Here is a 57,671-nt window from a genome sequence, read left to right as displayed (position 1 = left end):
TCCCCAAACTTTAAAACTTACGACTGATTATGACAAGTAAAAAAATGCATTTCGAGATTTCGGAACGGAAAATACTATTGCATATTTTTGATGCTGCTTTTATTTTTACAGGTTTATATATATTACATTTCCTCTTTGATAGCCGGTATTTTATTTTACACCCGGATTATTTTTACAGACCAATTTTGCTTATTTCTTATATAACCATTTTTGGAGTAATTTTCGAAATGTACAATCTTCAAGTTGCCAGCAATCAATTTCAAATACTTCGAAGTGTTATTCTGGCAGTCACCGCGGCGGTTATATTATATTTATTTACGCCTATTTTATCACCAGAATTGCCCAAAAAACGTCTCGTTATTCTGGTTTTCTATTTTTCAATTCTTGGTTTTTTGCTTCTTTGGCGTTTTTTCTACGCTATTTTTCTCGCTTCACATCGCTTTTCTCAAAATGTTGTTTTAATATGCGATCAAGATCAGGTCGAAGAACTGGTTCTTGGTCTTGAAAATGTTGATCCGCATTATACGATTATTGGTTTTGTAAATTCAGATTCTGTTAGCGATGAAAATAATGAGTTTCACTATGTGAAAGAAATTAAAAAACAGGATTTAGAAGATTTTGTAGTTCATCATAATGTCTCGGAAATTGTCATTGCAGCTCAAAAAACTGACGGAATCACCGCCGATTTATATCAGCAATTACTTCATTTATTAGAATCCGGAAATATTATAAAAGAATATACGCAGGTATACGAAAGCAAAACACAGCGAATTCCGGTTCATTATATCGAACGTGATTTTTATCGTTTTTTCCCATTCAGCAGAAGCAACAGCAATAAATTATATCTGATTTTAATTCGCTTGCTAGAATTTGTATTGTCAATTATCGGACTTGCTTTTTGTATTGTTTTTATGCCGCTTGTTTTAATTGGAAATAGTATTGCAAATAAAGGAAGCTTATTTTATACACAAGAGCGTGTGGGCAAGAACGGCGTTATTTTTAAAATTTATAAGTTCAGGACAATGATTGAAAATGATGACGTCAATGGTCCTTTCGCACAATCGAATGATAAACGTGTAACTCCTTTTGGCCGATTTATGCGTAAATCACGATTAGATGAACTTCCTCAGTTTTTTAATGTTTTAATGGGTGATATGGGCGTAATTGGCCCAAGACCTGAGCGTCCGTATTTTGTTTCCGAAATCGCGAAAATAATGCCTTTCTACGAAACAAGACACGTTATAAAACCCGGTTTGACGGGCTGGGCGCAGGTAAATTATTCGTATGGAGAATCTATCGATGAAAGCCTTATAAAACTTCAGTATGATTTGTATTATATCAAACACAGAAGCCTTTTCTTGGATTTGAGCATAACTTTCAAAACAATTACAACCGTTTTGTTTTATCGCGGACAATAAATTTAGATGATAATCGGAATGCGTTTTTTGTTTCTGATTGCGATTCTTGCTAAAACAAATCCGCTGGTAATAATCATTGGCAGAACAATAAAAAAGTGTGCTTTATTGATTAGAAATAAAGTGTAAGCAAGCAAGAAGATCAGGTGTAATACAGCAAATCGATACGTCCATCGTTTATTTTTCAAAGCTGAGAAAATAATCAGAATCAATAAAAGTGGACTAAATAGTAGTACATTGTAATTCATTGCCAATTCGTGGTGAAAAGAATAAAATCCTACAGCAACAAAAAAGATTCCCATTAAGGATAAAATCAATAGGTAAATTTTGTCAACTATTTTGTTCTGCGCGATCACAACAAAAGCAAGAATAAAAAGATAAGTGTAAATGTTATTCCACCAAGATGTTGGAGTTTCTTTTTCAAAATTTAAAAGCGTCGTACTTTTTGGGGCTAAAGGATGATTTTGAAAAGTGGTTTTTTCTAAGCTGTTTTTTAATTCAAAAGGCAAAAATATTCTAGTAGCCAATTGATCGACTTTGGTTCCAAAAATAATACTGGTTCCTAATTTCTCATAAAAATGTCCATCAAAATAAGGGAATAAAGTTGAACGGTATGTAATATCAGTATCTCCTTTTTTTGTGATGATTGTTCCATTTAGCGTTTTATTGATAATGTCAACTACCATAGAGGTGCAGTTTTTATCAATAAATTTATAAGTATAATAGCGATCTTCAGATAATAATGTGGCATTCAAATTGTCAAAAAGCTTCTGTTTCAATTCTTGCGGAATGATTAAATCTTGTTCAAAAACACTTCGTTTTTCATAGTTGTATTCATTCATGAAATCAATAAACGGATGAACGACTACAAAATATTTCAAATCTCCTTTTGCAAATTTAGCCACAAAGTTAGGTGTGCTAAAATCGAAAGCTCCATAGTTGTAAACCAAATCAATATTGTTTCCTGGATCTGCAACGCGAATGGCCGTGTGACCAAAATAAGAATAAGTTTCATTGCCTAAACCACAAGTCAAAACACTTATTTTGGCATCTTTTGATAGTGGCAAATTTTGGCTAAAACCAATAAAACTCATTAATAATAGTAAAACAGAAAGTGTTTTTTTGAAAATGACATTTTTCATAATTTAAAATTTTTAAGAAGTTTGATGGTTTTGAAAAAATTATCTAAAGATACCTAAATCTACTTTTAAAGAAAAAATATTAGAATACAGCGCTGCACTTTGATTGCCTAAATCGGTTAAGGCATAATCTACCTGAATTCCTTTGTATTTGAAACCTAGTCCAATATTTGGCTGGAAATTTACTTTTTCGGTATTGTCTAATTGCATGACATTCTGAAAGTTTCCTGCTCCTGCTCGTAAGAAAACAAGATCGGTATAGCCAAATTCAAAACCAACTGCTGGATCAATACTCACGACTTTTGATGAAATAATATCGTTTGTCTGCTCAAATCGCATATTTAAATTTGTGGCAACTAAAAGACTATAGTCACTATGGAAATCAAATTTTTTAGAAACCCCTAGTTGTGCTTTTGGTAAAGTAATCTCAGTGCTTTCAGGAAGTTCGTTGTTTTCTCCGGGAATTGCATTGGCAATTTTAGCGTATTCTTGTTCGTCAATATTCCAGACATTATAAGTCGTTGTAATGTCGCGAAGCATTAAACCAAATTTCCAATCATTGCGTTCAAACTGCAGTCCTATATCAAAACCAAAGCCCCATGAATTGGCAAATTTTCCAATAATTCTTCGGATAATCTTTGCGTTTACACCGTATTGAAAACCATCAACAGGCAATTTTCTTGCGTATGAAAAAGTAAAGCCATAATCTGCTGTTGAGAACAAGCTGATTCTATTGTAATCAATATTTCCCTGACTGTCGATCAATTGTGTGGTGTCCATAATGTCATCGACACCAAAACGAATCATCGAAATTCCCCAAGCACTTCGGTCATCAATTGGGCTTGCATATGCTATGAAATCGTATTGGGCAATATTTGCAAAATAATTGGCATGCATTAAAGATATTTGATGATCTTCAAGATTGGTCAAACCAGCCGGATTCCAATATACTGCGTTGACATCATTTGTTGATGCAACCACGGCGCTCGACATTCCTAATGCCGCCGCGTCAACACCAATATTCATGAACTCATTCGAGTATTTCCGAACGGTTTGTGCGTACTGTGTAGTTAAAATCCAAAACAATAAAAACGCAAAAAGTTTTTTCAAAAGTTATTTTTTTGCAGACTGAGGCCCGTTTTTAATTTTTATCAAAAATATAATATTTTATGCATCTAAGTTCTTCCTTTTGAGAAATATTGCAGAAGTAAAAGCGTTAACTAAAAAACTCTTGCGAAAACCTATTTTACATGCACTTATTATGCTAAATTTGTTCTCTACCATTATCAAATTTTATAAAGATGAATATTAAAAAACACATTCCTAATTTAATTACCCTAATAAATCTTTTCTGTGGCTGTGTAGCTGTTGTTTACATTTCCAAAGCTCTTGAAACAGGAGATTCTGTAAACTACGAAATGGCTTTTTATATGGTTTGTTTGGGAATCTTTTTTGATTTTTTTGATGGTTTTTTTGCCAGATTATTTAAAGTTTCAAGCCCGTTAGGTTTACAGTTGGACTCACTTGCAGATATGGTAACCAGCGGAGTTGCTCCGGGTTATGTAATGTACACTTTGTTTGCAAACAGCGCACATGAGCTTGGAACAAATCCTGCGATTCCTTTCCTTGGGTTTATTGTAACTTTGGGTTCTTGTTATAGATTGGCAAATTTTAATATCGATACACGTCAGACAGACTCCTTTATTGGTCTGCCAACTCCGGCGAACTCGCTTTTTATCTTGAGTCTTCCTTTGGTTTTAAAATATTCAGATTCTCTGATGCTTCTTGAAATTTTAAGCAATCAATATGTTTTGTTAGGAATAACATTGTGTAGTGCTTATATTTTGAATGCCGAAATTCCTTTGTTTGCATTAAAAATTAAAAAGTTCACTTTTAAAGATAATGTATTGCAAATTGTGTTTTTAGCAATTTCTCTTGTTTTGCTTCTATTACTTCAATTTGGAGCGATCCCGGTTATAATTATTTTTTACGTATTGCTTTCGATCGTAAATAATATGTTTTTGAAAAAGTAGTTGTATCCGAATGGCAAGAAAAACAACTTACCGTAAAACATATTCAAGAAAACCAGCTGGAAGATCTTTTTTCAGTAAAGTGATTCGCTTTATTGGTTTTTCTTTTTTGGCGGTGATTTTCTTTGGAACAATTTATCATTATCGAGCTGGATTGGCGTATTATCTCGGATTTAAATCGGATAAAGTTTTAGATGAAGATGAGGTTGATAAGCATCTTTCTGATGTCCGAAATATTCGAGTTCTTGAAAATCATAAAGGAAAAGTCGTTGGAATTGATGTTTCTGAATTTCAAGGAGAAGTCGATTGGGATGAGGTTGAGATTTTGGACGAAAAATATCCAGTACAATTTGTTTTTATAAGAGCAACTGCTGGAAATGATCGTGTTGACGGTCAGTTTAAACGAAATTGGAAAGGCGCAAAAGAAAATAAAATTATGCGCGGTGCCTATCATTATTATCGTCCAAATGAAAATTCTATAGAACAGGCTGATCTTTTTATTAAAACGGTAAAATTGCAAAAAGGTGATCTTCCTCCGGTTTTAGATATTGAGAAACTACCCAAAAACCAACCTTTAGATAGTTTGAAAAAAGGTTTGAAAAGATGGTTGACCAAAGTTGAAAAGCATTATCAAGTTCGCCCAATAATTTATTCGGGAGAAAGATATTATTCTGATTTTTTGAAAGAAGAATTTAGCGAATATCTTTTCTGGATTGCCAATTATAATTTCTACAGAGAAAAAATTGAAGACGATTGGTTGTTTTGGCAATTTACAGAAAAAGCTTCCCTTCCCGGAATCAAACATCGTGTTGATGTCAATATTTACAATGGCGATTTAGAACAGCTGCAGTTTATAACTGTAGAATAAGAGTTGTTCAGTAGTCAGTTTTTTTAGTGATCAGTTTAGGATAAAAAAAATCAGTTTTTTAGATTCAGACCAAAACTGAATACTAAAAAACTGATTACTATTTTTTTTGTTACTGATCACTAAAAACCTGACCACTGAACACTTTTTTTATTTGAGTTGTGTCAAAGTGTACATGAAGAAAAGAAAAGCAACTGTAATTAAAATTGCTTTTGTATTTGCAAAGTTGATTGTAAAACCAGCCCATTTTAGTTTTTTCGGAACAAACATTCTTTTGTCTTCTTTGTTATAATAAAACATTCCGAAATGCCAGTTATTTGGGTCGTTGTGCCAATTATTATAATCTTGCTGAGTAGGTTTTGGATTCATTATGTTTTAGATTAGTATTCAGTGTTCAGCTTTTTAGTAAACAATTTTTTACTGAACACTAAAAAGCTGAACACTGACCACTTTTTTAAAATTCAAGTTTCTTTTTACGAAGTTCAAAGTTTTGTCCAAGATAAACGCGGCGAACCATTTCATCTTCTACTAATTCTTCAGGAACTCCGGCTTTTAAGATTCCTCCTTCAAACATTAAGTAAGTTTTGTCGGTAATTGCTAAAGTTTCTTGAACGTTGTGATCGGTAATTAAGATTCCGATGTTTTTATTTTTTAGCTGCGCTACGATTCTCTGGATATCCTCTACCGCAACAGGGTCAACTCCGGCAAACGGCTCATCCAATAAAATGAATTTCGGGTCGGTTGCTAGTGCGCGTGCGATCTCGGTACGACGACGTTCTCCTCCAGAAAGTAAATCGCCTCGGTTGGTGCGAATATGTTCCAAGCTGAATTCTTCAATCAAACTTTCCATTTTTGCAATTTGAGCTTCTTTAGAAAGTTTCGTCAATTGCAAAACGCTCAAGATATTATCTTCAATGCTTAATTTTCTAAACACCGAAGCTTCTTGTGCTAAATAGCCAATTCCTTGTTGTGCACGTTTGTACATTGGATAATCGGTAATATTCAAATCATCAAGATAAATATTGCCTTGATTTGGTTTTACCAATCCTACAATCATGTAAAACGAAGTCGTTTTTCCGGCACCATTCGGACCCAAAAGCCCTACGATTTCTCCTTGATTTACTTCAACAGAAATTCCTTTTACAACACTTCGGCCTTTATAGGTTTTGATTAAATTATCGGCTCTTAATTTCATTTTCTAAGTTTAATCGTTTAATCGATAAATCGTTTATTCGTTGCAAATTAACGAATAAACGATTCAACAGTTAACCGTATTAACAATTATTTATTTCCAGCTCCTTCAAGTGCTTCCCAAAATTCGTAAGCTCTTCTTAAATGTGGAATTACAATTGTGCCTCCAACAAGCGTTGCGATTCCCATTGCTTCCATCATTTCTTCTTTAGAAACACCTTCTTTATAACTTGTTTCCAAATGGTATTTTACGCAATCGTCACATCTCAAAACTGTAGATGCAACTAAGCCAAGAAGCTCTTTTGTTTTTACATCAAGAGCACCTTCTGCGTAAGCATTAGTGTCAAGGTTAAAAATTCGCTTTACAATTTTGTTATTGTCAGCTAATAATTTTTCGTTCATTTTAGAACGATAGTCGTTAAATTCTTGTATTAATTCAGACATTTTCTTTCATTTTATTTCGATAAACAATCCTTGAAATAAGGATACTCACTTCGTAGATAAGCAACATTGGGATTGCCACAATAGTCTGGCTTACTACGTCTGGAGGGGTTACAATTGCAGCGATAATTAAAATAATTACTACGGCATATTTCCAATATTTTCTTAAAAAAGTAGGAGTTACAAGTCCTAATTTAGTTAAGAAATAAATAGCGATTGGCAATTCAAAAAAGATTGCACTTCCTAGAATACTTGTTTTGACCATTCCCATGTAAGATTCTAGCGTAAATTGATTTTTTACAACATCACTTACAGAGAAAGTGGCAACGAAATTCACCGACATTGGGATTACGACATAGTATCCAAATAATACTCCTAAAAAGAAAAGCAGCGAAGAAACAAAGATGAACACTTTCGCATTTTTACGTTCTTTTTCATAAAGAGCCGGACTGATGAATTTCCAGATTTCCCATAAAATATAAGGGAAACTAAGTATAAAACCTGCCAAAAGACACATCCATACAAATATATTTACCTGACCCTCCATTTCGGTATTCTGAATAATGAAATTCAGTTCGGTAATACAAATGCTGTCTGCAAACCCTAATGAATGTGATAAGTCACAAAACCATACATAGGTAAAAAATGTAGGTCGGATTGGGCCTAAAATAATCTGATCAAATAAATAATCACTAATAAAATAAGTCACAAATGCCATAATGCATATTGCAATTGTACTTCTAACTAATAGCCATCTTAATTCTTCAAGATGATCTAAAAATGACATCTCGCCAAGGTTTTTCTTTGCCATTATACGATTCCTTCTTTTAAAATGTCATGTAAATGTAATACTCCTTTATATATGCCATTGTCGGCAACAATTAATTGTGTAATGGAGTAATCTTCTAAAATATTCAATGCATCAACTGCCATAGTTTCTGATGAAACTAGTTTTGGGTTTTTCGACATAATATCTCTTGCTGTCAAATCTGCAATAGTATCTACGTTGTTTAGCATTCGTCGGATGTCTCCATCTGTAATAATTCCGATAATTTTATTATCTTCAATAACTGCTGTTACACCTAATCTTTTTTCTGAAATTTCGAAAATCGCCTTTTTGATTGAAGTTTCCGGAGTAACCATTGGTTTCAACGAATGTTCGATCATATCTTTAACTTTAAGAAGCAATTTTTTTCCTAAAGCACCGCCCGGATGATAAATTGCAAAATCTTCAGGTTTAAAATCACGCATTTCCATCAAGCATACAGCAAGCGCATCGCCCATAACAAGTTGTGCTGTTGTACTGTTTGTTGGTGCAAGATTTATTGGACAAGCTTCAATCTCGACAGTTGTGTTCAAAACATAGTCGGAGCCTTTTGCTAAAAACGAAGTAATGTTTCCTGTCATTGCAATTAAAGTGTTTCCGAAACGTTTTAATAACGGAACTAAAACTTTAATTTCAGGACTATTGCCGCTTTTTGAAATACAGATAATGATGTCTTCATTTTGGATCATGCCCAAATCACCATGAATGGCTTCAGAAGCATGCAGAAACATAGATGGTGTACCTGTTGAGTTAAAAGTGGCAACCATTTTTTGAGCAATGATTGCGCTTTTTCCAATGCCTGTAACGATTAAACGGCCTTTGGTTTCATATATGCGCTGAACTGCTTCGTAAAAATTTTCGTCTAAAAAATCAATTAGTTTTGTAATTGCCTCACTTTCAGATAGTATGGTTTTTTTGGCAATCGCCAATATATTTTCTTTTGTGATCAAAACAGAATATTTAAAATTTGTATGTATAAAAGAAAGTTGTATCTTTATGTGTTGCAAATTTATACAAAAATATCCATTAAAATAAAGAATGAATTCAAACGAAATTGAAATACATAAGGAATTAAAGAAGTATTTCGGCTTTAGCCAATTTAAGGGCTTGCAGGAACAAGTCATTACAAGTATTTTAGGTAAAAAGAATACTTTTGTAATCATGCCGACTGGTGGTGGAAAGTCTCTTTGTTATCAATTACCCGCTTTAATTCAGGACGGAACAGCTATCGTTGTTTCTCCTCTTATTGCTTTGATGAAAAACCAGGTTGATGCTATTCGAAGCCTTTCTTCAGAAAACGGAATTGCGCATGTGCTTAATTCTTCTCTCACAAAAACAGAAATTGCCCAAGTAAAAAAGGATATCAGTTCTGGTCTGACAAAGCTTTTGTATGTCGCTCCAGAATCATTGACTAAAGAAGAATATGTGGCTTTCTTGCAAAGTGTGCCAATTTCATTTGTCGCAATTGACGAAGCACACTGTATTTCTGAATGGGGACATGATTTTAGGCCGGAGTACAGAAACCTTAGAAATATTATCAAACAATTAGGCAAAGTGCCAATTATTGGGCTTACCGCTACTGCAACCCCAAAAGTTCAGGAAGATATTCTGAAAAACCTTGATATGGCTGATGCAAATACTTTTAAAGCATCATTCAACAGACCGAACTTGTACTACGAAGTTCGCACAAAAACGAAAAATATTGAGTCGGATATTATTCGATTTATCAAACAACATAAAGGCAAATCTGGAATTATTTACTGCTTGAGCCGTAAAAAAGTAGAATCGATTGCCGAAGTTTTACAAGTTAACGGAATTAGTGCTGTTCCTTATCACGCAGGTTTGGATGCTAAAACCAGAGCAAAACATCAGGATATGTTTTTGATGGAAGATGTTGATGTCGTTGTGGCAACAATTGCTTTCGGGATGGGAATTGACAAACCAGACGTTCGTTTTGTAATTCACCACGATATTCCAAAATCTCTTGAAAGTTATTATCAGGAAACGGGTCGTGCCGGACGCGATGGAGGTGAAGGACATTGTCTTGCTTATTACTCTTATAAAGATGTAGAAAAGCTGGAGAAATTCATGTCTGGAAAACCAGTTGCAGAACAGGAAATTGGTTTTGCTCTTTTGCAAGAAGTTGTGGCTTACGCCGAAACCTCAATGTCACGCCGAAAATTCCTTCTTCATTATTTTGGGGAAGAATTTGACAGCGAAACGGGCGAAGGCGCAGATATGGACGACAACGTTCGTAATCCAAAGCATAAAGTCGAAGCCAAAGATCAAGTGGTTAAATTGCTTGAAATTGTACGCGATACCAAACATATTTATAAGTCAAAAGAAATCGTGTTTACTTTAATAGGACGTGTTAATGCCGTAATTAAAGCACATAAAACAGATACGCAGTCGTTTTTTGGATCGGGTTCTGATCATGACGAAAAATATTGGATGGCATTGCTAAGACAAGTTTTGGTTTCAGGGTATTTGTCAAAAGATATTGAAACGTATGGCGTTATCAAAATCACGAAAGCAGGTTTAGATTTTATCAAAAAGCCAGTTTCGTTTATGATGTCTGAAGATCATGAATATAGCGAGGCTGACGATGAAGCAATTGTAACGGCAGGAAAATCATCAGGAACAGCTGATGAAGTTTTGATGGGAATGCTTCGTGAACTTCGTAAAAAAGTAGCCAAAAAATTAGGCGTTCCTCCATTTGTTGTTTTCCAGGATCCTTCTCTTGAAGATATGGCATTAAAATATCCAATTTCATTAACTGAATTATATAATATTCATGGAGTTGGTGAAGGAAAAGCTAAAAAATATGGTGGCGAATTTGTAGCATTAATCAGTAGATATGTTGAGGATAATGATATTATTCGCCCGGATGATTTGGTTGTAAAATCAACTGGAGTAAACTCTGCAAATAAATTGTATATCATTCAGAATATTGACAGAAAATTGCCTCTAAGTGATATCGCTTCTGCAAAAGGGTTATCGATGGATGCTTTAATTAAAGAAATGGAGCAGATCGTTTATTCTGGAACAAAATTGAATATCAAATATTGGGTTGATGATTTGCTTGATGATGATCAGCAGGAAGAAATTCACGATTACTTCATGGAATCAGAATCAGATAAAATCGAAGACGCTCTTAAAGAATTTGATGGTGATTATGATATTGATGAACTTCGATTAATGCGTATTAAATTTATTAGTGAAGTAGCTAATTAGTCTAAAATTTAAGAGTTTAGATATAAAAGGAAAATTCCAATCTTCTTGTGAAGGTTGGAATTTTCCTTTTTTGTTTCCTTTGAAAAATGAAGAGTTATTTTAATTTCGTTTACCATTAAATGGGGTTTTATTGCAATGATGTGAAAAGTAAGTATTTTATGATAAACTCAATAATTTATCTAAATAAATGATTATTTATTAATATTTATGTGTTAAAAAGTATAATATGATTATTTTTTAAGAAAATATTTAGATTATATTTGTGTGAGTTAATTTTTGAATTGAATTGAAATGAAGCGAACAATTGTTAAAAATTGTTTGATCAATTTTAAATTAAAAAAAAACAAAAACCCTAAAATCGAAAAAAAATGAAAAAAACGAAAAAAATTTTAATCGGAGCGATGTTGTCTCTTGGTTTATTTTCTTGTTCAAACAACGATGATAACTCATCAAAGGTTGTTGCAGAAGAACACAGTTTTGAGTTTAATGCACAAACAGATGCTTCATCTCCTACGGGGAAAAACGCCGCTACTTCGTACACGTTAACCGTTGAAGCGGTGGGTAAGGATGGAAAAGTTTTAGACACTAAGACTTTTACGGGTACAGCATCGGGTCAAATTAATGATAAATTGACGACCACAACCGGCGATGTTGAAATACATGTAAAAGTACTTCCTGCAACAATTCCGATAAAAAATATTTCTATTCTTCCTAAAAATGAAAAAACAAAAGAGCCAGGTAAAGCCATCGTAATCGCAGCATTACCTGCAACAGGTGAAGTAAAGGTCAATTATGACACAATACAAAAAGAGATTAAAGTAATTACTCAGGGTATTGAATCATTTATTCCGTCAGATGGATTTTTGGATCGCTTATCTGCAGTTTCTGTTGAAACAACGGTGGGAACAGCTGCTCCTGTAAAAAGATATAAAACGTTTGCTTATGATAGTAAAGGTAATTTAGTTTCAAGTGTTTATGTTAATGCTGGTGTTACTGAAAAATCAGAATATGTTTATGAAGCGGGCAGGTTAATTAAAATCAACAAAACAGTTGGAGCGAAAACAACAACAGAAGTACTTACTTATACAGGAGATAACATTACATTGCTTAAAAATGAGCTAGGAGGATATCAAAGCTCTTATGTTTATGATGGAGCTAAAATTGTAACAGCGACAGATACAGGAACAAATGCTGTAACGTCAACTTTGTCTTATAATGCTCAGAATCCGTTGAGAATGACTTATAAGACAAATGCAATGAATCAGTCGCTTGTTTATATTTTAAATACAAATGTAGATCCGTTTGCTACTTCAATTCCGGCAGCATATTTGAAATTGCTTTCATATAAAGGAGAAGATAAAACAAATATAGAATCTGAGCAGGTTGATGGAACAACAGCTTTAACGGCAACTTACACCTACGAAAAAGATTCTAAAGGTCGAATAGTTAAGAAAACAAGAGTAACGAAGGACGGTACAGTAGTCACATCTACAAGTGTTACGACTTACCAATATTTATCAAAATAATTTTAAAATAATTTGATATTTATATTAAAAAACCCTCCAATTTGGAGGGTTTTGTTTTTTGGCGATTACTCTTGATAGATTTCCCCTCGATGCGGTTTCAAAGCATCTCTTACCTGAATCATATTTTCATCGGTTACGACCATAAAAGCGGTTGCATGCATGTCGTTTATGATTTTATATCCTGTAATATTCAAAGGCAGTTTTTCGATTGCGATATATTCTTTTAAGTGAATTTCGTGATGTTCGGCCGTTTTTGCAGAAGCTGGACCACGAAAATCCCAAATTAATTTTATTTTTCTAGACATTTTTTTTAAAGGTGCAAAGGTTCAGAGCTGCAAAGGTACAAAGTCTTTTTTGAAAAAGGTTCTATCCCGAGGTTTCGGGACTGAGATGCTAAGGTGCTGAGTTTTTTTTCTGTAGAGACTTACTTCAGTGCGTCTAAACTGTTATTAAAAGAAATCTTTTTAATCCAATTAATCTGTGGCTAAAAATAAATAGTAAAGGTTTTGCGAAAAATAGATTAAGGATAAATCTGTTTCTATCTGTGTAAATCTGTGGGCAAATTTCACAGTAAACATAGAATCTCGTTTTAAAATGTTATTTTTGCAACTTCTTTTCATAGAAAGAAAAGCTAATAAATAAGATACAATGCCAAGAGAACTTTTACTTCAGGTAACTCCAGAAACTGCAGCAAACGAAGTGTTGCTTAAAGATTATTTGTCTAAACAAATTAAAGTTTCTCCAAACGAAATTCAGCATATTACAATTTTAAAACGTTCGATTGATGCTCGCCAAAAAGCGATTAAAATCAATTTGAAAGTTGTTATATATGTAAAAGGAGAAGCATTTCAGGAAACTAAAATTGAACTTCCTTTATATAAAGACGTTTCTTCTGCTCAGGAAGTTATTGTTGTTGGCGCTGGTCCAGCCGGACTTTTTGCCGCTTTGCAATTAATAGAATTAGGCTTAAAGCCAATTGTCATTGAACGCGGAAAAGACGTTCGCGGACGCCGACGTGATTTGAAAGCGATAAACCGCGAACATATTGTAAACGAAGATTCAAATTATTGTTTTGGAGAAGGCGGAGCCGGAACATATTCGGATGGAAAATTATATACGCGTTCTAAAAAGCGTGGTGATGTTACCAGAATTTTAGAGCTTTTGGTGGCTTTTGGAGCTTCAGAAGATATTTTGGTCGAAGCGCATCCGCACATTGGAACTAATAAATTGCCGAAAATTATTGAAGATATTCGAAATAAAATCATCGAGTTTGGCGGTCAGGTTTTGTTTGATACCAGAGTTACAGATATTTTGGTGAAAAATAACGAAGTTGAAGGAATCGTAACACAAAAAGGAGATAAGATTCTCGCGAATAAATTGATCTTGGCAACCGGACATTCAGCGCGTGATATTTTTGAATTGTTAGATAAAAAGAAAATTTTAATCGAAGCAAAACCTTTTGCGTTAGGAGTTCGAGCTGAACATTCACAGGAATTAATAGACAGTATTCAATACAGTTGTGACTATCGTGGCGATTATTTGCCTCCAGCACCATATTCGATTGTGAAACAAGTTAACGGACGCGGAATGTATTCGTTTTGTATGTGTCCGGGAGGTGTTATTGCGCCTTGCGCGACGAGCCCGGGCGAGGTGGTTACAAACGGTTGGTCGCCGTCTAAACGTGATCAGGCAACAGCAAATTCTGGAATTGTGATAGAATTGAAATTGGAAGATTTTAAACCTTTTGCAAAATTCGGCGCTTTGGCCGGAATGGAATTTCAAAAAAGTATTGAACAAAAAGCTTGGCATTTGGCGGGACAAACTCAAAAAGTTCCGGCACAAAGAATGATCGATTTTACACAAAATAAAGTTTCTGCAGATATTCCGAAAACGTCTTATGTTCCTGGAACAACTTCGGTTGAAATGGGACAGGTTTTCCCAGGATTTTTATCGCAGATTTTACGCGAAGGTTTTAAAGAATTCGGAAAATCAATGCGCGGTTATTTGACAAATGAAGCAATTTTACACGCTCCGGAAAGCAGAACTTCATCACCAGTCAGAATTCCGAGAGATCCTTTGACTTTAGAGCATTTACAAATAAAAGGTTTGTATCCGTGTGGAGAAGGTGCAGGTTATGCAGGTGGAATTATATCTGCTGCGATTGATGGTGAAAAATGCGCGCTTATGATTGCGGAAGCGTTGAAGTAAGAAACTAATTGCATTGTTTTGTCATTCCGAGGAACGAGGAATCTCCGCAAGAAACTCCATACAGAGAATTGCCAATCTTTGCAGAGCTACTCACGGAGATTCCTCGTTCCTCGGAATGACAAAAAGTTTAATAAGAAATGATTGGTCTGTTTGCGTGAGGGATAGAGCTAAGCTACCGAAGTAGCAGCGAAAGCCCGACAGCAATAAAAAAAGGAGCCGACTAAGCGTTTTGCATAGTTGGCTCCTTTTTTTATTGATGGCACGCCCAGATTATTATTTACGGAATCAATATTATTTTCCCAGTGCTTTTTCTGCTTTCTAGGTAATCATGCGCTAGTTTTCCTTCTGATAATTTAAAAGAAGTCGGTTTTGAAAGCTTGATTTTTCCTTCGATAATCCAATTGAACAATTGCGTTGCGCGTTTAATTCTTTCTTCTTTGGAATTTAAATAACTCCATAAATCGCCTCCGGTTAAAGTTTTTGAACCATCCATAAGCATTCTTGGGTCTACAGGCGCAGGATCGCCACCAGCCATTCCGAAGAAAACGACTTGTCCGCATTCTTTTGTGACTTCAAAGCTTTCTGCCAAAGTACTTCCGATGCTGTCGTAAACTACATCAACGCCTTTTGAAACAGTTTTAAAAACCTGCGATTTCCAATCATCATTATAAAGAAAAACATGATCGGCACCTTGTTCGAAACCAACTTTAGCTTTTTCTGCCGATGAGGTTAAGCCAATAACAGTTGCTCCCAAAAGTTTGCTGATTTGCGTTAAGATTTGTCCAACGCCACCAGCAACAGCATGAATTAAAACAGTTTCGCCTTTTTCAGTTTTATGGCTATCTGTCGCTAAATAATGTGCGGTCAAACCTTGCAGTAAAACCGAAGCTGCGGTTTCAAAAGAGATGTTTTCGGGTAAAGGCAAAACGTGATTTATGTTTACGGCAACCAATTCTGCGTTTGCAAAAGGTGCATCGGCGAAAGCCACACGATCACCGACTTTATATTCAGGATGATTATTTGTGTCAACTACGATTCCGGCGCCTTCGTAACCGGCAATAAAAGGCGGATTTCCTTTTAAATGATAATTTCCTTTTCGTCTGTAAACATCGGCAAAATTGAGTCCGATGGCTTTCATTTCGACTAGAATTTCATCGTTTTTTAATTGTGGATTAGGTATTTCGATATATTCTAAAACATCTGAATCTCCAAAAGTAGAGAAGGTAAGTGCTTTCATTTTTTTTTAATTTTTAGGACTACAAAAGTACGTCAAAATTGAAAGCATTTATTGTTTAACACATAGAAACATAGTTTTTTGTTGACTTAAAACAGGCATTTCATTTATTTAAATTCACATAGTTAACTATGTGTGAGAAATGTATTTCTTTTTATATTCTTTTTTAGAATGGGGAAAAATCTATGTTTCTATGTGTTTGAGGTTTTTATATTTTTGGGAATTTCATTTCGTTGAAAGTGCTTTTTTGTTTGGCTAAAGCTTCAACATCTTGCCATTTTCTTGGTGATTCGGCAGATAGATTTTCGTATGAATCTTTTAGCATTAAAATATCATCTTCGATACGAACGCCAATGTTCCACCATTTTTTATCACATTTACTGTTTGCTGGAATATAAATTCCTGGTTCCACTGTAAGGATCATATTTTCTTTTATAAGAGTTTGCGGGCCTTTGAAGTTGCCTTTGTCATGAACATCTAAACCAAGAAAGTGTGAGCAAGAGTGTGGATAATAAAGTCTTACATCTTTTGGGTCTGTAATGATTCCTAATTTTATCAATCCTTTTGCTAAAACATCTTTTGCTGTAGTATTTAAATCAATAAGAGGCGTTCCTTCTTTACAAATTTTAAAAACAGCTTCCTGAGCGTCATATACAAGTTGATAAATGGCTTTTTGTTCTTCGGTAAATTTTCCGTTTGCCGGAACCGTTCTGGTCACATCAGCTGAATAACCGTGATATTCAGATCCAACATCCATCAACAATAACTGATTTTCCATTTTTGTACTGTTGTTTTCTTCGTAATGTAAAATACAGCCGTTTGCTCCAACACCAACAATTGGCGGGTAACCTTCGTCTTCAGAACCATATCTTCTGTGAATATAAGAGTGAATTCCTTCAGCTTCGTTTTCGCTCATATCAGGGCCAACCGCTTTCATTACCTCGTTATGAGCAATGCAGGAAAGCTTGACAGTTTTGCGCATCAATTCCAGTTCTTCAGGGGTTTTAATTTCTCTTAGAGTATTTGTAATGTCTGCAAAAGATTCTGTTGAATTTTTATCCTCAGTCGTTATTCCTGCTTTGGTTTTAAAAGATTTGAATAAGCCGGCAAGATCAAAATCATTTCTGCTGCTTTCAAGATCGGTTGGAAGCTGATCGTAAATGATTTTGTCAAATTTTTTGAAATCGATGGCGAAATCTTTAAAATCTTTTCCGTTATAAACAGTCGTAAAACCCAACTTCGATTTTGCTCCTTCAACGCCTAAACGTCTTCCAGTCCACATTTCTCTGGCAGCATTTCTTTCTCTTACAAATAATACTTCGTTGTAAGTTTCGCCCATTCCTTGCGATTCTTTAAAAATCAGTAAAACGGCGTCCGGTTCTTTGTAGCCTGTTAGGTAATACATATCCGGATTTTGATGGTAGATATAATTGACGTCTCTTGAGAATATTCTTTCAGGATATGAAAAAACTACTGCTACAGAATTGGCAGGCATTAAAGCTCTAAAAGCTTCGCGGCGGCCTTTGTGGAATTCTTTTGAAAGATAATCGGTCGGTAGATTTTCTTGTGAGTGAATTTGTGAGAAAGAAAATAAAACGGCAAATAATACGACTAATTGCTTCATTTTTTTGGTTTTTTTATTGGTGATTTTTGGTTTTTTGATCATTGCAAATTACAAAAAAAACACAATCACAAAATGTAATTTAAATGTTTGATTAATATAGTTTTAAACAAAAAGCTGTAACTTAGAGATTAGAAAACCACAGTTTGTTGTGAATTTAAACTTCAATAATTCGTAGAACTGGGCACGAATATTGAGAAGTGAAATAGTAATAATCCTTAAAATAATTTTTATGAAAAAATACACACTCGCAGCTTTATCATTTTTTGTTTTATTGTTGACTTCTTGCAAAACTTCGAAAGAAGCGTCAAGCGGAGGAAATTTATTTAGGACAACTTGGGAATTAGAATATATCTCTGGACCACGAATTGCTTTTGAAGGTTTGTATCCAAATAAAAAACCACAGATTACTTTTGATCAAAAAGAAACAAAAGTTTTTGGAAACAATGGTTGTAATGGATACAGTGCGCCTTATATTTTAAGCGGAAAATCTTTGACTTTTGGAGAACCGGGACCAAGTACATTAATGTTTTGTGATGGAGGCGGAGAACAGCAATTTTTACAACAAATGAAAAGAATCACAAGCTATTCTATTGATAAAGATGGAAAATTGATTTTGAATGAAGGCGATGTGGCAACCATGCGATTCAAAAAAGTAGCCAAATAATAGTTTCAGTTATTCAGCTTTGTCAAATTTTCAAACTTTGACAAAGTTAGATCTTAAAATAGAAAAGGGAAATGAATTAACTCATTTCCCTTTTTTGTGGACTTATATTATTGTTTCTTTTTCAGTTTATCTTTAAAAACTTTTTCAAATTTTTCGATTTTTGGCTGAATCACCATTTTGCAATACGGCTGATTTTTATTGTTGGCGTAATAATTCTGATGATAATCTTCGGCTTTATAAAAAGCTTTAAAAGGCTCGACTTTTGTCACAATCGGATTGCTGTACACTTTTGCTTTGTTTAATTCGGCAATAATGCTTTGAGCCGCTTTTCTTTGTTCATCATTTTTGTAAAAAATAACAGAACGATATTGAGTTCCAACATCAGCGCCTTGACGATTCAAAGTTGTTGGATCATGAACGGTAAAAAAGACTTTGAAGATTTCATTGATATCAGTTATGTTTTTATCATAGGTAATCTGAACGACTTCGGCATGACCAGTTTCTCCAGTGCAAACTTCTTCATAAGTAGGATTAGGAACATTTCCTCCTGAAAATCCAGAAACCACAGATTTTACTCCGTCCAAGTTTTCGTAAACGGCTTCAACGCACCAGTAACAGCCTCCGCCAAGCGTAATCGTTTCAAGATTTGAGGCTTTTTTATTTTGCGAAAATCCGTTTAATGATAAAATCGACAAACAGATTAAAAGTATCTTTTTCATAGTTAGATTATTTAGTGTCAGGAACAAAGTCTAAGGCAATGGAGTTCATGCAGTAACGTTTTCCGGTTGGCGCAGGTCCATCATCAAATAAATGCCCTAAATGTCCGCCACATCGCCCGCAAAGCGCTTCGATTCTTTCCATCCCGAATGAATTATCATTTTTGTAAACCACGCTTTTTTTGTTGTCTTGTTCAAAAAAACTTGGCCATCCGCAGCTGCTCGAAAATTTAGCAGTCGATCTAAAAAGTTTATTTCCGCACGATGCGCAATAATAAGTTCCTTTTTCGTCAGTATTCCAATATTTCCCTGTGAACGGTCTTTCGGTGTCAGCTTGGCGCATTACAGCATATACATCTTCCGGCAAAACTTTTTTCCATTCGGCATCACTAACATTTAGTTTTGTTGCGTCGGTGTTTGAATAATAAGGATTTCCCGGTTTGCTGATTTTGTTTTCCATAACATTTGTTTTTGCTTCTTGTTTTTTACTGTTTTGCCCGCAAGCCTGAAAAATAAAAAGCGGCATTATAAAGAAAAGACTGAAAATTAAGTTTTTAAATTTCATGATTTTTAGTTGAATTAATTGGTATTTCAAATATACGGTGAGATTTAATTTTGAAATGTCGTACAAATGACAATTCAGATATTTTTAAGTATGTTTTAACTTTTTATTATTTACGTAAAATCAACGGTTGCAGTTTTTGTATCTTATTTTTCAAGGATTTTTGTTTTGATAGCGAATGTAGTGTGTTGTGAATCAGAATCTTATAAAAATGGTAAAGTAGTTAAACTTTTCACAATGTCTTCTAGGATTTTATAGCCATTTCTTTTTTCGTATTTTTGTTAATTCAATACGCCCTATGACAGAAGAAAACGTAATATTAGTTAACGAAATCGACGAACAGATTGGCTTGATGCCAAAATTAGAAGCACATGAAAAAGCACTTTTGCATCGTGCATTTTCGGTTTTTATCCTGAATAAGAAAAATGAAATTATGCTCCAGCAAAGAGCACATCATAAATACCATTCTCCTTTGCTTTGGACAAATACTTGCTGCAGTCATCAGCGCGAAGGCGAGAGCAATATAGAAGCTGGAAACAGAAGGCTTTTTGAAGAAATGGGAATTAAAAGCGAATTAAAAGAGCTTTTTCATTTTATTTACAAAGCGCCTTTTGATAATGGTTTGACAGAACATGAGCTTGATCATGTAATGATTGGCTATTATGATGATGAGCCTGCTATTAATCCGGAAGAAGTTGAAGCATGGAAATGGATGAGCATTGAAGATGTGAAAAGTGATATTGAAAAACATCCCGAAAGATATACAGTTTGGTTTAAGATAATTTTTGATGAATTTGATCATTATCTTGAAGACCACAAAATATAACCAAAATTAACCAAAAACCTAAATGAGAGTAACCATATCAAGAAAAGCACATTTTAATGCTGCGCATCGATTGTATAGGAAAGATTGGACATCTGAAAAAAACAATGCTGTTTTTGGAAAATGCAATAATCCCAATTTTCATGGTCACAATTATGGTTTAACTGTTAGTGTTACAGGAAAAATTGACCCAGAAACTGGTTTTGTTTTAGATGTGAAAGTATTAGCGGATATTATACTTGAAGAAGTTGAGATTCCCTTTGATCACAAAAACCTGAATCTGGATGTTCCGGAATTTCAGGATTTGAATCCAACAGCCGAGAATATTGCTGTTGTGATATGGAATAAAATTAGAAAAAGAATTCAGCCCGATTTCGATCTTGAAATCGTTCTGAATGAAACGGATCGCAATTTTGTAACTTATAAAGGAGAATAATAAATGTCATTAAAAATAGGAGATATAGTTCCGAATTTTACTGCGAAGGATAATCACGGAGAACTTTTTGAAAGCCAAAGTATTTTAGGAAGAAAACCGGTTGTAATTTATTTTTATCCAAAAGATAATACGCCGGGTTGTACAACTGAAGCCTGCAGTTTTCGTGATCAATACGAAGATTTTAAAGATTTGGGAGCCGAAGTTATAGGTATCAGCAGCGATAGTGTAAAATCACATCATAAATTTGCCAATAAACATAAATTGCCTTTTATTTTACTTTCAGATTCAGATAAAAGATTAAGGCAGCTTTTTGGTGTCCGAAATAATTTGTTTGGGCTTCTACCGGGAAGAGTAACGTATATCGTTGATAGAAATGGTGTTGTTATTTATGTTTTCGATAGTATGAATGCCGAAAAACATATTCAGAAAGCGCTTGAAACAATTAAAGAATTAGTTTTATAAATTAAGAAAATAGTATTACGAGAATATTTAAATAGTAAAGAAATTAGCCCTAAAAAATATGAGTACACAATTATATCCGCTGCAGTTTGAACCAATTTTGAAAGAAAGAATCTGGGGAGGCGAAAAATTGAAAACAGTTTTAAACAAACCAATCACTTCAAAAATTACCGGTGAAAGCTGGGAATTATCTACTGTTGAAGGCGATGTAAGTGTGGTTTCAAATGGTGGCTTAAAAGGTAAATCTTTAACGGAGCTTATTGATGAAACGCCACATGAAATTTTAGGAACTAAAGTTCATGAACGCTTCGGAAAGCAGTTTCCTCTTCTTTTTAAATATTTAGATGCTCGCGAAGATCTTTCGATTCAAGTTCATCCAAATGATAAATTAGCGAAAGAACGCCATAATTCGTTCGGAAAAACGGAAATGTGGTACGTAATGCAAGCTGATGCCGATTCAAGAATTATTGTTGGTTTTAAAGAAAACTCAAGCAAAGAGGAATATTTGAAACATTTGCATGACAATACATTGGTTTCTATTTTAGATGACGTAAAAGCAAAACCAGGTGATGTTTTCTTTTTAGAAACAGGAACTGTTCATGCAATTGGAGCAGGATTAGTGGTTGCCGAAATTCAGCAGACATCTGATATTACTTACCGATTATATGATTTTGACCGAGTAGATGCTAATGGAAATAAAAGAGAATTACACGTAGATTTGGCTCTTGATGCGATCAATTATAATAAAGTTGATACACAGAAGAAATACGAGACAAAATCAAATGTTTCAAACACGGTTGTTGATTGCCCTTATTTTACAACAAATTTTATTCCGTTAGAAGATAAAATAGAAGTTTCTAAATCTGGTGAAACTTTTACAGTTTATATGTGTATTGAAGGAAGTTTTGAAATTGAATATAATGGTTTTAAACACACCTACATAAAAGGAGATACGGTTTTAGTTCCGGCTGCGATAAATGCATTTATTTTGAGCGGAAAAGCTTCAATTTTAGAAATTTACATTTCATAGCACTTAATCTAAAGATTATGTGTATTTTTGCAAACGCAAATTAAAATTATAATAAAAATGGCAAACGTTAAAAATTTAAAGAAAGACATCAATTTCGTATTAGGTGATATTATTGAAGCAGTTTACTTGTTTGAGATGTCTACAACAGGAAATCCAACTCCAGAAACGAATGCTTTGATCGATGAAGCTATTGCTGCATTTGATACTTTGATTACAAAAGTGAACGCTAAGAACGTTGAAAATAAAAAAGCACACTTTAAACAAATCAATGTGGAATTAGAACAAACTGCTAATCAATTGATTGAAAAAATCAACGCACTATAAGCAAAAAAAAGTGTAAAAAAGTGCAAATTTATTTTGGGAAATTGAAAAACCGCTTTATATTTGCACCCGTAATGACGCCGATGTAGCTCAGCTGGCTAGAGCAGCTGATTTGTAATCAGCAGGTCGTGGGTTCGAGTCCCTCTATCGGCTCAACGGAAACCATCACAGAAATGTGATGGTTTTTTTAATAATAAAGAGAGGTGTGAAATTATTTTTGGAAATATAAAAAACAATTTTATCTTTGCACCCGGAAAATAGGCCGATGTAGCTCAGCTGGCTAGAGCAGCTGATTTGTAATCAGCAGGTCGTGGGTTCGAGTCCCTCTATCGGCTCCAAAACCATCACAGAAATGTGGTGGTTTTTTTTTGCTCAAAATTTTAGGGTTTGTGGTTTATAGTTTATAGTTGGTGGTTTATAGTTGGTGGTTTATAGTTGGTGGTTTATAGTTGGTGGTTGGTGGTTTGTGGTTTGTGGTTTGTCAGGCTGAGCGAAGTCGAAGCCCTCCAAAACATGAAACATGAAACTAAAAAAAACAAAAACCTCAAACAAATCATCACAACTTCTATTTAATATAATTGTAACAATATTTTTCTTATGTTTGTTTTATAACCAAAAAACATATACTAATGGAAGAAACTTCAGTTTTTGAAAATTTTGAGATGCAGCTCGATCATTCTGCAAAAGATTTTTTACAGGAAACCGCCAAGTGGGCGTATTTTTTATCAATTCTAGGATTTGTCGGAATTGGGCTTTTTGCTTTAATCGCAGTTTTTGCAGGGGCGTTTTTCTCAGCAATGGGATCGGCAATGCCGGGAATGGGAGTTTATGGCAGCTCTTTTGGAGCGTTAATGAGCTTTTTCTATTTGTTTATTGGCGCGATTTACTTCTTTCCTGTTTATTATTTATTCAAGTTTAGTTCAAATGCTAAAAGGGCATTTAGAGAAAACGATTCTGAAGCGCTAACATCTTCTTTAGGATATTTAAAATCGCACTACAAATTTATCGGTATTTTAATGGTATCTATTTTGGCATTGTATGCATTGTTTTTCGTACTTGCTATTTTCGGAGGTTTATTAGGAAGATAGTCTTCTTATTAGTTTAGAATACGATTTAAAATTTTTACATAAAAAAAACGTCCTGAATTTTCAGGACGTTTTTGGTTTTGTCATTCTGCGGCTGCAGGAGCTTTTTGTTCTTGCTTTTTCAGATTAGCAATGTATGTGGTCAATTTCTTTCCGTAAAGTGATTTTGCTACTTTTGGCGTCATCGATTTCTGGATGGTATCCAAGAATTTGATGTTGATATCGTAAATCTCTGCTAAAGCAATATAAGGTGCAATTTCGTGGTCTTTATTGTTAAGCGCGAAGTTTGTTGCATACAAATATTTTCTTTTGATATTTGATTCTTGTCTTGCGTTTAAACTATCGATCGCTTTTTGATCGTTTCTTTTCATTGCCTTGAATCTTGGTTCAACTAGCGCTAGATTTTCATCATTAAAACGACTGTTTATTTTTTTGTACTCTTCGTATAATTCTTGATTTTTTGAACCTGTAATTTTAGCGCTGTAAATAAAGTTGTCTAAGTTTGTGTCAATATTAATATTTCCAGGTTCAGCAAAGAATAAAATATTATTGTCCATTGAATTTGTAACACCTCGGTCTAAAAACAAATAAAGCATTTCTGGAGATTCAAGTTTGATATCGCTTTCAAATGCTGAGTTTCCGTCAATTTTGATACTGTCAATTGCAACAAGCGAAGTGTCAACAATTCTTTGAATATATAAAGTTCCTTTTTTTAATCCTTTAATATTTCCTGTAATATGCAGGTTGTCTGGAGCTGATTCTTTTTTGCTGCATGATGCTAATAGTGCAATTGCAGCAAAGGCAATAATTGATTTTTTCATTGGTTTTTAGATTTTGGTGCAAAATAAAGAAAATAGTTTGAATGCCACTATTGTGTTTTAAATTTTAATAAAAAATAAATCCCAATCTATTTCTAAATTGGGATTCATTGTATTTTTATAAAAATGAGACTTTTACATCTGTAAGTTGTAGGTCACGCCACTCTCGTGTGTATAAGTAAATTTGCTGTCGCAGTCATTGTTTCCGTAGTCAATAACTCCTTTCAAAAATCCGCCTTCGATTTTTAATTTTCCTTGTGAAATGTAAACGCAAGAATATTTTTTAACCAATGCTTCTTGAACAGTCAATGTCAATGTTGCTCCTTTTTCTGTTGTTACAGTGTGAGTGCCTTCTGTCATTTCATAAACGTTATCTTCAAGAACCAAAGGAGTGTCAACGCCTGCAGTTTGTTTTACTGTGTATGATCCTGAATTTGTGTAAACTCTTCCGACTAAATCAGTAAATTTTCCGTTTGTTACTTTTCTAGTAAATTGAGGAACAGTTGCAACAGTTGTAGTATTTGTATATTCGATTGTTCCTTCAAGTTTTACTCCGTTGATCGAATAGTCGATTCTTTCAATTGTCAATTTGCTTCCTGTAGTAGTTACTGGTCCAGAAAGTGTAAGTTTTAGTTTTCCTTTTCTTGTAAGCTGATTGTCAACGCAACCTGCAGTTCCGTAGTCAACTGTAAAGACTCTAGGATAAGCAGTTCCAGAAACCGTAATTGTTGCACAAACAGCAACGGCAGGTTTTGATGTTCCTGAACTGTTTGTTACAGATAATCCTGTGTTTACGTCCATTTCGTTTGCGGCATCAATAGAAATTGAAGCTCCTACGGCAGTTGTGTCGGTTTGGTTTGCAATTTGGCCGTCTCCAGAACAAGAAACATAAGTTAGTGCTGTTGCACAGATAGTTGTAACTAAAAGAGCGATTTTTTTCATAGCAGTTATTTTGTTTGAGTTAGATTTAAAGGTGTTCAAATGTAACAAAAAAAATGAATTGCAATGAAAAATTCAGCAAGTGTAATTCTAGGTGCTATTTATTTTTTGCTTTTGTAGAAAAAATAACCCAAAACTCCGGTAAGAATCGGCAGTAGAAAATTAAAAACTAGCCCCATATTTTTTAATTCTACCAAATAATCTTCTTTCGAATTAACCTCTTCTGTGCGAGGAAGAATTACCAAAACAACTGTAATAAAAGTTAGGTAAAGTACAGATGTGCCAATAGCGAGATAAAAATAGATTTTGTCATTAAGCTGTTCTTCAAATAGCTTTTGACTAAAAAAAGTGCTGCTCATTATCAAAGCAAAAATAGAGGCAAGATATTTAGCAAACCACGTCATAACTTCTTTCGGAATTGGTTTGAAGATTCCAAAAAGCAAATGATAACCAACAAAAATTAACAGCAACATGGTCCAAATAAACCATAATTTGATCAATTGTTTCTGAGCAATAAAAAATGTCATTTAGTTTGGCGTATTAGGTTTAAAACAGTTTTTTATTTGTTTTTCAAATTCATAAGTAGGATCTTCCAATATTGTGGCGTCGCCCATTTGTCCTTCTTTTTTGATTTCGAATAATTTAACGATTACCGAATAATCGTCGGTAAATTTATTTTCAGGATTTGAAAGTAGTTTGTTAACCTCGGGAACTGCTTTCCAATTCGAATCTAAGGCATCAGTTTCAAAAATTTTCTTGAATTCTTCTTCATCAAATCCAGCCGGATTTTCGCCGATAATTTTTTTGGTAATTAAAAACAGATAAAACCTAGAATAGCCTTCTTCAACACAAGAAAATTGAAACCAGGAACAATCCTTGTCTGGCTTGCAATGTTCTGTATTAATAGTTTTTCCATCTTTTGTAATACATTCTTTTCGGGTAATTATGGCATAATTTCCGTTTCCAACATCAAAATATTTATAATTGCCGGCTTCGATTTTTAATTTTTTTTCTAAAACATCTGTGAGCTGCAAATTAAGCTGTTTCAAGGAAATTCCTTTTTTAAAGTAAGGAGTGAGATAAACTGTTTTAGTTGGATTTAATTTTTGGAAATAAATTACATAATTAGGAAGTTTGCTTTCCATTTTGGCATAAGTGCATCCGTTATCTTCTTTGGAGCCAGGATTATCAGGACATTCGTCTTCTGAGTCAGGAACGCCGTCGCCGTCTTTGTCCGGACAACCTTTTGCGGTTAATTCGCCTTTCAAATTTGGGCAAGCATCATATTTGTCAATAACACTGTCGCTGTCGGAGTCCGCTAAGCCATTTTTATGAATACTATCCAATTGCTTTTGTAGTGAAGCAATTTCTTGTTCTTTCGATTGAAATTCTTTTTTTGAAACGCAAGAAAAAAAGAATATACAAGAAATAATCACGAGTATGAATTTCTTCATCTAACTGGTTTTTATCTTGTAGATTAAGTTTCCTGCATTTTTGGAGCTATAAAGTTAGGGAAATATTTCAACTAATGTGATTTTAAGTAATTGTTTTTCAATTAATTGAATAAAAAAAACCTGCAAATATAAACTTGCAGGTTCTTAATTATAAAGAGTAAGATTTAAAAACTTTATTTAATCATCTCAAAACTTCTTTTAACGAAAGCAGTTAAAGCTTCACCTTTTAAAAGATTCTGCGATAATTTTGCTAAGTCTAAAGCTTGTTTTACCAAGTGTTCTTGATGTGTTTTGTCTTCAGTATTTAAAATGCTTGAAGCTAAATCAGAATTCGTATTTACAACCAAATTGTACATTTCTGGCATATTTCCCATTCCGAACATTCCTCCTCCGCCAGTTTGGCTCATTTCTTTCATTCTTCGCATAAATTCTGGCTGCGTAATAATGAACGGAGCTGCTTGAGAATCCATAGCTTCTAATTGAACACTGTATGCTTTTGGAATATAAGCTTCTAAAGACGTTTTTAAAGTTGCTTTTTCTTCTTCAGATAATTTAGAAATCGTGTTTTCATCTTTTTTGATCAAATTATCAATATGATCAGAGTCAACGCGAACAAAAGTCAAATCTTTATTATCGTTCTCAATTTTCTGAATTAAATGCGAAATAATCGGAGAATCTAAAAGCAATACTTCGTAGCCTTTTTCTTTTGCAGCTTCAATATAAGAGTGCTGTGCATCTTTATTTCCAGCATAAAGAACTACAAGTTTACCATCTTTATCAGTTTGGTTTTCTTTTAGTTTTTCTTTTAATTCATCTAAAGTAAAATACTTATCATCTACAGTTGGATACAATACAAACGCTCCAGCTTTTTCGTAGAATTTATCTTCAGAAAGCATTCCGTACTCTAAAACGATTTTAATGTCGTTCCATTTTGCTTCAAAATCAGCACGGTTTTCGTTGAATAATGATTTTAATTTATCAGCAACTTTACGTGTGATGTAGTTTGAGATTTTCTTAACCGCTCCATCTGCTTGTAAACCAGAACGAGAAACGTTCAACGGAATATCTGGAGAATCGATAACTCCTTTCAACATCGTCAAGAATTCAGGAACAATTCCTTCTACGTTATCGGTAACGTAAACTTGGTTTTGGTACAACTGAATTTTGTCTTTCTGGATCTGCATGTCGTTTCCTAATTTCGGGAAATACAAAATACCAGTTAAGTTGAACGGATAATCTACATTTAAATGAATGTTGAATAATGGTTCTTCAAATTGCATTGGATACAATTCTCTGTAGAAGTTTTTGTAATCTTCATCAGATAATTCAGAAGGCTGTTTTGTCCAAGCTGGGTTTGGATTGTTGATGATGTTGTCAACTTCAATTGTTTCGTTAACGTAATCTTCAGGAGCATCTTCTGGTTTTGGAAGCGTTTCTGTTCTTGTTCCAAATTTAATTGGAATAGGCATAAACTTGTTATACTTATTCAATAACCCGCTGATTTTAGAATCATCTAAAAATTCTAATGAATCTTCAGCAATATGAAGAATAATTTCAGTTCCGCGTGAAGTTTTGTCAGCTGGCTCTAAAGTAAATTCAGGGCTTCCGTCACATGTCCAGTGTGCTGCAGGCTCATCTTTGTATGATTTTGTGATGATTTCTACTTTTTCAGCAACCATAAATGCAGAATAGAAACCAAGTCCAAAGTGACCAATAATTCCAGAATCTTTAGCAGAATCTTTGTATTTGTCTAAGAATTCTTCAGCTCCAGAAAAGGCAACTTGGTTGATGTATTTTTCAACTTCATCAGCCGTCATACCCAATCCTTGGTCGATAATATGGATTTTTTTACCTTCTTTATCTACTTTAACTTCGATAACCGGATTTCCATATTCAACTTTAGCTTCGCCAATGCTGATAAGGTGTTTTAATTTTAAAGTAGCGTCTGTTCCGTTTGAAACCAGCTCACGCAAAAAGATTTCGTGATCGCTGTATAAGAACTTTTTGATCAAGGGAAAGATGTTTTCTACCGAAACATTAATTTTACCTGTTGTCATATTTTTTTAATTTTTGAGTTTAATGTGATGATTTTCATTTGTTCAAATAGAATACCAATTGTTTTTTGAATGACAAAATGTCGCAAGTGTTAATTTTGAAAGAAAATAATCAGATTTTAGAACTGTTAATATTTCAATGAATCGTATATTTGTGGTATAATAATTGTTAAACGCGTAAGTATTAACTTAAAAAATGAACAAAATGAAGAAAATTATTTTCATTTGCATGATCGCCGCTATGTTTGTTGCATGTAAATCAGCTTCGTCGACTCCAGCTTCAACAGAAGCACCAACGCTTTCTACTAAACTTGATAAATCTACTCAAGTAGCGCTTAAAGGAAATTGGGTTTTAACCAATGTTTCTTATCCAGGTTCTGATTATATCAAAGTAAATTCGTTTGACTTAGCAGATTCTAAATGTTTTATTGGAAGTACATGGAGTTTTATTTCAAACAATAATAAAGGAACGATGGCTTTGACTGCGCCTAGCTGTACAGCATTTAGTTCGCCAATTGTTTGGAGTATAAATAATCAGGGGCTTTTTGTTCTTAAAATTGTAGATCCGGGCACAAAATCTAAAAATGTAAAATCAGGTTATTTATTGAAAGTTGCTGGTGTAACTGATAATTCATTCCAATTGATTGACAACATTAATGTAGGTGGTCAAACTAAAGATGTTACTTACCAATTTCAAAGAGCCAATTAATATTAAAATATACACACATGAAAAAGATAACCGTTTTAACTTTGAGTAGTTTACTTGTATTAACTAGTTTTTTTGCAAGTTGCGATTCAGTAAAAAATGCTAATAATACACAAAAAGGAGCCGGAATTGGCGTTGTTGCCGGAGGTTTAATTGGAGGTATTTTAGGAAATAATTTAGGACACGGAGGAAACGCTGCATTAGGAGCTGCTATTGGAGCTGCTGTGGGTGGAGGAACTGGAGCTCTTATTGGAAATAAAATGGACAAACAGGCTCGTGAAATCGATCAAGCGCTTCCGGGTGCAGATGTTGAAAGAGTAGGTGAAGGAATTCACTTGACGCTTAACGAAAATGCTGTTCGTTTTGATACTAACAAATCAACTTTGACTGCTCAGGCAAAAGCTAATTTAGATAAATTGATTCCAGTATTTACTGAATACGGAGATACTAATATTGAAATTTTTGGTTACACTGATAATACAGGAAAACCAGAATACAACTTGACACTTTCAGGACAAAGAGCAGCATCTGTGCAAGCTTATTTAGTTTCTAAAGGATTAAAATCAAGCCGTTTCAAAACTTCTGGTTTAGGTATTGCTGATCCTATTGCAACAAATGATACGCCAGAAGGAAGAAGCCAAAACCGCCGTGTAGAGTTTGCAATTACTGCAAATGACAAAATGGTAAATGACGCTAAAGCCGAGGCTGGAAAATAATTTCAAAAGACAATAAAATTTCTTTAAAGCTGTTTCAATAATTGAAGCAGCTTTTTTTTTGACTTTAGGAATTAAACATTGTAAATTTGAACTCTCAAATTCAACTCATGCTCGACATTCAAAATATTTCTTTTTCGTACACTGACAAACCCGTTATAAATAACGTTTCTTTTACTGTAAATAAAGGCGAAAATATTGCCATTATCGGGGAAAGCGGATGCGGAAAAAGTACGCTTCTAAAATTGATTTATGGTTTGTATGATTTAGACGAAGGCAAGATTTTTTATGATGAAAAACCTGTTTTAGGTCCAAAATACAATTTGATTCCGGGAATGCCTTATATGAAATATTTGGCTCAGGATTTTGATTTGTCTCCTTATGAAACTGTAGCAGAGAATGTTGGTAAATTTTTATCAAACGGTTTTGCCAATATGAAAAAACTGCGTGTGCAGGAATTATTGGAAATGGTAGAAATGGAAAATTTCGCCAATGTTAAAACCAAATTTTTGAGTGGAGGACAGCAGCAGAGAGTGGCTTTGGTTCGTGTTTTGGCATTAGAACCAGAAGTAATTTTGCTTGACGAACCTTTCAGTCAGATTGATGCTTTTAGAAAAAATGCCTTGCGCCGAAATTTGTTTCGATATTTAAAACAAAAAGGAATTACGACTATTATTGCGACACACGACAGCACAGATGCTTTGTCATTTGCTGATGAAGCCATTGTAATGCGAAATGGCGAAGTGATCGTAAAAGGCAATCCAACAAAAATATACGAAGATCCAGAAACTAAATATGTGGCTTCATTATTTGGTGAAGTAAATGAAGTAGCAACACATTTGTTGCTTGATTACAGTGATGAAACGCATAAAACATTAGTGTATCCGCATCAGTTTAAAATGGTTGCTGAATCTAAGCTTCCGGTAAAAATCAGACGAACTTATTTTAGAGGAAATCATTATTTGATTGAAACCGTTTACAAAAGACAATTGATCTTTTTTGAAAGTGAAATTGATTTGCCTTTGGAACAAGAAATTTTCCTTGGCTTAAATTATCTTTAAGTAGAGAATGTGTCAATTTGATAATTTTTAAAATAACAAACCCGACAGGTTTTAAAAAGCTGTCGGGTTTAATTTTGGAATCAAATTAATGAATTTAGTTCTTTAGATATTTTTCTAAAAACTGATCTTGTTCCCACAGCAGGTGGAAAATATTTTCTTTAGCTACATAACTATGCGCTTCTTTTGGCAAAATTACCATTCTTGCATTGGCACCTAAACCTTTTAATGCTTGGAAATAACGTTCTGTCTGCAAAGTAAAAGTTCCTGGATTATTATCGGCTTCACCGTGAACTAATAAAATTGGTGTTTTCATTTTGTCAGCATTTATGAAAGGCGACATGGTATTGTAAACTTCAGGAACTTCCCAATAGTTGCGTTGTTCTGTTTGGAATCCAAATGGAGTCAAAGTTCTGTTGTATGCACCACTTCTTGCAATTCCACACGCAAAAAGATTAGAATGCGTCAATAAGTTAGCAGTCATAAAAGCACCATAGGAGTGTCCGCCAACTGCTACTTTTTTACGGTTGATATATCCTAAAGCATCTACAGCATTGATCGCAGCTTCGGCATTGTCAACTAATTGCGAAATAAAGTTGTCGTTTGGTTCTGTTGTGCCTTCTCCAATAATTGGGAAAGCAGCATCATCAAGAACAACATAACCTCTTGTTACCCAATAAACAAACGAACCGTAATAAGGGAAAGTAAACTCGTTTGAATTTTGAGTCGATTGCCCGGCGCTGTTTCTGTCTTTATATTCTGCTGGATACGCCCAGATCAATAAAGGCAGTTTTTCTTTTTTAACCTTGTCGTAGCCAGCTGGCAAATATAAAGTTCCAGAAAGTTCAACACCATCTTTACGTTTGTATTTGATAACTTCTTTACTCACATCTTTTATGCTTTCAAACGGATTTTTAAAAGCGGTAATAGGAGTCAGGCTGTTTTGTTTTTTAATATTTCTGAAATAATAATTCGGGTATTCACTTTTAGACTGAATCTGAACTAAAACTTTACCCGATTTAAAATCTTCAATTTCTAATAAATCTTCTTTTTTGTCTTTATAAGAAGAAGTGTAAAGACGTTTTGATTTTAATGTTTTCAAATTAAATTCGTCTATAAAAGGAAACTGACCCGCTTTAGTAAATCCGTCCCCAATGCGGAAAGCATTGTCGCTTTCAATCGCTAAAACATATTTGTTGTATTCGTTTTTCTTTGTTTCAAAAACCCCTGGATCAGAATAAACATCTTGCGAATTTCTGTCTGTAATCAGTTTTGGCTGTTCACTTGGATTTGACGGATTGATTAAATACGTTTTTGTATTACGAGTATCGTACCATTCGTCAGAAAGAACCGCAACATTGTCATTTCCCCAAGTTATATCGCTAAAACGCTGAGGCACTTTTGCTAATGAAGTCGGATCGTTTGCAAAAGGCGCTTCCCACAAGAAAACTTCATCTCTAAATTCTACTTTGTTTGCTGGATCTCCTTCATCTAAAGCAGTTACGTATGCTAATGTAGCAGGTTTGTCGTTTCTCCAAGCCATTTCACGTTTTCCTTTTCGAACTGCCATAAAACCTTTAGGAATTATTTCGTTTAACGGAACCTCGTTTACAGTTTTGATTTCTTTCCCTCTTGCATCATAAACAATAGTTCGTGAAGGGAATCTATATAAAGGCACAACATATGAAAATGGTTTTTGAATAGTTGTCAGCATAATGTAATTTCCGTCTGGCGAAATTCTTTCTCCATAGTACATTGCAGCATCTTTAAATAAAACAGCATCTCCTTTTAGGTTCACTTTATACAACTCAGAAGTAACGATATTTTCAAAATTTATCTCGTCATTTCTGTTTTTCAGCATATCTGGATACGTTCTGTTTTGAGATTTTTCTCCAGAAGTATTTGAAATAATTGGTCCGGTTGGCAAATCTTTTTTAGCATCCAATAATGGTTGTCTGTTTTTTGGAAGCATTTTTACCAAAATCGTTTCATTGTCTGAAAACCAGCTAAACGGATTTCCAAGATTTGCATTTACAGTAGCATCGGTAAGTTTTGTAGCACTTGCCGTTGCAACATCTATAACCCAAAGTTCAACTCCTGTAGCGGCAGTATTCGAGAACAATATTTTTTTGTCATTTGGCGACCATAAAATATTGCTGATTTTTGGATTGCTTGGTAAACCTGTAACTTGTACTTCTTCCTTGCTGTTGATTTTTCGAACTTTTAAATTGTTCAAATACGTTACAGAACTTGAAATATTAGTAATAGGATTGATTCTTAACCCGCCCAAACGAAGTTCTTCTTGGTTTAAGTCGTCTAATGTTTTATAAGTCGGCCTATACATTAATAACATATATTCCTTTTTAGTATCCATTGATACAGTTGGAGCTCGTTCGTAATCGGCTAAATCTAAAATTGATTTGGGAGGTTTTTGATAAGTCAAGCTTTCTTGGGCAAAAGCTAAAAAACCAAAGTTTAGAAATAAGAGTAGCGTAACCTTTAATTTCATAATTTGAATTTTAGGGGTTTAAAAAATGGTATTCGTAATGTTTGACTAATGTACTTTAATCTTGTTACATTTTAAAGCATATTTTCAATAGTTTTCATCATTTTTAACAAAATACTGATTTTTCTTAAAAGAAAAAGTTTTATCGAACTTTAGAATTAAAGTATATTAAATTGTCAATAACGAAAAAAATAGTAATTTGGGTGCTTATGTTTTAAACTATACGTAAATTTGCAATCCAATTTTTTAACAAACAATAAAAGAATATGTATCATTCAAAAATAGCGGGCTTAGGATATTATGTTCCTTCAAATGTTGTGACCAACGATGATTTGTCTAAGATTATGGATACTAATGACGAATGGATTCAGGAAAGAACTGGAATTCAGGAGCGCAGACATATCATTCGTGGAGAAGATACCACAACTTCAATGGGAGTAAAAGCGGCTAAAATTGCAATAGAACGTTCTGGCGTAGCCAAAGAAGATATTGATTTTGTAGTTTTTGCAACCTTAAGTCCAGATTACTATTTTCCAGGCCCTGGAGTTTTAGTGCAACGTGATTTAGGATTAAGAACAGTTGGAGCTTTAGATGTAAGAAATCAATGTTCTGGTTTTGTTTATGCGATTTCTGTTGCTGATCAATATATTAAAACCGGAATGTATAAAAATATTTTGGTTATTGGTTCTGAAGTACATTCGACAGGATTAGACATGACAACTCGCGGACGTGGCGTTTCAGTTATTTTTGGAGACGGAGCAGGAGCAGCTGTTTTGAGCCGTGAAGAAGATTTGACAAAAGGAATTTTATCAACGCATTTACATTCAGAAGGACAGCATGCTGAAGAGTTAGCATTGCAGGCGCCGGGAATGGGAGCGCGCTGGGTAACGGATATTATTGCAGATAACGATCCAAACGACGAAAGTTATTATCCTTATATGAACGGACAATTTGTGTTTAAAAATGCAGTAGTTCGTTTTGCCGAAGTAATCAATGAAGGTTTAGAAGCAAATGGTTTGCAGGTTTCTGACATTGATATGTTGATTCCGCATCAGGCGAATTTGAGAATTTCGCAATTCATTCAGAATAAATTTAAATTGACAGACGATCAAGTTCATAATAATATTCAGAAATATGGAAATACAACTGCAGCTTCTATTCCAATTGCTTTGACCGAAGCTTGGGAACAAGGAAAAATAAAATCTGGGGATACAGTAGTTTTAGCCGCTTTCGGAAGTGGATTCACTTGGGCGAGCGCAATTATCAAATGGTAAATTAATTCATCTTGCATTATATTTTAAACCTGCTTCATTTTGGAGCAGGTTTTTTTATAATTTTGTTTGTGTCATTGCGAGGAACGAAGCAATCTCACATGCAATACTGCGTTTCTAATTTGAATGAGATTGCTTCGTTCCTCGCAATGACAAGCCAGAAGAAAATAGCGTTAATCTACAATGAAAAAAAATCAACTTGAAATAGCATGTTTTAATTACGAATCGGCCTTGATTGCTCAGGAAAATGGTGCGGACAGAATTGAGCTGTGCGAAAACATGGAGTTAGGAGGAACAACGCCAAATTCTATTTTAGTAGTGAAAGTCCGCGAAAGCGTAAACATAAAAATGCACGTTATTATTAGGCCTCGCGGTGGCGATTTTGTTTATTCTGACGAAGAGCTTACAGAAATGAAACAAGATATCAAACAGTATAAAAAACTCGGTGTTGATGGTTTTGTTTTCGGAATTTTAAAAGCGAACGGAAAAATCAATAAAAGACAAAATAGGGAATTAGTTCATTTGGCGCATCCGCTTTCATGTACTTTTCATCGTGCTTTTGACGTTGTCGAATCTCTTGAAAAAGGACTTGAAGATGTAATTGATTGTGGTTTTAAAACTATTTTGACTTCGGGAAAAGCACGAAATGTTGAAGAAGGAATTTTCGATTTAGAATTGCTTCAAAAATTGGCCAAAGACCGAATCGAAATCATGCCCGGTGGAGGACTGAGATCTTCAAATATTAAATTATTGCAGGATAAATTACAGCCAACTTTTTATCATTCCTCAGCAATTACAGATAAATCAGAAACTGCAAATCCAGAAGAAATAAAAGAACTGCGAAATTTTTTGTAAAACAAATTATTAAAATAAAAAAGCCTGGAGTTGGCATACTCCAGGCTTTTCTTTTCTACAAGAACTATTAAAATCTACTAATCAAAGTGGGATTAAAACATTCCGCCACCACCTTTATTAGTGTTATCTTCTCTTTGTTTACGCTGTAAATTTTTGATTTTTCCTCCTCCAAAGTTGTAAGTCAAACCTAAATATACAGTTCTGCTTTCCCATGAAAACTGACCTGTTTGCGGATAAGGATAAACTCCGTCAAACGAATATTTCATTGTTTTGAATACATCGTTGAAACGAACGCTGATATTCATTTTGTTATCTAATAATGTATAACGTGAACCTATGTCCATTTTGTACATTTCATGTCTGTTTTGCTGAACATCTTCAACTGGTCCTCTGTAAAATCCAAACAATAAGAAACTTAAACGTTTCGTTGGCTTGAAGTTTGAGTTCATACGTCCATTAAACGCAGATGTAGTAACGCTGCGTTCCATTGGTGAACTTGTACCTGTTGCAGGATCAAATTTGAAAACAACTCCTTGTTGTTTGATGCTCGAAAAATCGATAGATGGCTGGATATCCCACCATTTCGTGATTTTATAATTGAAAGACGCATCAAAACCGTAAGCACTGTTATGATCGTAATTTGTGTAACTTAAAATTTGCTTGTATCCAGATGGATCGTTTGGATCTGGACTTAAAGTTCTGCTAATTTGATCATTAATACTTCTTACATAAACACCGGCAGTTATGCTTCCTTTTTCAAGCGTTTTAGTATAATTTACTTCAACAGAATTTGTAAACTGGGGTCTCAATTCAGGATTTCCGTATGAAGTTACTAACGGAGTAGAAAATTCACGAATAGGTTTTGTCTGCTCTAAGCTTGGGCGGTCAACACGACGGCTGTAGCTGAATTGCAATACGTTTTTCTCATTCAAATTATAGGTCAAATAAGCTGACGGATATAATGTAAAATAGTCGTCATTAAATTTATCTTGACCGTGATTTAAGTTCGCTTGAACTTTATAGTTTTCAAAACGGGTTCCTAATTGGTAGCTGAATTTTTTGAACTTTTGTCCAAATGTTACATAAGCTGAATAAATATCAGTGTCATAAGTATAGTTTGAAACTCTTTGATCAATAGGAACTAAAGGGTTGCCAGTGTTGTAATCATTATTTGTTCTCGTGATTCTTGCTTCAGTACCAGCTTCAAGAGTGGTTTTGTCGTTTAACGGATTTACGTAATCAACGTTTAAAGTGCTTAATTTTCGCTGATCGCCAATCATATCGCTGTAAAGAACGTTGTTTGCTGAATTGTCAGGTCTTGTTGTCTGCGTATTAAAAGTAGCATTTTGATCTACTTTAGTGTCGCTGTAGTTTCCTTCAAAATCTAAAGTATGTCCTTCTTTTTTGAAAATATGCTTGTACGCTAAATTATAAGTTCCAGTTGTGCTTGGTCCCTTGTAAGTTGAATTTTGGTAAATGTTCAAAATATTTGGATCGCCGTTTTTATAATCAATATCAGTAATTACATTTCCGTTTCCAGTCGATTTGTTTTGATTCGTGTAAAATGATAAAGTATTGTGATCGTTAATCAAATAATCCATACCTAGTTTGTATAGGTAATTATCATTTTCATTTGAAATGTTCAAGTTTTGAGTAATATCCTGATCAAATCTTTGAATGTGTCCTTTATTGTAATACGTTCCAAAGTTTTGACCTCCATTCCCGAAGAAATTCACTTTTCCGGTTTTGTAATTCAAATCTAGTGACTGATTGTATTTTGCAGTTTCTCCAAAAGTAATACCGCCACTGTAGCTTCCGTTGAAACCTGTATTGGCATTCTTGTGCAACACGATATTGATAATTCCAGACATTCCTTCTGGATTATATTTAGCACTTGGATTTGTAATCAATTCGATTTTTTTGATGGAAGTCGAAGGAATTTGTTTTAATAATTGAGCAGGATCAATATTTGATGGACGCCCGTCGATTAATACACGCACATTGTCGTTTCCGCGAAGCGAAAGTTTTCCGTCTTGATCTACGTTTACTGATGGGATATTGCTCATAATGTCAGATGCCGAAGCTCCAGCAGTGGTCAAATCTTTTCCAACAGTAATTACCTTGCGGTCAATTTTTTGCTCAATTGTAGAGCGCTCAGCGACAATATTTACTCCTTTTAATTGAGTTGCTTCTTCTTCAAGAGAAACGTTTACGGTAGCCGTTTTTCTGTTTTCGCTTAAAATTAAAGAACCAACGTATTTTTTGAAACCAATGTATTGAATTTCGATTGTGTAGCTTTTTAATGCTAAATTTTTGATGCTAAAATCCCCATTGTCGTCTGTGTTGACCCCAGACACAACTTTGCCATTGTCTTTGATGGAAACAGTTGCATACGAAATAGGTGCGTTATTCGATTTCTCGATAATTTTTCCGGAGACTGTCCCCGAATTCTGGGCCTGTGCTGTTGCGATTAAACTGAATAATGCAAACAGAAAAAATTTTAATTTCATAATTAGTACTTGATTATTTTGATTTGATTGATGATGATGATTTGTTTTTTTGTTTTTGTTAGATTTTTTTTGCTTCAAATAAATTCAAAGTCACTATTAAGACTCTTTTATGGTTGATATGTTACAATAAAAACTTAAATTTTTTTTATTTTTTTCTGATATGTTCTGTTTTGTAGCAGATTAGCGTTTTGATTTTTTGATAATTTTAACATTCATCTAAAAGGCTTTTTTAAGAAATTCTAAACGTTTTGTTCGATTTTATATGTTTTTCATTTTCTGTAATTGATGAATAAGCTGTATCTTTGCTCACTTTAAAATAAGTTACATGTCATTATCACAAATTCTTACACCTTCTATACAAAAAGCAATTCAGGCATTATTTGATGTTTCAGTTGATAAAATCGAATTTCAGACTACTAGAAAAGAGTTTGAAGGCGATATTACTATGGTAATTTTTCCATTGCTGAAAGTCATCAAAAGCAATCCGGCCGAACTTGGAAATAAAATTGGAAATTATCTAGTTGAAAATGTTTCTGAAGTAGCTCGCTTTAATGTAGTTTCAGGATTTTTGAATATTGTTATTTCAGACAGTTATTACTTGAATTTCTTTAATGAAATAAAAGACAGTCAAAAATTTGGTTATGTTTCACCAGATCCTGCTGATAAAGCAGTTATGGTAGAATATTCTTCACCAAATACAAATAAGCCTTTGCACTTAGGCCACGTTCGTAACAATTTGTTAGGATATTCTGTTGCCGAAATTTTAAAAGCGTCAGGAAAAAAAGTATATAAAACGCAAATCATCAACGATCGTGGAATTCATATTTGTAAATCGATGTTGGCTTGGGAGAAATTCGGAAACGGAGAAACTCCAGAAAGTTCAAATTTAAAAGGAGATAAATTAGTTGGGAAATATTATGTGGAGTTTGACAAAGCTTATAAAACAGAAATCAACCAATTAATCGAAACTGGGAAAACTGAGGAAGAAGCAAAAAAACAAGCTCCAATTATTATTGAAGCTCAGGAAATGCTTAAAAAATGGGAAGCCGGCGATGAAAAAGTGATCGAACTTTGGAAAATGATGAACCAATGGGTTTATGATGGTTTTGCCACAACTTACAATAATCTAGGAGTTAACTTCGATAAATATTACTATGAAAGCAATACCTATTTATTAGGAAAAGATGTTGTTCAGGTAGGTTTAGATAAAGGAGTTTTCGAAAAAGATCCTGACGGTTCTGTTTGGATTGATTTGACAGATGAAGGCCTTGATCGTAAAATTGTTTTGCGTTCTGACGGAACTGCAGTTTATATGACGCAGGATATTGGAACTGCAATTCAGCGTGTAAAAGATATGCCAGATGTTGGTGGAATGGTTTATACAGTTGGAAACGAGCAAGATTATCACTTTAAAGTACTGTTTTTAATCTTGAAAAAACTTGGTTTTGACTGGGCTTCAAGCTTGTATCATTTGTCATACGGAATGGTTGATTTGCCTTCTGGAAAAATGAAAAGCCGTGAGGGAACTGTAGTCGATGCCGATGATTTGATGCAGGACATGACGGATACTGCAAAACAGATTTCAGAAGATTTAGGAAAATTAGACAGTTATTCTGCAGAAGAAAAAGCAAAATTGTATAAAACAATTGGTCTTGGTGCTTTGAAATATTACATTTTAAAAGTAGATCCAAAGAAACGTATTTTGTTCAACCCAGAAGAATCTGTAGATTTTGCTGGAAATACAGGTCCGTTTATTCAATACACATATGCGAGAATCCAATCTATAATTCGTAAAGCCGATTTTGATTTTTCTGAGAAAACAACTATCGAAGAACTTCACGAAAAAGAAAAGGAGCTGATAAAACAAATCGAACTTTTTCCAGAAGTAATTCAAAATGCCGCTCAAAATCATAGTCCGGCATTAATTGCAAACTACACATATGATTTGGTGAAAGAATATAATTCGTTCTATCAATCTGTTCATATTTTAGGTGAAGCTGATTTGATTAAAAAGATTTTCAGAGTACAGCTTTCTCAAAAAGTTGCTGAGGTTATCAAATCTGCGTTTAGCTTATTAGGAATTGAAGTTCCGGAGAGAATGTAAAAAGAGGAATTTTTAGATATTAGAAAGCCGATAGTTTTAGAACTATCGGCTTTTTTTGATGTTTTTTGGACTTATTGTGCCTTACTAATTTTTGTTTGTAAAGTATTTTTGTTTGTAAAGTATTTTTGTTTGAAATAATCGTGGTTGAAATTTAAAAGTGCCGTTTTGTATTTTTTTTTAACTATTATGAATTAGTAAACTTTTAGTAAAAATCATTAAAAAAACTTAATTACTTTTAGACTTTCTCGATAAAAAAAAGCCGGTAAAATTAATTTACCGGCTTTTTTTATAACTAACATAAACAATTTTATTTTTTAACGAACTTGTCAATAATAGCGTCAGATTCTGCTTTTGTTGCATCTGGTTTTAAGTCAAATAAAAGAGAATATAAAGCTTTGCGATCCACTTTTGCTTCTAAGTTTAAGTCTTGCTTTCTGTCAAAAAGAACTTGCCATTTGTTACGAACGTTTTGCCAAAGATCTTTATTAGTTGCCCACCATTTTTGAGCTGCAGCGCATTTAGAATCTGGGACTTTTGTATAAACGTCAAATCCTTTTTCTTGAGCTAAAAGAACATCTTTTCCGCTGTCATCTCTAATTAATTTATCGTTATCCTGTTCGTGATTCCATCCTGTAGCCGTAATTTCATGAATGTTTCTTCTTTTTAAAACATTATAGTCGTTACGTTTTGTCTGCTCTCTTCTTGGTAGCGGAGCATCAGCAACATTTGACCAGTAATCTTGTCCGTCAACATGTACCCAAGTTGATGATCCTTCATATCTTGGGCTGTCATCTACTTGATATACTTTCTGAGTCCATTGCCCTTTAACGGCTTTTTTGTCTAATTTTTTATACTTCCAAGAAGTTCCTTTGTCAAACGAATACAAATCTGTGTTTTCATACAACCAATCTTGTCTCCAGTGTTTGATAATCATATCGTCGCTCACAATCAATAAATGCTGCATTACAATTTTGTTAGGAGTATCATCTAATAATTGAACCCATTCTAAAGCAGATTCGTGTTTAGTTTCTGATGGCTTATAAGTAAGAGAATCTTTTGGGTATGAAAAAGTTTCGGTGAAGTTGAATTTTACTTCGTAGCAACCACACATCGATTTTATTGATTTGATGTCTTGCTGTTTTTTGTCCTGACTGAAGCCAAGTGCGCAAGTCAAAGCCATTACGGCCGTTAAATAGAGGCTTTTTGTAATCATAACTTATTATTTTGTTTTTAAATTTTTGCAAATATATATATAATTTATTTAGAACAAATAAAAATAGTTTATATATTTGCGTCATTATTAAGACTGAATAAAAATAATGAAAATTAAAATTACCCTTTTTGCTGGACTTCTATTTTGCACTTATTCTTTTGCTCAGCAAAAAGATAGTATAGCTTCCAAAGAAAAACTTTCGGAAGTTGTTGTAACAGGACAGTTCGAGCCACAATCCATAAAAAAATCTGTTTTTAATGTTCGTGTGATTTCAAATCAGGATATTCAAAATTTGGCAGCAAACAATTTGGCCGATATTTTAAATCAATATTTAAATATTACAGTAACTCCAAGTGGGACAAGTGGTCGTTCTACAGTTTCTTTATTTGGTTTAGGTGCGCAGTATTTTAAAATTTTGGTTGATAATGTGCCATTAGTTAATGAAGCTGGTCTTGGGAATAATATCGATTTGTCACAAATTAACCTGAATGATGTTGATCATGTTGAAATTGTCGAAGGGTCAATGGGTGTAACTTATGGCGCAAATGCCGTAAGTGGTGTTTTAAACATCATTACGAAAAAATCCTCAAAATATAAATGGGGAATCAATGCATCAGTTCAAGAGGAAACGGTTAATAATGAATATTCTCTTTTTGATGAAGGACGTCACATTCAATCTTTAAGAGTTTCTCATACTTTTGATAAAAACTGGTTTGTATCGGCGGGAATCAATCGTAATGATTTTCAAGGATACCTAAATGACAAAAACGGAGAAAATTATGCTGAGAATGATGGAACACGTGGTTATAGTTGGCTTCCAAAAGATCAATTAAACGGTACTGCAACCATAGCATATCAGAAAGGTAGTTTCCGTTTTTACTATAAATTCGAGTTTTTAGATGAAAATGTAGATTATTATAACAGTACTGTTCAGTCAGGTTATAACAGTACTCTTGGGTCGTATCGTTATGCCGATGATAAAAGATATTTTACTGATAGATATTTTCATAATTTAAATGCAACGGGTAGACTATTTTCTCAATTAAATTATAATGTTTCGCTTTCACATCAAAAACAAGAACGTGATGTTGAGAGTTTTAGATACTATTTAGGAAGTAAAACAGAAGCAAATAATACGACTGTAAAAGATCAGTCGATGGAAGTTTTATATTCGACAGGAACTTTAAATAATTTCTTTAGAGATAAAACCGTCGATCTTCAATTAGGATATGAATTTGTCAACAATAAGGGTTATTCCTTGGTTCAAGAGGCAAACAATATTTTTACTCCAGTTCAAAAAACACTTGAAAATTATGATTTTTTTGCTTCGTCAGAAATTATGGCAACGCATAAATTTTCCATCCGACCAGGAATACGATTTTCTGCTCAGTCTCAATTTAAAAATCAATATGCTTCTTCTTTGGGTTTAAGATATTTATTTGAAAAAGGAATTGAACTTCGCGGGTCATATGGTAACTCTTTTAGAACGCCAACTTTTGATGAATTATATTCTAAACAAATATTCGACGGACACTTTTTTACAGGAAACGAAAACTTGATTCCTGAAACAAGTACTTCTTATGAAACCAGTCTTAAGAAAATGACTCTGTTTTCATCTGGTTTGCAACTTTCCAACATTTTTGCAGGAAGTTATCTGAATGTTAATGACCGAATTGACATGGCATTAATAAGATTTAATCCAGATACTGGAAATCCAGAATATCAGTACATCAATATCAGCAAATACAGAATGTGGAATTTCTCAACTATGAATCAATTGCGAAAAGACAACTTCACATTCAATTTCGGTGCTGCATTAATTGGCATTTCTCAGAAAATAGATAATCAGGTATTTACATCTGATGATCAATTTCTTTACTCTTTCAATTTAAACACAAGTTTTTCGTACACCGTTCCAAAATGGAAAACAATTGTTTCAGGATATTATAAATACAACGGTAAAACTCGACAATATATCCAAGGTTCTTCTTCCTATATTTTATCTGAAGTTGATCCAAGCAATTGGCTTGATCTTACTGTTCGACAAAATTTCTTCAAAGATCATTTTGAAGTTACAGTGGGAGCAAGAAATGTTCTTGATGTGACTAATGTAAGACAAACAGGAACTGCAAGTGCTGCTGGACATGCAGGGCCAGGCGAGGTAATGCTTGCTTACGGGCGTTCTTACTTTTTGAAATTAGCGTATAATCTTAATCTTTAATATATAAATACCATGAAAAAGTTATTATTTTTATCAATCGCTCTTCTATCACTGGCTTCGTGTTCAAGTGACGATAATACTCCAGTAGAAGTTCCTACTGTTGGAGCAACTTTAAAACCAGCAATTGGCGGGCCAAACGAGCCAAATCAAGTTTATCTAGATTTAAGTAGTGAAGATTCTAAATCTGTAAACAGAACGGCTTGGGATTTTGGTTTCTCAACGGGTTCAGATTTTAGAGTAATCATAAACGGTTCTCTTAAAATGGCAGTAAAAAAACTTGCTACTTCAGATATTACTTTGTCTCAGACAGCTGATGCAAACGTTGCAGTGGGAGGTGGTACTACACTTTCTAACAATGGATTTGTGGATAATCCAACAGGAGTTTTAGCTGGTGCTGGTGCTGGAATCGGAACTGCAATTGCTGAAATCTCTGCTACAGATGCTGATAACAAAGTTTACTTAGTAAATTTAGGATTAACTGTTTCTACTACTCAGCCAGCAGTAGGGTCTGTTAGTGTTGATGGCGATGCAAGAGGATGGAAAAAAGTTAGAATTTTAAGAAGCGGAAATGGTTATAAAATTCAATATGCTGATTTAACTTCGACAACTTTTACTGAAAAAACTATTGCCAAAGATGCTGCTTATAATTTTTCTTTTTTTAGTTTAACTACAGGAAGTACAGTTTCGGTTGAGCCAGAAAAAGCAAAATGGGATTTAAATTTCACAACATTTACAAATTATATTCCATCTGTGGATGCTGATAATAAGCCAATTGAAGTTACTTATGGTTATTCAGATTTTATTACAACTAATGTAAAAGGCGGAACACAAGTTTACCAAGTATTAACTTCTGTTAAAACTTATGAGGCTTTTGCAAAAGCAGATGTAGTTGAAGCAAACTTTACTGTTTCTGCAACAGATCAAAGAGTAATTGGAGCTAGTTGGAGAAATGGTGGTGGACCAACTTCATTGCCAAGTATCAGAACAGATCGTTTTTATGTTGTAAAAGATGCAGCTGGAAATTACTATAAAGTTAAATTCCTTTCTTTGACAAATGATGCTGGAGTTAGAGGTAATACTGTTTTAGAATACGCAATCTTAAAATAATTTAACATTTAAAAAATTAAAATATTATAAAGATTATCTCATTTTAACTTACGATGTATACGTATCGATATTTAGTTAATCATTAGCTTTGTTTTTTTATTTTTTTTTTGATAAAGAGGTTAGATTCGTCTGACCTCTTTTTTTGTTTTTACTTTATTTATAAAAACAATTTTTAGTAAAGGTTTAATCTTATCTTTGCACATATTTTTTTTAAAAGAATTAGCAGAAATTTCGTATAATTTAATTTTGGTAATTCATACTTCAAAACTTAAAATTACAAGTGAATACAAAATCATATTTTTTTCAGTCTTTCGCCATTATTGCATTAGCATTCGTTGCTTTTATTGGATTCAAGCAGGTTTTGCCCAATAAGATTTTTTCTGAAAGCAAAATAAATTCTAAAAACGTACTAATCGACAGTCTGCTTTTAGAAGCCGTTGCTAAAGATTCATTGACAGATAATGACAGCATTGAAGCAGTTGAAGACGCTCAAGGAAAAGAAGAAATCGTTTATGAAAATATTGAAGGAATTGAATTTCCATCTGAAACTTTTGATAATTACAAAGGATATCAATACCTGATTTCTTTTTATGAAAAGCTGTACCAATTAGAAAAAAATCCCGAATCGAATGTGAGAATTGCATATTACGGCGATTCAATGACCGATGGTGATTTGATTGTTCAGGATGTAAGAAGCAATTATCAAGAACGTTTTGGAGGAAACGGAGTTGGTTTTGTTCCGATAACTTCTGAGTCGGCGGCATCGCGCGGTTCGGTAAAATCTACGTATTCTAAAAATTGGAAAACACAATCGTACTTAAATGTAAAAAAACCTTCAAGCCCTTTTGGAGTAAACGGACACGTGTTTTTTGCCAATGATAATACAAACTCAACTTGGGTGCAGTATGAAGCCGGAACAAATAAATATTCAACTACTTTAGATAATCCAACTTTGTTTTATGGAAGAGCATCTAAAAAAGGGAAAGTGAATTTTATTATTGGAAAAGATACTTTGAAGAAAAATCTGAATCCGAGTAACTTGGTTAATACTTTAAAAGTAAGTTCAGGACATTTGAAAGCTTTTAAAGCTAACTTCGTAAATGCAGATTCGATTCCGATCTACGGTTTCAATTTTGACAACGGAACTGGTGTTCACGTGGACAACTTCTCGCAAAGAGGAAATTCAGGATTGCCAATTTCGACTTTTAATGCCAATGTAATGCAAGGTTTCAACAATACATTGAAATACGATTTGATTATTCTGCATTACGGAACGAACGTGTTGAATTACGGAACCAAAAATTATAATTGGTACGAAAGAGGAATGACAAAAACCGTGAATAAAATTAAAGAATCGTTTCCAGGTGTTTCTATTTTAATTGTCTCGACGGCTGATAAATCGACCAAATATGATATGGAAATGAAAACCGATTCAGCAGTTGTACCTTTAATGAAAGCGCAAAAAAGATATGCGCTTGACACAGAATCTGGTTTCGTAAATTTATATACTTTGATGGGAGGCGACGGATCGATGGTGAAATGGGTTGATGAAACTCCGGCCAGAGCCAATAAAGATTACACGCACTTTAACCAGCGCGGCGCAAAAGCAATTGGAAATTTATTATATACTCAATTAAATAAAGGTTACGAAGAATATAAAATATTACGTGAAAAACGTGAAGCTGTTTCGAATCAGCAAAAAGCAGCTCGAAAAACCAAGACAGATTCTACCTCTGTTAAAAAAGATAGTGTAAATGAATAAACTGATTATTATTTTCTGTTGTCTTTTTTTCTCTGCAAATGATAAGACGCAAAAAACAGATTCACTTCCAACAACAAAAAATATGATTCACAAAGTCGATTCCATAACGACCGATGCGGTTGCTGATGATCAAATTTATAATGCAAAAGCATTAAATGATTTTTTTGAAAAATTAAAGAAAAATGAAAACGAAAGCAATCAGAAAATAAATATTGTTCATATTGGGGATTCGCATATTCAAGGCGATTTAATGACCAATGAAGTGCGTAAAAAACTGCAACAGCAATTTGGGAACGCCGGTCGAGGTTTGGTTTTTCCGTATCAGCTGGCTAAAACAAATGGATCTTATAATGAGCGCTTTTATTCGAATAGATCTTGGGAAAGTTATCGAAATATTCTTCCAACAAAAAATGCTCCTGTTGGTTTAAGTGGTATCGGACTTTGGCGTGACAACGGCGGTTTTGCTGTCGAACTGCGTGTAAAGGATATGGCGTATAAATTTAATACGATCAAAATTATTACGCCTCAAAATCAGCATATGTTTGATTTGGCAACTTCATCTCAAGTCAATTTGATTCAATCTTCAGAGAAAAAAGTAATCACACATAAAATTAAAAAAGGAGAAGCAATTTCGACAATTGCTGATAAATACAATATTTCGGTTGCAGAGATTAAAAAAGCGAACGGATTAAAATCAAACAATATCCGCGCAGGTCGAACTTTGAAAATTCCGACAAACGAGACCAAAGAAAAAATAATTAAAAGTTCAGAATTTGTTCCGTTGAATTTAGAAGCTGATTCTTTTTCTCATTATTATAATTCCGATAAAGCTTTAGAAAAAATTTATTTGATTCCGAATAAAGAGACATCAAAATACGAATTGAACGGAATTGTTTTAGAAAAAGATGCACATGGAATACTCTATAGTAATATTGGTGTAAACGGTGCAAAATATTCAGATTACAATAAATATCCTTTGTTTTTTGAACAACTGAAAGCCGTACATCCAGATTTATTGGTTTTTTCACTAGGGACAAACGAAAGCTACGACCATCTGGAAGTCGAAGGTTATATTAAGCATTTGAGAGAATTTATAAGCAATATAAAAGCTCAAAATATAAATGTTCCAATAATTGTAACGACGCCACCACCATCTTTATTAAGAAAAAAGCCGAACACTTATATAAGAGATTATACAAAAGAAATTTTGGAAATCGCACAAAAAGACGGTTTTGCCGTTTGGGATTTATACGATGAGTTTGGAGGAATGGACGGAATACGAAAATTAAAAACGCAGAAAATAATTGGTCCAGACTGGGTTCATTATTCTAAAAAAGGATATGAAAAACAAGGCGATTTGTTTGCGCAGGCAGTATTAAAAGCATACGATAATTTTAAATCAAAGAATTAAATTGATAACAATAGATAGCATTAATGATTGGTTCATCCAAAATTTTGGTGCAATTACAATAGAACAAGTTAAAAGCTGGTTTGTTTATAATCCAGACGAAAAATTATTATTTAATACGGGTTTATTCCTCGGATTATTTCTGGTTTTTTATTTTGTATATGCCTTTTTGCGTAAAACATTTTATTTGAGATTAACTTATGTTATTCTCTTTTCGCTTTTCTTTTACTACAAGTCGAGCGGTATTTACTTTTTGCTTTTGTTGCTTTCATCGGTTGTAGATTATGGTTTGAGCCAGATTATTTACAGAGCAACAAAAGATAGTACCAAGAAAATATATCTTGTAATCAGTGTCATCTTGAATTTAGGTTTGCTTGGTTATTTCAAGTACATGAATTTTATGATCGTGACTTTCAATGATATGTTTCATGGCAATTATGCACTTCATGATGTTTTTCTTCCTGTGGGAATTTCGTTTTATACGTTCCAATCGATGAGTTATATTATTGAAATTTATAGAGAAGAAATTAAGCCTACAAAAAACTACATCGAATATTTGTTTTTCGTTTCATTTTTCCCGCAGTTGGTTGCCGGGCCAATTGTTCGCGCAAAAGATTTTCTTCCGCAGATTTATCAAAAATTAAATCTAACTAGAGCCGATGTAAACTATGCGCTATTTTTGATCATTGGCGGATTGATCAAGAAAACGGTAATTTCAAATTATATATCAATAAATTTTGTTGATCGTGTTTTTGATACGCCAATGAGTTATACTTCTTTCGAGAATTTAATGGCGTCATATGGTTATGCAATCCAGATTTATTGTGATTTCTCTGGATACTCTGATATGGCAATTGGTATTGCATTATTACTTGGATTCAAATTACCAGTCAATTTTAGAACACCATATAAATCAACTTCGATTACAGATTTCTGGAGAAGATGGCACATTTCGCTTTCAACTTGGCTAAAAGATTTCTTGTATATTTCAATGGGAGGAAACCGCGAAGGTTCTTTCGCCGGATATTTATTTCCAAGTTTATTTTTCTTCGGATTATTGCTTTGGGGAATTACGAGTTATAACACCAGTGTAATTCCATTGATTGTTGCATCGGTTTCCATTTTGCTTTTCTGTTTGTCTTTTCTGCTTTCGAGCAAAAAGAAACAGACTTTGGTAACTAATTTGAATTTATTCACCACAATGCTATTGGGTGGATTATGGCACGGAGCAGGAGCGCAATTTATTGTTTGGGGAGCTTTACACGGATTAGCTTTGGCAATTCATAAAATATTTGTCGAAATTTTCCCTTCTAAAAAAGAAAAAAAAACTAATTTCTTGTGGAGATTCTTTTCAATTGTAATCACATTTCATTTTGTGGTTTTCTGCTGGATATTTTTCCGTGCAAGAGATTTCGAAACAGCATTGCAAGTAATCAATAATATTGGACAATTAACTTTCGAACCAGAACTTTGGAAAACAATTATCATTGGCTACAAAAATGTTTTCGGATTAATGTTGTTTGGTTACGTTTGGCATTTCTTGCCTGAAACCTTCACAAACGGAATGAAATCTGTTTTTGATAAAACACCAATATTAGTAAAAGCAATAATTCTAGGTTTCGTTTACTGGATTGTTTACGCAACAGCTGTTGCAGGTTCGCAACCGTTCATATACTTCCAGTTTTAATTTTAAAGGTACAAAGGTTCATAGGAACAAAGGTGCAAAGGTTTAATTCTTTGTGCCTTTTTTTCTCTCGCAGATTTTGCAGATCTAGGTGATTTTTTCATGCTCCATATAAAAAAATAATCCGCCTGATCTGCAAAATCTGCGGGAGACAAAAAACTTTGTCACTTAGTGCCTTCGTGGTAAAATTGCAGCTAAATAAAAATTGCCTGAAATATCTAATTAGATTATCTTTGCACTTCAAATAAAGAAAATAATATGTTTGATAATTTAAGTGATAAGTTAGATAAAGCGTTCCATATATTAAAAGGACACGGTAAAATTACAGAAGTAAACGTTGCCGATACTTTAAAAGAAGTTCGTCGTGCATTGCTTGATGCCGATGTTAACTTTAAAATTGCTAAAGATTTTACAGCTAGAGTAAAAGACAAAGCAATTGGGCAAGACGTACTTATAACATTACAGCCAGGACAATTATTAGTAAAACTGGTAAAAGATGAGTTGACGGAATTAATGGGTGGAGATGTTGCTGGTGTTAACTTATCAGGAAATCCAACTGTTATTTTGATGTCAGGACTTCAAGGTTCTGGTAAAACTACTTTCTCAGGAAAATTAGCCAACTATTTAAAGACTAAGAAAAATAAAAAACCACTTCTTGTAGCGTGTGATATCTACCGTCCTGCGGCGATTAATCAGCTTCATGTTGTTGGAGATCAAATAGGTGTTGAAGTTTACTCAGAACCAGAAAATAAAAATCCTGTTGAAATTGCTCAAAATGCAATTAAACACGCAAAATCGAATGGCTTTAATGTTGTAATTGTCGATACAGCTGGACGTCTTGCTGTAGATCAGGAAATGATGGATGAAATTGCACGTGTTCACAAAGCAATTCAGCCTCAAGAAACATTGTTCGTTGTAGACTCTATGACAGGACAAGATGCTGTAAATACAGCAAAAACTTTCAACGATATCTTGAATTTTGATGGAGTTATTTTAACGAAATTAGATGGTGATACTCGTGGTGGAGCGGCGCTTTCAATCAAATCGATTGTAAACAAACCGATCAAATTTGTTGGTACTGGAGAAAAAATGGAAGCAATTGATGTTTTCTATCCAGAACGTATGGCTGAGCGTATCTTAGGAATGGGAGACGTTGTGTCCCTTGTTGAAAGAGCTCAAGAACAATTTGACGAAGAAGAAGCTAGAAAACTTCAAAAGAAAATCGCGAAAAACGAATTTGGTTTTGATGATTTCCTAACGCAGATTCAGCAAGTGAAAAAAATGGGTAATATGAAAGACTTGGTAGGAATGATACCAGGAGCTTCAAAAGCCATGAAAGACGTAGAAATTGAAGATGATGCTTTCAAACATATTGAAGCAATCATTCACTCGATGACGCCAACTGAAAGAAGCAAACCTGCCATAATCGACGTAAAACGAAAAGCCAGAATCGCTAAAGGTTCCGGAACTAAAGTCGAGCAAGTAAATCAGTTAATGAAGCAGTTTGACCAAATGAGCAAAATGATGAAGATGATGCAAGGTCCGGGCGGAAAAAACCTGATGAAAATGATGGGAGGCATGAAAGGAATGCCAGGCGGAATGCCGAGATAATAAAATTAAAAGTTTCAAGTTTAAGGTTTCAAGTTAGAGACCAAAACTTGAAACTTTTTTAATTACATAAATATTTAAGTTTCACAAATAACGTGAAACATGAAACTTTAAACCTGAAACAAAACACAATGCAACTACTAGACGGTAAAAAAACATCTAACGACATTAAAAACGAAATTGCAGCCGAAGTTCAATCTATAAAAGCAGCTGGAGGAAAAGTGCCTCATTTAGCAGCGGTTTTGGTTGGTAACAACGGAGCGAGTTTAACTTACGTAGGAAGTAAAGTAAAATCATGTCAGGAAATCGGATTTGATTCAACTTTAGTAAGTCTGCCGGAAACCATTACCGAAGACGAACTTCTTGCTAAAATCAAAGAGTTAAACGAAGATGATAATCTAGATGGCTACATCGTTCAGTTGCCTTTGCCAAAACATATTGACGAGCAAAAAATATTACTAGCAATCGATCCTGACAAAGATGTTGATGGTTTCCATCCAACAAACTTTGGTAGAATGGCGCTTGAAATGGAAAGTTTTATTCCTGCAACACCATTCGGAATTATGGAATTGTTGGAGCGTTACAACGTTGAAACTGCCGGAAAACATACAGTAGTTATCGGAAGAAGTCATATCGTAGGACGCCCAATGAGTATCTTGATGAGTCGTAAAGGAAATCCTGGAGATTCGACAGTTACATTAACACATAGCCGTACTAAAAACTTAGAAGAATACACTAAAAACGCTGATATTATCATTACAGCTTTAGGTGTTCCAGAATTCTTAAAAGCTGATATGGTAAAAGAGGGCGTAACAATTATTGACGTTGGAATTACTCGTGTAGAAGATGCATCAAATGCAAAAGGATATGTGATAAAAGGTGATGTTGATTTTGACGGCGTAAGCAAAAAAGCAGCATTCATAACACCGGTTCCTGGCGGAGTAGGGCCAATGACAATTGCTATGTTGCTTAAAAATACACTTTTGGCACGCAAAATGAGAAGTGCAAGAAATAAATAATTCTTTTCAAAATAATACCAAAAAGCCTATTCATTATGAATAGGCTTTTTTCGTTTTGATGCTTTGGGCGTCGCCACGATTTATGAAATCTTTTTCTCCTGCAAGGTTTTTAAAACCTTGTAGGTATTGTCAAGATAAAATAATTTATGTAGTCCCGTAGTCCCTACGGGACAAAGTTTTGTTGTCAATAATCTGTTCTACCAATATTTAATCTCTACGAGATAATTTTCGGTAGTTTAAAATTAGCATTTCAAAATAATGTTCTACCCATATTTAATTTCTCAGTGGTAACTCCATTAGGAGTTAAATATCGGTAGAAACAACATTCATCACCCAAAAAATATCCCGTAGGGATTATATATTTTCCATAATACAAATCAAAGGCACAAGAACATTCCAAATTTTATTTCAATAATTTCATCTTTTTTTATTTGCCAATTCAAAATAAATAATAACTTTGTACTGCAAAGTACTTTTATTATGAATCAGAAACACCAAGAAGATTTAGCACATATTCGTTCCATGATGGAGCGTTCTTCAAGATTTATATCCTTAAGCGGACTTTCAGGAGTCTTTGCTGGACTTTCTGCCCTAATTGGCGGGTTGTACGTTTATGAGCTTTTTAAAATAAATGGAATCGAATATTTTACAGACGAACATGTGCTGTTGTCAGGAAATTTGGTTTCACATTTATTTTTGACTGGTGTTGTAATTTTAGTCTGTGCTTTTGTATTTGGAGCCTTTTTTACAATTAGAAAAAGCCGAAAATACAATTTGCCAATTTGGACATCGGCCACAAAAAATATGCTTTTCAATTTGGCTGTTCCACTTGCAGTTGGTGGCGTATTTTGTCTGGCTTTAATCTATCATGGAAATTACGGATTAATAGCGCCGTCAACATTAATATTTTACGGACTTGCGGTTGTAAATGCCGAAAAATATACTTTTTCGGATATAAAATATTTAGGTTTTTCGGAGCTAATTTTAGGATGTATTTCGCTTTTCTATATAGGATATGGGTTGATTTTTTGGATCTTTGGATTCGGAATCCTGCATATTATTTACGGATTAGTGATGTTCAAAAAATACAAATAACCCAATGGGAATTATCGACAAGCTAAATAAAGATTTTGAGAGCCGTGTCAGACTGGGTATTATGTCCGTTCTGATGGTTAACGACTGGGTAGATTTTACCGAGATGAAAACGCTTTTAAATATCACTGATGGTAATTTAGCAAGTCATTCTTCCGCACTAGAAAAATCAGAATATATCGAGATTAAAAAGGAATTTGTTGGCAAAAAGCCCAAAACATCTTATCAGGTAACACCGCTAGGCCGCGCGGCGTTCAAAGAGCACCTTTCTTATCTTGAAAAATTAATGAAATCGTAATAACTATATTTTTTTGTCTAACAACTTTGAAAAACAAAGTACTTTTAACTTGATCATCATGAAAAAACACCACATCATTTTAATTTGCAGTTTTATTTTTTTACTGCTTTTTTATAGAGAAGATCCAGGACTTAACTGGTCTATTTTTGGACTTGTGTTAACTGGCTTCATTTGCTATTTATTTCAAGATAAATTTACTGAAAGAACACATTTAGTATTGGTTTTAACATCGGTTTTATCATGTCTGGCTTTTGGTTGGTACGGTGACGCGGCCTCGTTTTTTGCTATGGCTATGTCAATATTGTTTTTACAGTTTAAAACGCAGGATAATAAATTAAAAATCGTTCAGATTTTTCCGTTGGTATTTTTAAACGGAATCACTTCGTTAGGGCGTATTTGGATTTTTAAACAGTGGCTTCCTGAAAAACAAATTCATAATAATTTTGCTAAAAAATTGGTTGCTTTTGTTTTAATTCCAGCTATTTTTTTTGGATTGTTTTTCGCAGTTTATTCTTTTGGAAGCGACCATTTCTCATCATTATTTACAGATTATACTTTAGATATTGATGTGCCACAACTTTTATTGCTTAGTATTGCCGGTTTCTATATTTCATTTAGTTTCTGGAATTATTGGGTTCCTGAAGTTTGCTACGAAAAGAATGAGCTTCTTGATAATGAATTTAAAAATATTGCCGAAGTCAAAAATCAAAATACTTTTTCATTTCTTGATTTAGATTTCGAAAGAAAAAGTGGTGTAATTACTTTAGTGCTTTTAAATTTGATGCTTTTGGTTTTTATTGCAACGTACAATTACGAGCAGTTTTTTGAAGTGAGTATTGCGCAAGCTTCTAAATTGAGTACAGCTACACACGAAAGAGTAAATTCAGTTATCCTTTCAATCCTAATGGCGGTTGGCGTAATAATGTTTTATTTCAAAGGGGGATTCAATTTTGATAAAAAAGCAACTCTTCTTAAAACACTTTCTAAAATCTGGATTTTTCTAAATGGAATTTTGATTATAAGTACGATCATTAAAAATTCAGAATATGTTTCATTTTTTGGATTAACATATAAGCGTTTGGGAGTTTATGCTTTTCTTATTTTGGCAATTATTGGTTTAGTTTATACTTTTTTGAAAATCGCAAAACAGAAAACAAATGCTTATTTGGTCAACCAAATGGTATGGTATTTTTACGGAACAGTTCTTTTATGCAGTTATGTAAACTGGGGAAATCTGATCACAAATTATAATATTTCTGTAAACAAAGGAGTGGAACCCCGTTTTTTAAGTGGTCTGAATTTTAATGAAGAAGCTAGACGAGATTATTTCTTAAAAAATAATTTAAACGGAGGGGAGACAGAGAGTATTAGAGAGGAGTTAGTTGCCAATTATCAAAATGCGACATTTTTATCTAAAGCTTTATACTATGAGTTTTTGAATAAAAAGAAGTAATTATCTAAAATATAAATATTTTAAAAGCCTCATTATCATAGATAAAGAGGTTTTTTGATTTTATGAATTTGTAATCTTGTAAAACAATTTCTTAAGAAAATCTTTACTATATTTGATTTGTAATAATTTTCGATATTTTTGATTTAATACCTCTATTGAATAGATTTTTTGTTATCCCAAAGTAAACTAAACGTAATTAATAAATAGTATTATGGAAAACAACAACGACCAATTAAGCAGAAAAACAGTTAAACCACCCGGAGAAAGAATTACAGAAGTTATAAAAAATTCGAGAGGATTAATTAAATTTCCCGAAAACAAATCAAAATCCCTTCTATCACCTCTTGTTGAAGCTTTATACGATGATGATACAATAACTATAACAGCTGTTATTTTTGTACCTCCTTTTTCGAACGAAACGCTAGACCTTAAGATTTATCAAAACTGGTATACAGATATTGAGGGATTTCCGCAACTTCAATTTTTTGTGTCTTATGACATGTCTGAAACAGTTTCTAAAGATTTTTATGTGTATGAAGTTACCTTCGAGGCAAAATCTCATCCTTTTGAGGATCAAATATCTCATATAAAAACGATTCAGACTTTTTTATGGGATATAGATCCCGTAACTTCGAGAGGTACTGTAACAACTGTACAATCAGCAGCCTAATTTAGTTGTGCAATTTTGATCTTTAAAATCACAAGCAATTAAAAAGTATTATTGTTTGTGATTAGAAGTAATATGTATGTTTCTTTCGATCACCTAAAAAACGACAATGCTAAAAAGTGTAGTATTTAATTTGTTGTTATTATTTTCTTCAGCTTTTTATCTTTATTCTCAAGAAAAACTCATTCAGAATGATTTCTTTTCCCAAGAAATAAAATTAAAAGCAAAAGAATATAAAGACAATATCAATTTTTATAAAGCACAGCACTATTTTGCAAAAAAGAATTGGGATTCAACCTTAGTTTATTCTGTAAGACAACTTGAAAGTAACGGAAATCTGGAATTAAAAGATTACTGTTATTATTTTAGAGGATTCAGTTTTAAAGAAAAAAAGTTATTTACTGAGGCCGTAAAAGATTTTAATAAAATTTCCCGAAAGTTTAAATTTTATTGTAAAGTTCAAATCAATCTTGGTGAAATAGCTTTAGAGGAAAATAAATTTAAAGATGCTTTATTTTTTTTTCATTCTGTAGAAAGGCCTGAATTTGATCATTGCAATTTTAAAAAGAGCAATACTTTTCATAATATAGGACTATGTTATTTACATATTGGCAAGTTTGATAAAGCTGAAACTTATTTATTTAAAGCCTCAGAATTGCAAGAATTTGAAAAAGATACGCTGTTACTTGTTGGATCTTACATGGACATTGCTAATTTATATTATAATCAATTTAAAGACAGTCAAGCAATTCCGTACTTCGAAAAAGCGTACAAGTTAGCTGCAAAAGTCAAATCGTTCGAGCTAAAACAAAATGCGACTCTTAATATGGCAATTGTTGAAGAAAACAGGAAAAATCTTCAAAAAGCTTTAGTTTACCGCAAAGAATATGAATCATGGAGAGATTCGTTGAGAGATCAAAATAAAGTTTGGGCGGTGGCAGATTTAGAGAAGAAATTTGCAGTAAAACAAAAACAAAAAGAAATCGATGTTCTTGAAGCCGAAAATAAACTTAAAAATACAGAAAGAAATATGTTTCTTATCGTATCAGTATTATTAGTTTTTTTGTTTGGTGCAGGTATTTATTTTTATCGAGAAAAGAGTAAAAGCAATAAAATTATTTTAATTCAAAAAAATGAATTAAAAGAATTAAATAATACAAAAGATAAACTCTTTTCGATAGTGAGCCATGATTTGCGCTCTTCTGTTAGTGCTTTAAAAAGAAGTAATTCTAAATTACTGGAAAATGGAAAAACCGGTCAAATTGACCACCACTTTCCAGTGTAAATTGATCACCAGTTCCGGAGCAAACTGACCACCATTT

At 33.6% G+C, this 57,671-nt stretch carries 51 protein-coding genes and 2 tRNA genes; 33 read left to right on the top strand and 20 right to left on the bottom strand.

All coding sequences use genetic code 11. The annotated features are described in order from the left end of the window. Positions 1-26 precede the first annotated feature (26 nt). Positions 27-1,418, top strand: coding sequence for a sugar transferase (locus tag FND99_RS10675; RefSeq protein WP_246074207.1), 1,392 nt, complete (start codon positions 27-29; stop codon positions 1,416-1,418). A gap of 2 nt (positions 1,419-1,420) precedes the next feature. Here FND99_RS10675 and FND99_RS10670 read toward each other — a convergent pair whose 3' ends face one another. Together FND99_RS10670 and FND99_RS10665 are read right to left on the bottom strand one after the other, a co-directional pair. After that, positions 1,421-2,557: a lipoprotein N-acyltransferase Lnb domain-containing protein gene (locus FND99_RS10670; protein ID WP_144337977.1), complete on the bottom strand. Its 1,137-nt coding sequence runs from the start codon at positions 2,555-2,557 to the stop codon at positions 1,421-1,423. 39 nt (positions 2,558-2,596) lie between these two features. Then, positions 2,597-3,664, bottom strand: coding sequence for a putative type IX sorting system protein PorV2 (locus tag FND99_RS10665; RefSeq protein ID WP_456236444.1), 1,068 nt, complete (start codon positions 3,662-3,664; stop codon positions 2,597-2,599). A gap of 191 nt (positions 3,665-3,855) precedes the next feature. Here FND99_RS10665 and FND99_RS10660 point away from each other — a divergent pair, with 191 nt between their 5' ends. Both FND99_RS10660 and FND99_RS10655 read left to right on the top strand, forming a co-directional pair. Continuing rightward, on the top strand, positions 3,856-4,587 hold the full coding sequence (locus tag FND99_RS10660; RefSeq protein ID WP_144337976.1) for a CDP-alcohol phosphatidyltransferase family protein: 732 nt from the start codon (positions 3,856-3,858) through the stop codon (positions 4,585-4,587). 10 nt (positions 4,588-4,597) lie between these two features. Continuing rightward, positions 4,598-5,452 carry a glycoside hydrolase family 25 protein gene (locus FND99_RS10655; RefSeq protein ID WP_144337975.1) on the top strand — a complete coding sequence of 285 codons (855 nt, stop codon included), beginning with the start codon at positions 4,598-4,600 and terminating at the stop codon, positions 5,450-5,452. 147 nt (positions 5,453-5,599) lie between these two features. Here FND99_RS10655 and FND99_RS10650 read toward each other — a convergent pair whose 3' ends face one another. The 5 genes from FND99_RS10650 to FND99_RS10630 form a co-directional block, all read right to left on the bottom strand. Further along, complete coding sequence (locus FND99_RS10650) at positions 5,600-5,818, bottom strand: DUF5808 domain-containing protein (protein WP_144337974.1); 219 nt, start codon at positions 5,816-5,818, stop codon at positions 5,600-5,602. A gap of 85 nt (positions 5,819-5,903) precedes the next feature. Further along, positions 5,904-6,644 (bottom strand): LPS export ABC transporter ATP-binding protein, encoded by a 741-nt coding sequence (lptB, locus tag FND99_RS10645; protein ID WP_012022391.1) that lies wholly within the window; start codon positions 6,642-6,644, stop codon positions 5,904-5,906. A gap of 86 nt (positions 6,645-6,730) precedes the next feature. After that, positions 6,731-7,084, bottom strand: a complete 354-nt coding sequence (locus FND99_RS10640) for a carboxymuconolactone decarboxylase family protein (RefSeq protein ID WP_144337973.1) — start codon at positions 7,082-7,084, stop codon at positions 6,731-6,733. Then, complete coding sequence (gene tatC / locus FND99_RS10635; protein WP_144337972.1) at positions 7,077-7,892, bottom strand: twin-arginine translocase subunit TatC; 816 nt, start codon at positions 7,890-7,892, stop codon at positions 7,077-7,079. The genes FND99_RS10640 and tatC overlap by 8 nt, the downstream gene beginning before the upstream one ends. Continuing rightward, positions 7,892-8,857 (bottom strand): KpsF/GutQ family sugar-phosphate isomerase, encoded by a 966-nt coding sequence (locus FND99_RS10630; RefSeq protein ID WP_162615548.1) that lies wholly within the window; start codon positions 8,855-8,857, stop codon positions 7,892-7,894. Before FND99_RS10630 ends, tatC begins: the two co-directional genes overlap by 1 nt. 88 nt (positions 8,858-8,945) lie before the next feature. On the opposite strand from FND99_RS10630, the gene recQ reads away from it, so the two are divergent. Together recQ and FND99_RS10620 are read left to right on the top strand one after the other, a co-directional pair. Further along, positions 8,946-11,141 carry a DNA helicase RecQ gene (recQ, locus tag FND99_RS10625; RefSeq protein ID WP_144337971.1) on the top strand — a complete coding sequence of 732 codons (2,196 nt, stop codon included), beginning with the start codon at positions 8,946-8,948 and terminating at the stop codon, positions 11,139-11,141. 368 nt (positions 11,142-11,509) lie between these two features. Further along, complete coding sequence (locus FND99_RS10620; protein WP_144337970.1) at positions 11,510-12,667, top strand: hypothetical protein; 1,158 nt, start codon at positions 11,510-11,512, stop codon at positions 12,665-12,667. Positions 12,668-12,732: 65 nt separating this feature from the next. On the opposite strand, the gene FND99_RS10615 is transcribed toward FND99_RS10620, so the two are convergent. Beyond that, the gene (locus tag FND99_RS10615; RefSeq protein ID WP_144337969.1) at positions 12,733-12,972 is read right to left on the bottom strand and encodes a hypothetical protein; all 240 of its coding nucleotides are present in this window, start codon (positions 12,970-12,972) and stop codon (positions 12,733-12,735) included. Positions 12,973-13,315: 343 nt separating this feature from the next. Between FND99_RS10615 and FND99_RS10610 the strand changes: the two genes are divergently transcribed. Then, a complete protein-coding gene (locus FND99_RS10610) occupies positions 13,316-14,875 on the top strand; it encodes an NAD(P)/FAD-dependent oxidoreductase (RefSeq protein WP_144337968.1) in 1,560 nt (519 codons plus the stop codon). Positions 14,876-15,152: 277 nt separating this feature from the next. Here FND99_RS10610 and FND99_RS10605 read toward each other — a convergent pair whose 3' ends face one another. Together FND99_RS10605 and FND99_RS10600 are read right to left on the bottom strand one after the other, a co-directional pair. Next, positions 15,153-16,112: a quinone oxidoreductase family protein gene (locus FND99_RS10605; protein WP_144337967.1), complete on the bottom strand. Its 960-nt coding sequence runs from the start codon at positions 16,110-16,112 to the stop codon at positions 15,153-15,155. Positions 16,113-16,317: 205 nt separating this feature from the next. Continuing rightward, a complete protein-coding gene (locus FND99_RS10600) occupies positions 16,318-17,733 on the bottom strand; it encodes an aminopeptidase P N-terminal domain-containing protein (protein ID WP_144337966.1) in 1,416 nt (471 codons plus the stop codon). Between the two features lie 229 nt (positions 17,734-17,962). Here FND99_RS10600 and FND99_RS10595 point away from each other — a divergent pair, with 229 nt between their 5' ends. Beyond that, complete coding sequence (locus FND99_RS10595) at positions 17,963-18,397, top strand: META domain-containing protein (protein ID WP_144337965.1); 435 nt, start codon at positions 17,963-17,965, stop codon at positions 18,395-18,397. A gap of 107 nt (positions 18,398-18,504) precedes the next feature. Here FND99_RS10595 and msrA read toward each other — a convergent pair whose 3' ends face one another. Both msrA and msrB read right to left on the bottom strand, forming a co-directional pair. Continuing rightward, positions 18,505-19,116: a peptide-methionine (S)-S-oxide reductase MsrA gene (gene msrA / locus FND99_RS10590; RefSeq protein WP_144337964.1), complete on the bottom strand. Its 612-nt coding sequence runs from the start codon at positions 19,114-19,116 to the stop codon at positions 18,505-18,507. Between the two features lie 7 nt (positions 19,117-19,123). Continuing rightward, positions 19,124-19,678, bottom strand: a complete 555-nt coding sequence (gene msrB, locus FND99_RS10585; protein WP_144337963.1) for a peptide-methionine (R)-S-oxide reductase MsrB — start codon at positions 19,676-19,678, stop codon at positions 19,124-19,126. Positions 19,679-19,973: 295 nt separating this feature from the next. Here msrB and idi point away from each other — a divergent pair, with 295 nt between their 5' ends. From idi to FND99_RS10545, 8 genes are all read left to right on the top strand, one after another. Then, the gene (idi, locus tag FND99_RS10580) at positions 19,974-20,501 is read left to right on the top strand and encodes an isopentenyl-diphosphate Delta-isomerase (protein WP_144337962.1); all 528 of its coding nucleotides are present in this window, start codon (positions 19,974-19,976) and stop codon (positions 20,499-20,501) included. A 22-nt stretch (positions 20,502-20,523) separates the two neighbouring features. Next, positions 20,524-20,934, top strand: a complete 411-nt coding sequence (locus tag FND99_RS10575; protein WP_035650236.1) for a 6-carboxytetrahydropterin synthase — start codon at positions 20,524-20,526, stop codon at positions 20,932-20,934. A 3-nt stretch (positions 20,935-20,937) separates the two neighbouring features. Next, positions 20,938-21,396, top strand: coding sequence for a peroxiredoxin (locus tag FND99_RS10570; RefSeq protein WP_144337961.1), 459 nt, complete (start codon positions 20,938-20,940; stop codon positions 21,394-21,396). A gap of 58 nt (positions 21,397-21,454) precedes the next feature. After that, complete coding sequence (locus tag FND99_RS10565) at positions 21,455-22,423, top strand: type I phosphomannose isomerase catalytic subunit (RefSeq protein WP_144337960.1); 969 nt, start codon at positions 21,455-21,457, stop codon at positions 22,421-22,423. A 57-nt stretch (positions 22,424-22,480) separates the two neighbouring features. Further along, on the top strand, positions 22,481-22,747 hold the full coding sequence (locus FND99_RS10560; RefSeq protein WP_012022371.1) for a hypothetical protein: 267 nt from the start codon (positions 22,481-22,483) through the stop codon (positions 22,745-22,747). A gap of 76 nt (positions 22,748-22,823) precedes the next feature. Beyond that, positions 22,824-22,897: transfer RNA gene (locus FND99_RS10555), tRNA-Thr, on the top strand. Between the two features lie 108 nt (positions 22,898-23,005). Continuing rightward, positions 23,006-23,082: transfer RNA gene (locus FND99_RS10550), tRNA-Thr, on the top strand. Positions 23,083-23,373: 291 nt separating this feature from the next. Then, the gene (locus tag FND99_RS10545) at positions 23,374-23,832 is read left to right on the top strand and encodes a DUF5362 family protein (protein ID WP_144337959.1); all 459 of its coding nucleotides are present in this window, start codon (positions 23,374-23,376) and stop codon (positions 23,830-23,832) included. Between the two features lie 80 nt (positions 23,833-23,912). Here FND99_RS10545 and FND99_RS10540 read toward each other — a convergent pair whose 3' ends face one another. The 5 genes from FND99_RS10540 to htpG form a co-directional block, all read right to left on the bottom strand. Then, positions 23,913-24,650 carry a DUF4369 domain-containing protein gene (locus FND99_RS10540; RefSeq protein WP_144337958.1) on the bottom strand — a complete coding sequence of 246 codons (738 nt, stop codon included), beginning with the start codon at positions 24,648-24,650 and terminating at the stop codon, positions 23,913-23,915. Between the two features lie 132 nt (positions 24,651-24,782). Beyond that, positions 24,783-25,589: a hypothetical protein gene (locus tag FND99_RS10535; RefSeq protein WP_144337957.1), complete on the bottom strand. Its 807-nt coding sequence runs from the start codon at positions 25,587-25,589 to the stop codon at positions 24,783-24,785. 98 nt (positions 25,590-25,687) lie between these two features. After that, complete coding sequence (locus FND99_RS10530) at positions 25,688-26,113, bottom strand: hypothetical protein (protein ID WP_144337956.1); 426 nt, start codon at positions 26,111-26,113, stop codon at positions 25,688-25,690. Next, the gene (locus tag FND99_RS10525; protein ID WP_144337955.1) at positions 26,114-27,040 is read right to left on the bottom strand and encodes a hypothetical protein; all 927 of its coding nucleotides are present in this window, start codon (positions 27,038-27,040) and stop codon (positions 26,114-26,116) included. A gap of 173 nt (positions 27,041-27,213) precedes the next feature. Further along, the gene (gene htpG / locus FND99_RS10520) at positions 27,214-29,097 is read right to left on the bottom strand and encodes a molecular chaperone HtpG (protein ID WP_144337954.1); all 1,884 of its coding nucleotides are present in this window, start codon (positions 29,095-29,097) and stop codon (positions 27,214-27,216) included. A 202-nt stretch (positions 29,098-29,299) separates the two neighbouring features. Between htpG and FND99_RS10515 the strand changes: the two genes are divergently transcribed. From FND99_RS10515 to FND99_RS10505, 3 genes are all read left to right on the top strand, one after another. Beyond that, positions 29,300-29,803 carry a lipocalin family protein gene (locus FND99_RS10515; protein WP_170245700.1) on the top strand — a complete coding sequence of 168 codons (504 nt, stop codon included), beginning with the start codon at positions 29,300-29,302 and terminating at the stop codon, positions 29,801-29,803. A 17-nt stretch (positions 29,804-29,820) separates the two neighbouring features. Next, positions 29,821-30,516, top strand: a complete 696-nt coding sequence (locus FND99_RS10510) for an OmpA family protein (protein WP_144337953.1) — start codon at positions 29,821-29,823, stop codon at positions 30,514-30,516. 107 nt (positions 30,517-30,623) lie between these two features. Next, positions 30,624-31,574, top strand: coding sequence for an ABC transporter ATP-binding protein (locus FND99_RS10505; protein WP_144337952.1), 951 nt, complete (start codon positions 30,624-30,626; stop codon positions 31,572-31,574). Positions 31,575-31,668: 94 nt separating this feature from the next. Here FND99_RS10505 and FND99_RS10500 read toward each other — a convergent pair whose 3' ends face one another. After that, positions 31,669-34,080: a S9 family peptidase gene (locus FND99_RS10500; protein WP_144337951.1), complete on the bottom strand. Its 2,412-nt coding sequence runs from the start codon at positions 34,078-34,080 to the stop codon at positions 31,669-31,671. A 263-nt stretch (positions 34,081-34,343) separates the two neighbouring features. On the opposite strand from FND99_RS10500, the gene FND99_RS10495 reads away from it, so the two are divergent. After that, positions 34,344-35,351 (top strand): 3-oxoacyl-ACP synthase III family protein, encoded by a 1,008-nt coding sequence (locus FND99_RS10495; protein ID WP_111379936.1) that lies wholly within the window; start codon positions 34,344-34,346, stop codon positions 35,349-35,351. A gap of 180 nt (positions 35,352-35,531) precedes the next feature. Further along, positions 35,532-36,203: a copper homeostasis protein CutC gene (locus FND99_RS10490; protein WP_144337950.1), complete on the top strand. Its 672-nt coding sequence runs from the start codon at positions 35,532-35,534 to the stop codon at positions 36,201-36,203. A gap of 92 nt (positions 36,204-36,295) precedes the next feature. Here FND99_RS10490 and FND99_RS10485 read toward each other — a convergent pair whose 3' ends face one another. Further along, complete coding sequence (locus FND99_RS10485; protein ID WP_144337949.1) at positions 36,296-38,713, bottom strand: TonB-dependent receptor domain-containing protein; 2,418 nt, start codon at positions 38,711-38,713, stop codon at positions 36,296-36,298. Positions 38,714-39,038: 325 nt separating this feature from the next. Here FND99_RS10485 and argS point away from each other — a divergent pair, with 325 nt between their 5' ends. After that, positions 39,039-40,817 carry an arginine--tRNA ligase gene (argS, locus tag FND99_RS10480; RefSeq protein ID WP_144337948.1) on the top strand — a complete coding sequence of 593 codons (1,779 nt, stop codon included), beginning with the start codon at positions 39,039-39,041 and terminating at the stop codon, positions 40,815-40,817. A gap of 307 nt (positions 40,818-41,124) precedes the next feature. On the opposite strand, the gene FND99_RS10475 is transcribed toward argS, so the two are convergent. Continuing rightward, positions 41,125-42,030 carry a DUF6607 family protein gene (locus FND99_RS10475; protein ID WP_144337947.1) on the bottom strand — a complete coding sequence of 302 codons (906 nt, stop codon included), beginning with the start codon at positions 42,028-42,030 and terminating at the stop codon, positions 41,125-41,127. 106 nt (positions 42,031-42,136) lie between these two features. Here FND99_RS10475 and FND99_RS10470 point away from each other — a divergent pair, with 106 nt between their 5' ends. The 12 genes from FND99_RS10470 (at position 42,137) to FND99_RS10415 (ending at position 57,634) form a co-directional block, all read left to right on the top strand. Beyond that, positions 42,137-44,251, top strand: coding sequence for a TonB-dependent receptor plug domain-containing protein (locus FND99_RS10470; protein ID WP_144337946.1), 2,115 nt, complete (start codon positions 42,137-42,139; stop codon positions 44,249-44,251). 12 nt (positions 44,252-44,263) lie between these two features. Beyond that, the gene (locus FND99_RS10465; RefSeq protein ID WP_144337945.1) at positions 44,264-45,358 is read left to right on the top strand and encodes an HmuY family protein; all 1,095 of its coding nucleotides are present in this window, start codon (positions 44,264-44,266) and stop codon (positions 45,356-45,358) included. Between the two features lie 280 nt (positions 45,359-45,638). Beyond that, complete coding sequence (locus tag FND99_RS10460; protein WP_144337944.1) at positions 45,639-47,120, top strand: SGNH/GDSL hydrolase family protein; 1,482 nt, start codon at positions 45,639-45,641, stop codon at positions 47,118-47,120. After that, positions 47,113-48,531 carry a GDSL-type esterase/lipase family protein gene (locus tag FND99_RS10455; RefSeq protein WP_144337943.1) on the top strand — a complete coding sequence of 473 codons (1,419 nt, stop codon included), beginning with the start codon at positions 47,113-47,115 and terminating at the stop codon, positions 48,529-48,531. The genes FND99_RS10460 and FND99_RS10455 overlap by 8 nt, the downstream gene beginning before the upstream one ends. A 1-nt stretch (position 48,532) precedes the next feature. After that, positions 48,533-50,215, top strand: a complete 1,683-nt coding sequence (locus tag FND99_RS10450) for an MBOAT family O-acyltransferase (RefSeq protein ID WP_144337942.1) — start codon at positions 48,533-48,535, stop codon at positions 50,213-50,215. A 255-nt stretch (positions 50,216-50,470) separates the two neighbouring features. Continuing rightward, complete coding sequence (gene ffh / locus FND99_RS10445; protein WP_144337941.1) at positions 50,471-51,823, top strand: signal recognition particle protein; 1,353 nt, start codon at positions 50,471-50,473, stop codon at positions 51,821-51,823. Positions 51,824-51,951: 128 nt separating this feature from the next. Next, positions 51,952-52,839, top strand: coding sequence for a bifunctional 5,10-methylenetetrahydrofolate dehydrogenase/5,10-methenyltetrahydrofolate cyclohydrolase (locus FND99_RS10440; RefSeq protein WP_144337940.1), 888 nt, complete (start codon positions 51,952-51,954; stop codon positions 52,837-52,839). Between the two features lie 480 nt (positions 52,840-53,319). After that, positions 53,320-53,934, top strand: coding sequence for a hypothetical protein (locus FND99_RS10435; protein ID WP_144337939.1), 615 nt, complete (start codon positions 53,320-53,322; stop codon positions 53,932-53,934). A 4-nt stretch (positions 53,935-53,938) separates the two neighbouring features. Further along, positions 53,939-54,229, top strand: a complete 291-nt coding sequence (locus tag FND99_RS10430; protein ID WP_008464519.1) for a winged helix-turn-helix domain-containing protein — start codon at positions 53,939-53,941, stop codon at positions 54,227-54,229. 58 nt (positions 54,230-54,287) lie between these two features. Then, on the top strand, positions 54,288-55,682 hold the full coding sequence (locus FND99_RS10425; RefSeq protein WP_144337938.1) for a DUF4153 domain-containing protein: 1,395 nt from the start codon (positions 54,288-54,290) through the stop codon (positions 55,680-55,682). Between the two features lie 211 nt (positions 55,683-55,893). Next, positions 55,894-56,352: a hypothetical protein gene (locus FND99_RS10420; RefSeq protein WP_144337937.1), complete on the top strand. Its 459-nt coding sequence runs from the start codon at positions 55,894-55,896 to the stop codon at positions 56,350-56,352. A 106-nt stretch (positions 56,353-56,458) separates the two neighbouring features. Beyond that, a complete protein-coding gene (locus FND99_RS10415; RefSeq protein ID WP_144337936.1) occupies positions 56,459-57,634 on the top strand; it encodes a tetratricopeptide repeat protein in 1,176 nt (391 codons plus the stop codon). Positions 57,635-57,671 lie beyond the last annotated feature (37 nt).

Origin of the sequence: Flavobacterium daemonense, assembly GCF_007341385.1 — a bacterium.
Classification (GTDB): Bacteria; Bacteroidota; Bacteroidia; order Flavobacteriales; family Flavobacteriaceae; genus Flavobacterium; species Flavobacterium daemonense.
Note: the sequence above shows the minus strand (reverse complement) of the source record. Positions and strands in the feature narration are given on the sequence as shown.

Coding starts and splice junctions, on each gene's coding strand:
- FND99_RS10670 (WP_144337977.1), bottom strand. CDS start 2,557: ATGAAAAATGTCATTTTCAAAAAAACACTTTCTGTTTTACTATTATTA.
- FND99_RS10660 (WP_144337976.1), top strand. CDS start 3,856: ATGAATATTAAAAAACACATTCCTAATTTAATTACCCTAATAAATCTT.
- FND99_RS10655 (WP_144337975.1), top strand. CDS start 4,598: ATGGCAAGAAAAACAACTTACCGTAAAACATATTCAAGAAAACCAGCT.
- FND99_RS10650 (WP_144337974.1), bottom strand. CDS start 5,818: ATGAATCCAAAACCTACTCAGCAAGATTATAATAATTGGCACAACGAC.
- lptB (WP_012022391.1), bottom strand. CDS start 6,644: ATGAAATTAAGAGCCGATAATTTAATCAAAACCTATAAAGGCCGAAGT.
- FND99_RS10640 (WP_144337973.1), bottom strand. CDS start 7,084: ATGTCTGAATTAATACAAGAATTTAACGACTATCGTTCTAAAATGAAC.
- tatC (WP_144337972.1), bottom strand. CDS start 7,892: ATGGCAAAGAAAAACCTTGGCGAGATGTCATTTTTAGATCATCTTGAA.
- recQ (WP_144337971.1), top strand. CDS start 8,946: ATGAATTCAAACGAAATTGAAATACATAAGGAATTAAAGAAGTATTTC.
- FND99_RS10620 (WP_144337970.1), top strand. CDS start 11,510: ATGAAAAAAACGAAAAAAATTTTAATCGGAGCGATGTTGTCTCTTGGT.
- FND99_RS10615 (WP_144337969.1), bottom strand. CDS start 12,972: ATGTCTAGAAAAATAAAATTAATTTGGGATTTTCGTGGTCCAGCTTCT.
- FND99_RS10610 (WP_144337968.1), top strand. CDS start 13,316: ATGCCAAGAGAACTTTTACTTCAGGTAACTCCAGAAACTGCAGCAAAC.
- FND99_RS10605 (WP_144337967.1), bottom strand. CDS start 16,112: ATGAAAGCACTTACCTTCTCTACTTTTGGAGATTCAGATGTTTTAGAA.
- FND99_RS10600 (WP_144337966.1), bottom strand. CDS start 17,733: ATGAAGCAATTAGTCGTATTATTTGCCGTTTTATTTTCTTTCTCACAA.
- FND99_RS10595 (WP_144337965.1), top strand. CDS start 17,963: ATGAAAAAATACACACTCGCAGCTTTATCATTTTTTGTTTTATTGTTG.
- msrA (WP_144337964.1), bottom strand. CDS start 19,116: ATGAAAAAGATACTTTTAATCTGTTTGTCGATTTTATCATTAAACGGA.
- msrB (WP_144337963.1), bottom strand. CDS start 19,678: ATGAAATTTAAAAACTTAATTTTCAGTCTTTTCTTTATAATGCCGCTT.
- idi (WP_144337962.1), top strand. CDS start 19,974: ATGACAGAAGAAAACGTAATATTAGTTAACGAAATCGACGAACAGATT.
- FND99_RS10575 (WP_035650236.1), top strand. CDS start 20,524: ATGAGAGTAACCATATCAAGAAAAGCACATTTTAATGCTGCGCATCGA.
- FND99_RS10570 (WP_144337961.1), top strand. CDS start 20,938: ATGTCATTAAAAATAGGAGATATAGTTCCGAATTTTACTGCGAAGGAT.
- FND99_RS10565 (WP_144337960.1), top strand. CDS start 21,455: ATGAGTACACAATTATATCCGCTGCAGTTTGAACCAATTTTGAAAGAA.
- FND99_RS10560 (WP_012022371.1), top strand. CDS start 22,481: ATGGCAAACGTTAAAAATTTAAAGAAAGACATCAATTTCGTATTAGGT.
- FND99_RS10545 (WP_144337959.1), top strand. CDS start 23,374: ATGGAAGAAACTTCAGTTTTTGAAAATTTTGAGATGCAGCTCGATCAT.
- FND99_RS10540 (WP_144337958.1), bottom strand. CDS start 24,650: ATGAAAAAATCAATTATTGCCTTTGCTGCAATTGCACTATTAGCATCA.
- FND99_RS10535 (WP_144337957.1), bottom strand. CDS start 25,589: ATGAAAAAAATCGCTCTTTTAGTTACAACTATCTGTGCAACAGCACTA.
- FND99_RS10530 (WP_144337956.1), bottom strand. CDS start 26,113: ATGACATTTTTTATTGCTCAGAAACAATTGATCAAATTATGGTTTATT.
- FND99_RS10525 (WP_144337955.1), bottom strand. CDS start 27,040: ATGAAGAAATTCATACTCGTGATTATTTCTTGTATATTCTTTTTTTCT.
- htpG (WP_144337954.1), bottom strand. CDS start 29,097: ATGACAACAGGTAAAATTAATGTTTCGGTAGAAAACATCTTTCCCTTG.
- FND99_RS10515 (WP_170245700.1), top strand. CDS start 29,300: ATGAAGAAAATTATTTTCATTTGCATGATCGCCGCTATGTTTGTTGCA.
- FND99_RS10510 (WP_144337953.1), top strand. CDS start 29,821: ATGAAAAAGATAACCGTTTTAACTTTGAGTAGTTTACTTGTATTAACT.
- FND99_RS10505 (WP_144337952.1), top strand. CDS start 30,624: ATGCTCGACATTCAAAATATTTCTTTTTCGTACACTGACAAACCCGTT.
- FND99_RS10500 (WP_144337951.1), bottom strand. CDS start 34,080: ATGAAATTAAAGGTTACGCTACTCTTATTTCTAAACTTTGGTTTTTTA.
- FND99_RS10495 (WP_111379936.1), top strand. CDS start 34,344: ATGTATCATTCAAAAATAGCGGGCTTAGGATATTATGTTCCTTCAAAT.
- FND99_RS10490 (WP_144337950.1), top strand. CDS start 35,532: ATGAAAAAAAATCAACTTGAAATAGCATGTTTTAATTACGAATCGGCC.
- FND99_RS10485 (WP_144337949.1), bottom strand. CDS start 38,713: ATGAAATTAAAATTTTTTCTGTTTGCATTATTCAGTTTAATCGCAACA.
- argS (WP_144337948.1), top strand. CDS start 39,039: ATGTCATTATCACAAATTCTTACACCTTCTATACAAAAAGCAATTCAG.
- FND99_RS10475 (WP_144337947.1), bottom strand. CDS start 42,030: ATGATTACAAAAAGCCTCTATTTAACGGCCGTAATGGCTTTGACTTGC.
- FND99_RS10470 (WP_144337946.1), top strand. CDS start 42,137: ATGAAAATTAAAATTACCCTTTTTGCTGGACTTCTATTTTGCACTTAT.
- FND99_RS10465 (WP_144337945.1), top strand. CDS start 44,264: ATGAAAAAGTTATTATTTTTATCAATCGCTCTTCTATCACTGGCTTCG.
- FND99_RS10455 (WP_144337943.1), top strand. CDS start 47,113: ATGAATAAACTGATTATTATTTTCTGTTGTCTTTTTTTCTCTGCAAAT.
- ffh (WP_144337941.1), top strand. CDS start 50,471: ATGTTTGATAATTTAAGTGATAAGTTAGATAAAGCGTTCCATATATTA.
- FND99_RS10440 (WP_144337940.1), top strand. CDS start 51,952: ATGCAACTACTAGACGGTAAAAAAACATCTAACGACATTAAAAACGAA.
- FND99_RS10435 (WP_144337939.1), top strand. CDS start 53,320: ATGAATCAGAAACACCAAGAAGATTTAGCACATATTCGTTCCATGATG.
- FND99_RS10430 (WP_008464519.1), top strand. CDS start 53,939: ATGGGAATTATCGACAAGCTAAATAAAGATTTTGAGAGCCGTGTCAGA.
- FND99_RS10425 (WP_144337938.1), top strand. CDS start 54,288: ATGAAAAAACACCACATCATTTTAATTTGCAGTTTTATTTTTTTACTG.
- FND99_RS10420 (WP_144337937.1), top strand. CDS start 55,894: ATGGAAAACAACAACGACCAATTAAGCAGAAAAACAGTTAAACCACCC.
- FND99_RS10415 (WP_144337936.1), top strand. CDS start 56,459: ATGCTAAAAAGTGTAGTATTTAATTTGTTGTTATTATTTTCTTCAGCT.